This window comes from Streptomyces sp. SP18BB07 (assembly GCF_036322545.1).
GTDB lineage: Bacteria > Actinomycetota > Actinomycetes > Streptomycetales > Streptomycetaceae > Streptomyces > Streptomyces deccanensis.
The window spans coordinates 114973-171144 of sequence record NZ_JAQYWT010000362.1 but is presented as its reverse complement, the minus strand read 5'-3'; the positions used below and the strand labels follow the sequence as shown (position 1 = coordinate 171144).

54 protein-coding genes and 4 pseudogenes are annotated in these 56172 nt (G+C 69.1%); 21 read left to right on the top strand and 37 right to left on the bottom strand.

All coding sequences use genetic code 11. The annotated features are described in order from the left end of the window. Positions 1-169: 169 nt before the first annotated feature. The 7 genes from PUR53_RS40595 to PUR53_RS40565 form a co-directional block, all read right to left on the bottom strand. Positions 170-913 (bottom strand): hypothetical protein, encoded by a 744-nt coding sequence (locus PUR53_RS40595; RefSeq protein WP_329911823.1) that lies wholly within the window; start codon positions 911-913, stop codon positions 170-172. Beyond that, entirely contained in the window at positions 913-1305 is a 393-nt protein-coding gene (locus tag PUR53_RS40590; RefSeq protein ID WP_329911822.1) for a hypothetical protein, read from the bottom strand. Before PUR53_RS40590 ends, PUR53_RS40595 begins: the two co-directional genes overlap by 1 nt. A 13-nt stretch (positions 1306-1318) precedes the next feature. Next, positions 1319-2479, bottom strand: a complete 1161-nt coding sequence (locus PUR53_RS40585; RefSeq protein ID WP_329911819.1) for a nucleotidyltransferase domain-containing protein — start codon at positions 2477-2479, stop codon at positions 1319-1321. A 1-nt stretch (position 2480) separates the two neighbouring features. Further along, positions 2481-3407 (bottom strand): CBASS cGAMP-activated phospholipase, encoded by a 927-nt coding sequence (locus PUR53_RS40580; protein ID WP_329912003.1) that lies wholly within the window; start codon positions 3405-3407, stop codon positions 2481-2483. A 242-nt stretch (positions 3408-3649) separates the two neighbouring features. Beyond that, the gene (locus PUR53_RS40575; RefSeq protein ID WP_329911816.1) at positions 3650-4810 is read right to left on the bottom strand and encodes an HNH endonuclease; all 1161 of its coding nucleotides are present in this window, start codon (positions 4808-4810) and stop codon (positions 3650-3652) included. A 100-nt stretch (positions 4811-4910) separates the two neighbouring features. Further along, positions 4911-6647 (bottom strand): ThiF family adenylyltransferase, encoded by a 1737-nt coding sequence (locus PUR53_RS40570; RefSeq protein WP_329911815.1) that lies wholly within the window; start codon positions 6645-6647, stop codon positions 4911-4913. After that, a complete protein-coding gene (locus PUR53_RS40565) occupies positions 6644-7654 on the bottom strand; it encodes an SMODS domain-containing nucleotidyltransferase (protein ID WP_329911813.1) in 1011 nt (336 codons plus the stop codon). The genes PUR53_RS40570 and PUR53_RS40565 overlap by 4 nt, the downstream gene beginning before the upstream one ends. Before the next feature lie 91 nt (positions 7655-7745). Between PUR53_RS40565 and PUR53_RS40560 the strand changes: the two genes are divergently transcribed. The 3 genes from PUR53_RS40560 to PUR53_RS40550 all read left to right on the top strand — a co-directional run bounded on the left by PUR53_RS40560 (position 7746) and on the right by PUR53_RS40550 (position 9688). Then, positions 7746-8594 (top strand): hypothetical protein, encoded by an 849-nt coding sequence (locus tag PUR53_RS40560; RefSeq protein WP_329911811.1) that lies wholly within the window; start codon positions 7746-7748, stop codon positions 8592-8594. 24 nt (positions 8595-8618) lie between these two features. Continuing rightward, on the top strand, positions 8619-9167 hold the full coding sequence (locus PUR53_RS40555; RefSeq protein ID WP_329911809.1) for a winged helix-turn-helix transcriptional regulator: 549 nt from the start codon (positions 8619-8621) through the stop codon (positions 9165-9167). 389 nt (positions 9168-9556) lie between these two features. Further along, a complete protein-coding gene (locus PUR53_RS40550; protein ID WP_329911808.1) occupies positions 9557-9688 on the top strand; it encodes a hypothetical protein in 132 nt (43 codons plus the stop codon). Positions 9689-9990: 302 nt separating this feature from the next. Here PUR53_RS40550 and PUR53_RS40545 read toward each other — a convergent pair whose 3' ends face one another. Beyond that, the gene (locus PUR53_RS40545) at positions 9991-10389 is read right to left on the bottom strand and encodes a hypothetical protein (protein ID WP_329911806.1); all 399 of its coding nucleotides are present in this window, start codon (positions 10387-10389) and stop codon (positions 9991-9993) included. Beyond that, a complete protein-coding gene (locus tag PUR53_RS40540) occupies positions 10386-11231 on the bottom strand; it encodes an IS5 family transposase (protein ID WP_329911804.1) in 846 nt (281 codons plus the stop codon). Before PUR53_RS40540 ends, PUR53_RS40545 begins: the two co-directional genes overlap by 4 nt. A gap of 485 nt (positions 11232-11716) precedes the next feature. Here PUR53_RS40540 and PUR53_RS40535 point away from each other — a divergent pair, with 485 nt between their 5' ends. The 5 genes from PUR53_RS40535 (at position 11717) to PUR53_RS40515 (ending at position 17388) form a co-directional block, all read left to right on the top strand. Further along, on the top strand, positions 11717-12358 hold the full coding sequence (locus PUR53_RS40535) for a (2Fe-2S)-binding protein (RefSeq protein ID WP_329911803.1): 642 nt from the start codon (positions 11717-11719) through the stop codon (positions 12356-12358). A gap of 6 nt (positions 12359-12364) precedes the next feature. Then, positions 12365-13345 (top strand): FAD binding domain-containing protein, encoded by a 981-nt coding sequence (locus tag PUR53_RS40530; RefSeq protein ID WP_329911801.1) that lies wholly within the window; start codon positions 12365-12367, stop codon positions 13343-13345. Continuing rightward, positions 13342-15537, top strand: coding sequence for a xanthine dehydrogenase family protein molybdopterin-binding subunit (locus tag PUR53_RS40525; RefSeq protein WP_329911800.1), 2196 nt, complete (start codon positions 13342-13344; stop codon positions 15535-15537). The genes PUR53_RS40530 and PUR53_RS40525 overlap by 4 nt, the downstream gene beginning before the upstream one ends. 74 nt (positions 15538-15611) lie before the next feature. After that, positions 15612-16751, top strand: a complete 1140-nt coding sequence (locus tag PUR53_RS40520) for an XdhC/CoxI family protein (RefSeq protein WP_329911799.1) — start codon at positions 15612-15614, stop codon at positions 16749-16751. Then, positions 16711-17388, top strand: a complete 678-nt coding sequence (locus PUR53_RS40515; RefSeq protein WP_329912002.1) for an FAD:protein FMN transferase — start codon at positions 16711-16713, stop codon at positions 17386-17388. The genes PUR53_RS40520 and PUR53_RS40515 overlap by 41 nt, the downstream gene beginning before the upstream one ends. A 114-nt stretch (positions 17389-17502) precedes the next feature. On the opposite strand, the gene PUR53_RS40510 is transcribed toward PUR53_RS40515, so the two are convergent. After that, the gene (locus PUR53_RS40510; RefSeq protein ID WP_329911798.1) at positions 17503-18474 is read right to left on the bottom strand and encodes an aldo/keto reductase; all 972 of its coding nucleotides are present in this window, start codon (positions 18472-18474) and stop codon (positions 17503-17505) included. Between the two features lie 279 nt (positions 18475-18753). On the opposite strand from PUR53_RS40510, the gene PUR53_RS40505 reads away from it, so the two are divergent. Then, complete coding sequence (locus tag PUR53_RS40505; RefSeq protein WP_329911797.1) at positions 18754-19656, top strand: helix-turn-helix transcriptional regulator; 903 nt, start codon at positions 18754-18756, stop codon at positions 19654-19656. 47 nt (positions 19657-19703) lie between these two features. Here PUR53_RS40505 and PUR53_RS40500 read toward each other — a convergent pair whose 3' ends face one another. The 7 genes from PUR53_RS40500 to PUR53_RS40470 all read right to left on the bottom strand — a co-directional run bounded on the left by PUR53_RS40500 (position 19704) and on the right by PUR53_RS40470 (position 25395). Then, positions 19704-20087, bottom strand: coding sequence for a nuclear transport factor 2 family protein (locus tag PUR53_RS40500; protein ID WP_329911796.1), 384 nt, complete (start codon positions 20085-20087; stop codon positions 19704-19706). A gap of 23 nt (positions 20088-20110) precedes the next feature. After that, positions 20111-21700 (bottom strand): Na+/H+ antiporter, encoded by a 1590-nt coding sequence (locus PUR53_RS40495; RefSeq protein WP_329911794.1) that lies wholly within the window; start codon positions 21698-21700, stop codon positions 20111-20113. Continuing rightward, the gene (locus tag PUR53_RS40490; protein WP_329911793.1) at positions 21697-21837 is read right to left on the bottom strand and encodes a hypothetical protein; all 141 of its coding nucleotides are present in this window, start codon (positions 21835-21837) and stop codon (positions 21697-21699) included. The genes PUR53_RS40495 and PUR53_RS40490 overlap by 4 nt, the downstream gene beginning before the upstream one ends. Positions 21838-21856: 19 nt before the next feature. Continuing rightward, entirely contained in the window at positions 21857-22240 is a 384-nt protein-coding gene (locus PUR53_RS40485; protein WP_329911792.1) for a DUF2255 family protein, read from the bottom strand. Between the two features lie 274 nt (positions 22241-22514). Beyond that, positions 22515-23558 (bottom strand): NAD(P)-dependent alcohol dehydrogenase, encoded by a 1044-nt coding sequence (locus PUR53_RS40480; protein WP_329911791.1) that lies wholly within the window; start codon positions 23556-23558, stop codon positions 22515-22517. A 56-nt stretch (positions 23559-23614) separates the two neighbouring features. Then, positions 23615-23998: a DUF2255 family protein gene (locus tag PUR53_RS40475; protein WP_329911789.1), complete on the bottom strand. Its 384-nt coding sequence runs from the start codon at positions 23996-23998 to the stop codon at positions 23615-23617. After that, positions 23995-25395 carry an MFS transporter gene (locus tag PUR53_RS40470; RefSeq protein WP_329911787.1) on the bottom strand — a complete coding sequence of 467 codons (1401 nt, stop codon included), beginning with the start codon at positions 25393-25395 and terminating at the stop codon, positions 23995-23997. Before PUR53_RS40470 ends, PUR53_RS40475 begins: the two co-directional genes overlap by 4 nt. 187 nt (positions 25396-25582) lie before the next feature. Between PUR53_RS40470 and PUR53_RS40465 the strand changes: the two genes are divergently transcribed. Then, complete coding sequence (locus PUR53_RS40465; protein ID WP_329911785.1) at positions 25583-26482, top strand: helix-turn-helix transcriptional regulator; 900 nt, start codon at positions 25583-25585, stop codon at positions 26480-26482. A 28-nt stretch (positions 26483-26510) separates the two neighbouring features. Here PUR53_RS40465 and PUR53_RS40460 read toward each other — a convergent pair whose 3' ends face one another. The 5 genes from PUR53_RS40460 to PUR53_RS40440 all read right to left on the bottom strand — a co-directional run bounded on the left by PUR53_RS40460 (position 26511) and on the right by PUR53_RS40440 (position 30423). After that, positions 26511-27545: a zinc-binding dehydrogenase gene (locus PUR53_RS40460; RefSeq protein WP_329911784.1), complete on the bottom strand. Its 1035-nt coding sequence runs from the start codon at positions 27543-27545 to the stop codon at positions 26511-26513. Between the two features lie 30 nt (positions 27546-27575). After that, positions 27576-28541 carry an aldo/keto reductase gene (locus PUR53_RS40455; RefSeq protein WP_329911783.1) on the bottom strand — a complete coding sequence of 322 codons (966 nt, stop codon included), beginning with the start codon at positions 28539-28541 and terminating at the stop codon, positions 27576-27578. Between the two features lie 31 nt (positions 28542-28572). Beyond that, a complete protein-coding gene (locus tag PUR53_RS40450; RefSeq protein WP_329911782.1) occupies positions 28573-28986 on the bottom strand; it encodes a (R)-mandelonitrile lyase in 414 nt (137 codons plus the stop codon). Then, the gene (locus PUR53_RS40445) at positions 28974-29351 is read right to left on the bottom strand and encodes a carboxymuconolactone decarboxylase family protein (RefSeq protein ID WP_329912001.1); all 378 of its coding nucleotides are present in this window, start codon (positions 29349-29351) and stop codon (positions 28974-28976) included. Before PUR53_RS40445 ends, PUR53_RS40450 begins: the two co-directional genes overlap by 13 nt. Before the next feature lie 85 nt (positions 29352-29436). Further along, entirely contained in the window at positions 29437-30423 is a 987-nt protein-coding gene (locus PUR53_RS40440; protein ID WP_329911781.1) for an aldo/keto reductase, read from the bottom strand. A gap of 271 nt (positions 30424-30694) precedes the next feature. Between PUR53_RS40440 and PUR53_RS40435 the strand changes: the two genes are divergently transcribed. From PUR53_RS40435 to PUR53_RS40425, 3 genes are all read left to right on the top strand, one after another. Then, positions 30695-31624 (top strand): helix-turn-helix transcriptional regulator, encoded by a 930-nt coding sequence (locus tag PUR53_RS40435; RefSeq protein ID WP_329911780.1) that lies wholly within the window; start codon positions 30695-30697, stop codon positions 31622-31624. A 102-nt stretch (positions 31625-31726) separates the two neighbouring features. After that, positions 31727-32113 carry a DUF2255 family protein gene (locus PUR53_RS40430; protein WP_329911779.1) on the top strand — a complete coding sequence of 129 codons (387 nt, stop codon included), beginning with the start codon at positions 31727-31729 and terminating at the stop codon, positions 32111-32113. Further along, positions 32114-33322, top strand: a complete 1209-nt coding sequence (locus PUR53_RS40425; protein ID WP_329911778.1) for a low temperature requirement protein A — start codon at positions 32114-32116, stop codon at positions 33320-33322. A 154-nt stretch (positions 33323-33476) separates the two neighbouring features. Here the strand turns inward: PUR53_RS40425 and PUR53_RS40420 are convergent. The 5 genes and pseudogenes from PUR53_RS40420 to PUR53_RS40400 form a co-directional block, all read right to left on the bottom strand. After that, positions 33477-33572: pseudogene (locus PUR53_RS40420) on the bottom strand (ATP-binding protein); the annotation flags it as partial. A 610-nt stretch (positions 33573-34182) separates the two neighbouring features. Then, positions 34183-35031: an SDR family oxidoreductase gene (locus PUR53_RS40415; RefSeq protein ID WP_329911777.1), complete on the bottom strand. Its 849-nt coding sequence runs from the start codon at positions 35029-35031 to the stop codon at positions 34183-34185. 1155 nt (positions 35032-36186) lie between these two features. Beyond that, on the bottom strand, positions 36187-37197 hold the full coding sequence (locus PUR53_RS40410; protein WP_329911776.1) for an SMP-30/gluconolactonase/LRE family protein: 1011 nt from the start codon (positions 37195-37197) through the stop codon (positions 36187-36189). Positions 37198-37711: 514 nt separating this feature from the next. Continuing rightward, positions 37712-38467 (bottom strand): annotated as a pseudogene (locus tag PUR53_RS40405) (NADPH-dependent F420 reductase); the annotation flags it as partial. A gap of 36 nt (positions 38468-38503) precedes the next feature. Further along, complete coding sequence (locus tag PUR53_RS40400; protein ID WP_329911775.1) at positions 38504-39142, bottom strand: NAD(P)-dependent oxidoreductase; 639 nt, start codon at positions 39140-39142, stop codon at positions 38504-38506. A 95-nt stretch (positions 39143-39237) separates the two neighbouring features. On the opposite strand from PUR53_RS40400, the gene PUR53_RS40395 reads away from it, so the two are divergent. Together PUR53_RS40395 and PUR53_RS40390 are read left to right on the top strand one after the other, a co-directional pair. Continuing rightward, the gene (locus PUR53_RS40395) at positions 39238-39645 is read left to right on the top strand and encodes a winged helix-turn-helix transcriptional regulator (protein WP_329911774.1); all 408 of its coding nucleotides are present in this window, start codon (positions 39238-39240) and stop codon (positions 39643-39645) included. A gap of 158 nt (positions 39646-39803) precedes the next feature. Next, positions 39804-40736 (top strand): helix-turn-helix transcriptional regulator, encoded by a 933-nt coding sequence (locus PUR53_RS40390; protein WP_329911773.1) that lies wholly within the window; start codon positions 39804-39806, stop codon positions 40734-40736. 21 nt (positions 40737-40757) lie between these two features. Here the strand turns inward: PUR53_RS40390 and PUR53_RS40385 are convergent, their stop codons facing one another. The 3 genes from PUR53_RS40385 to PUR53_RS40375 form a co-directional block, all read right to left on the bottom strand. Continuing rightward, positions 40758-40961 (bottom strand): hypothetical protein, encoded by a 204-nt coding sequence (locus tag PUR53_RS40385; protein WP_329911772.1) that lies wholly within the window; start codon positions 40959-40961, stop codon positions 40758-40760. A 149-nt stretch (positions 40962-41110) separates the two neighbouring features. Then, positions 41111-41956, bottom strand: a complete 846-nt coding sequence (locus PUR53_RS40380) for an SDR family oxidoreductase (protein ID WP_329911771.1) — start codon at positions 41954-41956, stop codon at positions 41111-41113. Positions 41957-42148: 192 nt separating this feature from the next. Continuing rightward, positions 42149-43066 carry a helix-turn-helix transcriptional regulator gene (locus PUR53_RS40375; RefSeq protein ID WP_329911769.1) on the bottom strand — a complete coding sequence of 306 codons (918 nt, stop codon included), beginning with the start codon at positions 43064-43066 and terminating at the stop codon, positions 42149-42151. Positions 43067-43216: 150 nt separating this feature from the next. On the opposite strand from PUR53_RS40375, the gene PUR53_RS40370 reads away from it, so the two are divergent. From PUR53_RS40370 to PUR53_RS40360, 3 genes are all read left to right on the top strand, one after another. Beyond that, on the top strand, positions 43217-44068 hold the full coding sequence (locus PUR53_RS40370) for an aldo/keto reductase (protein ID WP_329911767.1): 852 nt from the start codon (positions 43217-43219) through the stop codon (positions 44066-44068). Between the two features lie 88 nt (positions 44069-44156). Continuing rightward, the gene (locus PUR53_RS40365; protein WP_329911766.1) at positions 44157-44975 is read left to right on the top strand and encodes an SDR family oxidoreductase; all 819 of its coding nucleotides are present in this window, start codon (positions 44157-44159) and stop codon (positions 44973-44975) included. A gap of 92 nt (positions 44976-45067) precedes the next feature. Beyond that, complete coding sequence (locus PUR53_RS40360) at positions 45068-45688, top strand: flavodoxin (protein WP_329911764.1); 621 nt, start codon at positions 45068-45070, stop codon at positions 45686-45688. A gap of 673 nt (positions 45689-46361) precedes the next feature. Here PUR53_RS40360 and PUR53_RS40355 read toward each other — a convergent pair. From PUR53_RS40355 to PUR53_RS40325, 7 genes and pseudogenes are all read right to left on the bottom strand, one after another. Then, on the bottom strand, positions 46362-46946 hold the full coding sequence (locus PUR53_RS40355; RefSeq protein WP_329911762.1) for an NAD(P)H-binding protein: 585 nt from the start codon (positions 46944-46946) through the stop codon (positions 46362-46364). Continuing rightward, entirely contained in the window at positions 46844-47092 is a 249-nt protein-coding gene (locus PUR53_RS40350; RefSeq protein WP_329912000.1) for a hypothetical protein, read from the bottom strand. The genes PUR53_RS40355 and PUR53_RS40350 overlap by 103 nt, the downstream gene beginning before the upstream one ends. Positions 47093-47291: 199 nt before the next feature. After that, positions 47292-48363: pseudogene (locus tag PUR53_RS40345) on the bottom strand (NAD(P)-dependent alcohol dehydrogenase). Further along, positions 48329-48624 (bottom strand): annotated as a pseudogene (locus PUR53_RS40340) (hypothetical protein); the annotation flags it as partial. The pseudogenes PUR53_RS40340 and PUR53_RS40345, both read right to left, overlap by 35 nt. Before the next feature lie 182 nt (positions 48625-48806). Then, on the bottom strand, positions 48807-49451 hold the full coding sequence (locus PUR53_RS40335) for a TetR/AcrR family transcriptional regulator (RefSeq protein ID WP_329911760.1): 645 nt from the start codon (positions 49449-49451) through the stop codon (positions 48807-48809). A 514-nt stretch (positions 49452-49965) separates the two neighbouring features. Continuing rightward, positions 49966-52203: an ATP-binding SpoIIE family protein phosphatase gene (locus PUR53_RS40330; RefSeq protein ID WP_329911999.1), complete on the bottom strand. Its 2238-nt coding sequence runs from the start codon at positions 52201-52203 to the stop codon at positions 49966-49968. 301 nt (positions 52204-52504) lie between these two features. Then, positions 52505-53227 (bottom strand): IclR family transcriptional regulator, encoded by a 723-nt coding sequence (locus PUR53_RS40325; RefSeq protein WP_329911998.1) that lies wholly within the window; start codon positions 53225-53227, stop codon positions 52505-52507. 170 nt (positions 53228-53397) lie between these two features. Here PUR53_RS40325 and mhpD point away from each other — a divergent pair, with 170 nt between their 5' ends. Genes mhpD through dmpG form a run of 3 tightly spaced genes read left to right on the top strand, consistent with a single transcriptional unit; the run spans position 53398 to position 56167 of the window. Next, complete coding sequence (gene mhpD, locus PUR53_RS40320; protein WP_443080428.1) at positions 53398-54210, top strand: 2-keto-4-pentenoate hydratase; 813 nt, start codon at positions 53398-53400, stop codon at positions 54208-54210. Beyond that, positions 54207-55151, top strand: coding sequence for an acetaldehyde dehydrogenase (acetylating) (locus tag PUR53_RS40315; protein WP_329911756.1), 945 nt, complete (start codon positions 54207-54209; stop codon positions 55149-55151). Before mhpD ends, PUR53_RS40315 begins: the two co-directional genes overlap by 4 nt. Further along, on the top strand, positions 55148-56167 hold the full coding sequence (dmpG, locus tag PUR53_RS40310) for a 4-hydroxy-2-oxovalerate aldolase (RefSeq protein WP_329911754.1): 1020 nt from the start codon (positions 55148-55150) through the stop codon (positions 56165-56167). The genes PUR53_RS40315 and dmpG overlap by 4 nt, the downstream gene beginning before the upstream one ends. The last annotated feature ends 5 nt before the right edge of the window (positions 56168-56172 follow it).

Here is a 56172-nt window from a genome sequence, read left to right as displayed (position 1 = left end):
TGTGGATGAGGTCTGTGGTGTTGTCGAGCAGGCCGTGTTCTCCGGTCGGTGTGGCCTCGGCCGGGTGCTGGCGGGCGAAGGCTTCGGCCTCCGGGCGGGCCTTGCGCAGCATGTCCCGGACCTGTGTCGCCTTCTTCGCCTGGGGGGCCGTGCGGCGGCGGGCGTAGGCCTAGGACTGTTGAAGGACGGTGCACAAGTCGTCGACCGCGACATGGTCGCCCGTGCGGTTCTTCTTGGCGAAGAACCGCACGGCGATGGCGATGAGGCGGTCGAAGCCGTCGCGGCCCAGTGCGCGCGGCGCTTCGTGGCCAGGTCCAGTGCGAACTGCCGGCCCACGCCGTTGCTGACGGTGTCGTGGTCCATGGCGTGGAACCGTTCCTCGAGCAGGATGTTGATGAGTGTGCCCGCGACGAAGTAGGGCTTGTCGATCACATACACGGAGACGCGGTCGTGCAGGGGGCCGCCGGGTGCCAGCAGTTCGCCTAGGATCTGGCGGCTCTGGCCGACTCCCCCCACCGGTGAACATCTTCTGGAACTTGGCCTCTGGCGCGGAGTTCTGGATCCGTGCCTCCTCGCGCAGCAGCTCCACGATCGCGGCGGCTTCGCCGTCGTCGATGGCCACCGAGCCCAGCGTCATGTAGCGGCCTCCGCGGTGGAGTTGATCGCCGTCGCAGCCGGACTCGTCGATAGCGATCCACCGGCCGCTGCCAGCGTGGTCCTCGGTGGGCGCCTGGCGGTTGCGGCGGCTGAAGTGCGCTCCAGGCAGTCCGGTGCCGGCGTTCGGCGTGTGGTCACGTTCGATCATGCCGACATGCTCCGCGCACGGGTTGCCGTGGACAAGCAGACCGTCACTGCCTTCCGACTTGACCAGCCATCGGCCTCCCGGCGGCGTCGATGGTGCGGTTTCCTTCATTAGTCGGAGGTTGGTGGCCAGGCTGTCGGGAGGGCGTGCGCGTCGCCGCTGCCGGTCCAGCGGCCGGTGATGAGCCAGAGTTCGTAGTGCAGGAGCCAGGCCGAGGTCCACGGCAGGATGGTCTGGGAGAGGAACATGTGGTCGTTCCACTCCCCTGGCAGGTACAGGCACAGGTCGCCGTTGGCGTAGACGTGCGGAGGGTGTGTGGCCTCCGGGTGCAGTGCCAGTGGCGGGTCGATGACGCGCACACGGGGGTTGCTGCGGTGACGGTAGGTGATCCTGATCGTGTAGCGCCTGCTGACCGGGGTGGGTTGCAGGACGAAGACGCACACGAGTTCACCGCCTCGCAGTGTCGCTTCGGCTGTGGGGATGGCCGCTTGGACGGCGGCCATCTGCCGGGCGAGGTTAATCGCGCGCGTCGGTGTGCTGGCCATGGAAGGTCTGGGGGCGCCGGCGGGGGCCGACGCTGGTGGTGGAGAGCAGTCCCGTGGTGCTCATCCGCTGCTGGGTCGCTGTGTTCTTCATGCGGTTCGCGTAGCGGGTGAAGGAGTGCTGGAGGGGGCCGGAGTCGAAGGATTTGGTGAGGTGGGAGTACACGGTGTCCAGGCCCTCGGAGTGCATCCGGGACAGATTGTCCATGGTCTCCGTGAGCTCGCCGAACCACGTCCTGAAGGCCTGGCGCCGCTCAGGATATTCGTTCCACTTGTCGGTGAAGTTCTCTTCCCTGTGGGCGGGGTTGGCGACCCACCACTGGCTGTTGCGCCGTTCGATGAAGTCGGGGATGGCGGCGAGGACGTTGCGCAGGGCGGTGAACAGGTCGTCCTCTCCGCGGTAGGCGAGGGTGGTGAGGAGGATGGACGGCGGACGGTTGTCGGTGTCGTCGGCGAAATACGTCATGCAGTGCCATTTCATGACCTGCACGAGGCGCTGGAGGGTGCTGCGGATGTGCCAGATGGGCACGTCCGCGATGCTGGCGCGCTTCTCAAGAAGGGCGTGTGAGAGTTCGGAGCGGGCGCTGAACCAGTCCGCGTAGCCGATCGGGTTGCCGTGCTGCCATTTGTGCAGGTTCTTGTCCGTCAGGAGGATGCCGTGGGGCCGGTGGTCGTCGTCCGGGATGGCGGGCAGGACGTCGAGGTGGAATCCGGTGTATCCCAGGGTCCAGCAGCGGCGGCGGGGTTCCAGGCTGGCGGGGCCATCAGTGTGGCCCTGCTGCTGCTTCCAGGACCGGTATGCGATGAGCTGGTCGCCCACCCGCTTCTTGAGATCGTCCTGCGTGGTGCTGGTCTTGTGCAGGGGGATGCGACAGACGAGATCGATGTCGTACTCGCCGGTGGGTGTCTGGGGGCGGACGACGGTACCGAGGAGGAAGGACCCTTGCGAGTAGATCTTGTATTCCGGGCTCTCGTGCAGGCCGAGCCAGGTGCCGACGTCCTTGTAGTGGCGGACGGCGGTGTCGTAGAGGTCCGGGGATATATCGAGGGTTTCCACAGCGCCGTCGAGCAGCATGGACAGCATGTCTTCGAGGGAGTCGGTGTCGGCCTCCCTTATCGGGTGGAGCGTGTTCACGTCATTCCTCTCGGGTGGGGTGGCAGGGGGTGTAGGCGGGGGCGCGGTGGTCGCAGAAGATGCGGTCGACGGCCGGGGAGACGTCGCGGCTGACGTGGCCTGCCAGTCCGGAGAGGGTCTGGGTGTCGACGTTGTCGAGCGCGAGGGCTCCGGTGGGGACGGTCGGGTTGAGGCGCAGGACGTTGTCCTTGCCTAGGAAGTGGCGCACCTGTTTGGCGGCGCTTTCGCTCTGGGCTCGCATGAGGATCTCGACGGCGTCGCCGGCCCAGGGCACCAGGCCGCCGCGGTCGAGGCGGCGGTGACGGCTGCGGACGTCGGTGGTGGTGCCGAGGCTGAAGACCTTGATGGCTTCGAGGGGGACGGACAGCGGTCCGACGGCCTCGGTGAGCGCGACCATGGTGGGGTTGTTGGCCCACACGCCGCCGTCGACGAGGCGGGCTCCGTCCAGGGGCAGGCCCGGCAGGTAGGTGGGGGCGGCGGAGGTGGCGAGCGCGACATTGACGGCCTTTTCCCGCCAGTCCCGTTTGAGGGTGGGAAGGTGCGGGGTCCGGAAGAGGTAGACGTCGTCGGCGGCGATGTTGTAGGAGGTGATCACCAGGCGTTTGGTGCTCTCCCCGAAGGTCCGCTCGCCGAAAACGTCGGTGAGCGCCGCCCGCAGCGGCTCGGTGCCGTACTTCGCGCGCAGGAGGTGGCGCAGGCCGCGCATCCTGGAGCGGTCGCGGAAGATCCTCGGGCCGTGCTCGGTGTAGAACGTGAGGATCTGACGGGGTGTGAGGCCCAGACCGAGGCCGAGCGCGATGATGCCGCCGGTCGAGGTGCCGGCGATCAGGTCGAAGTGGTCGGCGATGCGGATGTCGAGGTCTTCCTCGAGGCGGGCGAGGACCGCCGCGGAGAACATCCCTCGGAAGCCGCCGCCGTCCAGGGCCAGGATCTGGAAACGCTCGGTCAGTTGAACCGCCCCCGTTGCACTGCTCGTTGTAGGACCGGCCCGGTCGGGCCGGAATCTTCGCCGTCGAGACTACGTCCCCTGGTGATCAGAACGTCAGTTCATCGATGGCCTCGCCGTCGTGGGCAGTTGAAGGCCGCATAGAGTCCTTTGGCGACGCTGGCGGAGAATGGTTCGTGCTGGGGTACCGACGCTCCCTTCGAGAGCATCCCTTGCCGGCGCCATCAGGAGATCTCCAAGGCCGTCGTGTACTGGTTGTCGGTACGGTCGTAAATGACCAAGGTGGGGTGGACGTTGGCATCGTGTACGCGGCCGAGCGTCACCGCGGCCGAAACGGGCACTGCGGCCAGCACATGCAGTCGTTGCATGCCCTTGTGGCTGGCCTCCAGCTCAGACAGGAGTTGCCGAAGGACGGAGGTGAACTCGTCGAGTGTGGAGGCCGAATTGATCACGTCAACGGATGGCGTGATGTCCTGGGGGCGGATCGTCCAGCGCGGAAGGCTGGCAAGTTGTTCGGGGAGCTCTGCTGCCTGAATCGATCCGGAGATGTTCAAGAGCAGCACTGCCTCCCGTGCATCGGGGTGAGACGTGTGGGGCGCCTCGGTGACGAAGCGTCTCGGCGCGTCGCCGGGGTCGGGCCAGCACCATGATTCGGTGCTGCGGTGCCGCTGGTAGATGGAGACGGTGAAGGTGTCGTCCAGACGGGAGCCGAAGTAGACGAGCAGGGGCAGGCGGGCGAAGGCGAAGACGCTCACGTGGTGCACGGAGTCTTCGCGCAGTGCTTCTGCCAGCTTGTGTTCGAGAACCCGGTCGATCTGCTGCTTGCACTGTTCCCAGTAGGCGGGGCCGGCCGTCTTTTCATGGGGGAAACGGCGCAGGTCCACCTCGAAGCCGTCGCCGTGGAGGCTGAGGGGGAACTCGGGGAATCGTTCTTCGGAGCGGATGACCGCATCCGCGGCGGTCGGTTTGGTGAGTTCGACTTCCTGGCCGCGGACTTGTCCGATGAGACGGATCACCACGGTGCCGGCCTCGGGCTTGAGGGCGGTCACGCGTCGGATCCATTCCTCTCGGTCGCGTTTGATATGTCGCAGCCGTTCGCCGGTCATGACATCGAGCGACCCCTTGCGGTCGATTTCGTTGTGCTCACCGCGGCACAGCAGCATGAGATTGTCGGCGAGGTCGCGTTCCTCCTTCGGCAGGGGGTCCATGCCTCGCGGTGACTTGGCCGTGGCCTCCTGTCCGACGATGTGGGCGAGTTCTCCCAAGGTGAAGTCCTGATAGGTCAGTTTTCCCTCGAGAAGGTAGGTCCCGCACAGTTCGCACCGCCCGCCGGCGCGGACCCACACCTTGAGTCGCTCGACTTCGGGGATGGACTTGCGTGCCACGGGGGCGGCTCCTTTGGGTTGCCTGGTGCAGGCGTGGGTTGGTCGTGTGCTGTCGTTAGGGTTTGTGGCTCGGTGGGGTGTGGCGCTGCGTGCCAGCGGGTTAGGGGGTAGAGGGGACGTAGTGATGATGGGGTCCGCTGTGGGCGTGCGGAAGGGCGATCAGGTGGGTTCCTGACGTCGATGCGGCCATCTGCATGCCGAGGAACGTGGTAAGCGTGGCGGCGACGGCGGCGAGGTCGGCTGAGGATCCGTGGAAGGTGGGGACGGAGCAGCCACGGGTTGGGACGAGTTCGTCGCCGTGTTCTGTTTCTTGCCACAGAGGGTGGTACAACTCCAGTCGGTGGTCACCGAGTACGGAGAGGCCAGCCTGGGAGTCCAGGATGTGGGGTCCTTGGAGGGTGTCCGGGGCGCAGGCGGTGAGGATGCCCAGGGTCCCGGTGCGGGTGTCTGTGGCGATCTGGGCCAGGGTGGCCTTGCGGTCGGGTGTGCGCGCGAGGACGTCCAGGGCCTGCCCGATGGCCAGGCTGATGGTGGCATCGATGACGAGATCGGCCTGGCGCATGACCTGTTCGGCATCGTCGGGAAGGATGCCGTTTGCGGTGTCGACGGTCAGGTGGTCGTCGAGGTTGCGCAGGCGGTCGGCGAGCGCGGCGGCCTTGGTCTCGCCGATGTCGGTCTCGAGGAAGTTCTGGCGGACGAGCAGTCCGCCGGTGACGACGCCGGGGTCGCACAGCGTGATGCGTGCGGCTCCGGCCCGTGCGATGAACTCCGCGGTCCAGGATCCGATGCCCCCACAACCCCAGATGTGGACGTGTTTGTCCTGGTAGTTGTTGACAGGGCGGCTCGCGTCGCGGCGGGTGGTGACGGCTTGGCGTTCGTCGGACACGCGGCACCATTCGATCGGGACGGTCGGTTTGACCGCGCTGGGCGTGAGATTGCTCAGAGAACCGGGATGGCGCCGTGCGAGGTCGCGTAGTTCGTCGGCGGCGGTTGCCGGGATCCGGCCCGCGATCAGATGGGGTGGCCCTCCGGCGGGGTGGGGCACGGCCAGAAGGAAGTACTGCGGTGTGCCGTCGGCGTTTCTGACCACGCTGGTCACCAGGGAAGTCAGCACGGCCGGTGCGAACGGAGCGGTGGCCCTGCCGGGCGATGCATCGATCTGCTGCAGGAGTTGGACGAGTGTGGTGCCGGCTCCCATCGGCAGAGGTGCCGGGGCGGTGATAACCGGTAGGCGTGCCACGGGAAGCTCTCGGGGGACGAAGGTGAGATCCAGGCGCTGAACGTTCCTGGCGACCAGGTATCCGGCCTGCACGTTCTTAGGGGGCACGGGTTCGCGCACGACGATGGTGGGAGCTGTCGCGGACTCGTGCAGGACGCCGCCCACCGCGTGATAGAGGGCAGTCGAGGCGTCGAACCGGTTGCCGGCGGCATCGCTGAGCCAACCCCACAGGCGGTCGAGGCTGGAGCGGATGCCGGCGGCCGGGTTCCACTCCCGGGCGGGGTCCAGGTACAGGCACAGCCGGTGGCCCTGCAGGACGTGGGGGTACCCGAGGAACCGCGTATGGGTGACGTCTGCCTGTGGGGGCAGCAGCGCGTGGGGCGGGATGCGCAGGACGAACTGCTCGCGCGGCTGGAGCGGGAGCCCGCCCTCCACCCGGACGGTTCCCCTCGTGTCGATCTCGATCGTGACCGCCACAGCGCCGTCATCCGTACGCTCGGGCGCTCCCACCACGCGCAGGATGTCCGGCTGCTCGGCGGCGACCGTGCGGAGATCCGCGAGCGCCTGCTTCTGCCACGCAGTGCGGGCGCCAGGCCGCCCGGAGTTGCGCCTGCTCATCCAGCGCGCCCCGACCGCCCCGTCGTCGTCACGGCGGCCACGGACGTGGCCGCGGCGGGGAACTTCGCGCTGCTCTGCTGGGTCTCGGGCTCCTTGAAACCGCTGCCGAACAGGTCCTGCCACAGCTCGATACTGGTCTCCTTGTCCGGCTCGCGGTACGCGTCCTCGATCTCTGCGGCGTGCACGCGGATCCGCTCGCGGAAGTAGTCGTAGGTGGCCTGGGTCCACCGGTGGTCGAAGGTGACCCCCGACCCGGAGGGGTCGGCGATCGACGGCTTGGTGGGGTTGGCCTGCAGGTAGGTGTTCAGATCCTGGACGAGGTGGAGCAGGGTCGTAGGCACGTTGGCGTAGTAGCCGGGGTCCAGCAGCTTCTTCGTCTCGCTGACCTGGTTTCCGAGCAGGGTCGTCAGGATGATCGACCGGGTCCCGGTGAAGGAGTTCTTGTGGTCGCGCAGGTACTTCATCAGCCGGATGACCTTGCGCAGGTTCCCACCGGTGATTCCATCCTGCTGGCGCATCCAGGTCGTGAAGCCCTCGGGGTCCGTCGCCTCCCAGCAGTTGTCGTCCCGGTTGACGATGACGCTGCGGCCGTCGCTGAGCTGCACGTAGGGAACGATGTCCACGTGCATCGAGTTCTTGTAGACCAGACGCACGCAACGGCACTTGCGCGAGTGCGGCATCTCGCCGTAGCGACTGTGCCGGTGCAGCGCGGCGTAGACCTTGTCGATGTAGGTCTTGGGGCTGTCGTGCCAGTCCGGGTTCTCCTCCATCAGGAGGAGGAAGTCGGCATCGAACTCGTTGTCACCGACCGGGTCGATGATGGTCCTCTGCGCCCACGACCCCTGAGGAATCTTGTCGAGGACGAGATGCCCGATCTCGTCGTCCTCCTTCAAGGCCCGGTAGACGTTACCCACTCGCTCGTCGAGTAGCTCGAGCTTGAACCGGCTCAGGTTGACCGTGTCCGTGAGGAGCGTGTTGAAGCAGGCCGTGAGCTGCACTGGCACCATCCCCGTACATCGTCTTCATTGAAGTTCGTGAAACCGTAGCACGAGGGTACGGCAGACGGCCGCGGCCGAACGGATGGCATGCTGGTGTGTCGTGTTACTTGAGCTGCCCGGCCGCCACCCCTTGCTGCGCGGCACCCTGCGCCTGCAGGAAACCGCCCGGCCCGGATTGACCGTCGATGCCCGCCACCTGGAGTTCGCCAGTCCGCTGGATCTCGCCGCCGTGGCCGCGCTCACCCACACTCACGCGGCCAGCGGCACGGAGATCGCCTTACTCCTGCCCGAACGCCGTGGCGTGGCCTCATATCTGCAGCGCATGGACCTGTTGAAGCACTTGCCGGACGGATCTCGCATCGTGGGCTCCCTCTCCGAGGGCGAGCGCAACGATCACTCAGCCAGCCTGCTGGAGGTCACCCGCCTGACAGGAGCGGCGGTCCGTGACGTGAACCAACGGATCGGGTTCGTCGCAACCAGCCACCTGGGAAAGCGCTTCGGGAGACAGGCGTTCACGGGGCTGGGTGAGCTCATCGACAACGCGGTGAGTCACGGAACCAGCGAGCTGGGCGCCTTCATTACCGCACAGGCCTACAGCGGCAGGACCACCGGCCGCAGGCGACTGGAGGTCTCGGTCTGCGACACCGGAGTCGGAGTACTCAGTCACCTGCGCCGCAACCAGCAGCACTCGGACGTAACCGACAGCATCCACGCGCTGGAACGTGCACTGAGTCCCCGTGTCAGCGGAACAGACGAGGACCGCGGCTACGGTCTTCCTGATGTCCTGGACGGGGTCAGAGAGACTGCGATCACGAGCCTGATCCTGCGCAGCGGCGACGGAGCCGTGACGGCCAGCCACTACCGGGAGCACGCCTTTGCCTCCTATCGGCGCATCCCCGAGCGAGTGGCGGGCACCTGGGCCTGGCTGAGAGTCTCGTTCCCTGGCTAGCCGCACTGTGCTTCAATGCGTTCAATGAAGGCGAAAAAGCAAATGCTCACCTTCCCCGTCAGTAAACCGGGTACGTTCCTATCCACCCGCGGCACAGGGGCTCACAAGCGTAGTGAGCTGGAGACCGTGCTCAATTCGGCCCGTCCGGCCCCCGTGCTGGAAATCGACTTCACCGGCACCGAAGCCATGACCCACAGTTTCGTGGACGAGTTCCTCGGCAAGCTCTACGTGTCCCTGGCAGCTGGCGACGTGCAGGCTGCCGCCGTCCGGCTGATCGGGCTGAACGAGGAGACCCGTGAGTCCGTCGCCGTCTGCCTCGAGCGACGCAAGCAGTTCGCCGTGCAGGGCGAGGACCACACTTTGCTGGGCGACACCACTGTCATGCCGGACACCTACGCCCAGGCCCGCCGCCTCGGCACGTTCCGTGCCCAGGAGCTGGCCGAAGCACTCGGTATTTCCGTCACCAATGCCAACAACCGGCTTAAACGCCTTGTCCAAGCGGGAGCCTTGAGCCGCAACCGCGCACCCGGACCGGAGCGGGGCGGCAAGGAGTTCATGTACACCCTGCCGTAGGAGCTCACCCGGCAGTTTGGCACCTTCGCCAAGCATCTGAGCACATCGCCGCCGCTCTGACGCTGATGCATATTCCGTCCGCTGCCCGTGGCGACACTTCCGCCAGCGCGAGGCCAGCCACGCAACCCGCCCGCGCCTCCCCATCACGCCGTGGCAGCCTGAGCCCGCCGTCTCTCGCCCCTTTTTACCAACCTCACGGTCGCCGTCGGGCCGCCCCTTCTCCGACGGCGGGCACTCCCACACCGTCGCCGACTTCGGACTTCCGCGTCGGCGGCTTCGCCCCAGAGGGCGACTCCAGTTCTCGTACGTCTCCCCCTCCTGGGAGATCCCCTACAGCGCAGAGTTCACCGCCCAGGGCCTGGTCCACTCCTCCGTCGGCAACACGCCTGGTGAGCGTCCGGCGCACCGCGCTGCCCGCCTCCTACTGGATCAACCAGCACAAGCCGTACCTGTACTTCGCCAGGGACCGCATGCGTGTCAGCCCTCTTACCTTCCCGTCGGCGAAATCCGGCCGGGTGTAGCTCTTCTTGAGGGACGTTGCTGATCAGGCCCCAACGGTCAGTGGTGCAAGACTTCCTGCGCTGCTCGCTCAGGCACACGCCAGCGTGTGCCATGAAACCTCTCAACGAGACTTGATCACCGGTCAGGTCGGGCGTTCGCTGGTCGGCCAACGATTCCGCTGTGGAACGGTGCGTCACCGGCACCACCAACGATCATCCAGCGACCGTTCAGAGGCTACCTTGCGTCCTGAGTGGGCGGTTCGTAAGGTGATGTCCGTTTCTGGTTGAGGTTGGGGCAAGGTCGCTGGTGGAGGGGCGGTCGGCTATTGCTTCCTGGCGAAGTTGCCGGTGTCGGCCTCGGTGAGGATCCCGAGCTTGACCAGGCGTTTCAGCTTGGCGCGGGTGCCTTCGACGTTCTTCGGTTGCAGTTCGTGGCCGAGGGCTTCGCAGACGTCCTTGGCCCGTAGTGGCCCGGTCGCGTGGTTGAAGGCGGCGAGGATGCGGGGGTAGTCCGGGTGCTCGGGCAGGTCCGGCGGCGATGCGGGGAGCCGGTCGGCGAGGCCGGTGACGGTCGTGCGGGTGATGGCGAGGTGCTCCAGGTGCGTCTCGGCCTCCCGCAGCCGGGTCTGCAGGTCGTCGATCTGTGCGCGGAGGTCGTCCGCGTGGGTCCGGGCGGCGTCTGCCTGGAGGTCCAGGGCGTCGAGCAGGGGCCGGAGGTTCACGCCGCCGCCTGCGCCTCGCGCCAGGTGGGGGCATTCGCGCCGGTGAGGCGCCGGGTCATGACGTGGGTCATCGCCCAGTAGACGCGGGAGACGGAGGAGGAGGGGCGGTGCTCGTAGTCGCGGACCAGGCGCCGGTGCAGTATCAGGATCCCGTAGGTCTGCTCGACCCTCCACCGCTTCGGCTGCGGCACGAACCCCTTGACCTGCGGGTTGCGGGCGACGATCTCGACATCGATCCCCAGGCCGGCGCCGTGCATGACGACCTGGTTCTTGAAACCCTGGTCGACCAGGGCTTTGCGGACGGTGCCGCCGACGTGCTCGGCAACCTGGTCCAGCAAGACGATGCCCGCGGCGTTGTCGTGGGTGTTCGCGGCGAGGACGGTGACCGCGATGACCAGGCCGAGGACGTCCACAGCCAGTCCGCGCTTGCGGCCGGGCACCCGCTTGGCCGGATCGTGGTCGCTCGTGGTGGCGGGGACCCCGGCGGCCACGTGGACACTCTGGGTGTCCAGGACCACCAGGGTCGGGTCCTCTAATCGCCGGGCCCTCTCCCGGACCTGGCAGCGCAGGAGTTCGTGGATGACCTGGTCGGTCCCGTCGTCCCGCCAGGCGGCGAAGTAGTAGTACGTCGCGCTCTTCTGCGGCAGGTCGTGCGGGAGATAGGCCCACTGGCAGCCGGTCCGGCCCTGGTAGAGGATCGCGTTCACGATCTCCCGCATGTCGTAGGCGCCCTGATGACCGCTGACCGAACGGTGCCGGCCCTTCCACGCGGTGATCACCGGCTCGATCAACAACCACTGCTCGTCCGATAAGTCACTCGGATACGGCTTGCGTTCACTCACCCGGTCACATCACCAGATCAACACCCGCGGACCGGCAGATTCCGCCCCGCCGCCACACCATCAGGCGACAGCAGACCCACTCAAAGACTCACGAACCGCCCACTCAGAGCAGCGCTTCGGCGGTGACGGGCAGGTCACGGACGCGCTGGCCGGTGGCAGGGAAGGGCTCGCGGTGCGCGGCGAGGACGTCCGGGGAGCCGATGCCCAGGTCGAGTCGTGGCTGGGGCGTATCGGCGTTTTGCGGGGCTGCCCCCCCTTTCCCAAACGGCCCAGTCTTGCAGTGCCGTGCCCCGTGGGACAGGTGGGAAGAGGGGCCCTCTCACACCCTGGCTCACCGTTCCCTGGCACAACACGGCCTGCCACACGACCAGTTGTCCCACCAGTCTGGGCGGAAACCGAAATGCCATGAGGGTAACGGTGAACCTCCTTCGTGGGCTCACACCGATCAGCAAGTCCCCCACCTTCCTCGTGTCGAGAGAGTGAGCATGTCTACCGAAACTTCCGAGTCAGCCACGTCTCCCCCCGCCCAGCCCCCGTCCGCACCCTCCCGGCGCACAGTCATCGCGTCGACCACCGTCGTGGGCGGTGTCATCGCGGCGGGCGGTCTGGTGGCAGGTCCGTCCCTGCTCGGCGTCGAAGAAGCCGCTGCCGCCGAGGCATCGCCAAGCAGCCGCGTCTCGTTGACCGTCAACGGCCGGCGGCACACCATCACGGTGGACAACCGGACGTCGCTGCTTGACCTGCTGCGCGAGCATCTGGGGCTGACCGGTTCGAAGAAGGGCTGCAACGCCGGTGCCTGCGGGGCGTGCACGGTGCTGGTCGACGGGCGCCGGGTCAACTCCTGTCTGACGCTGGCGGTGCGCCTGGAGGGCGCCGAAGTCACGACCGCCGAGGGGCTGGCCAGGGGCGATCACCTGCATCCGCTGCAGCAGGCGTTCATCGACCAGGACGCGTTCCAGTGCGGTTACTGCACGCCGGGCCAGATCGTGTCGGGCGTCGGCTGCATGCAGGAGGGCCACACCGGCTCCGCGGAGGAGATCCGGGAGTGGATGAGCGGCAACATCTGTCGCTGCGGGTGTTACGTGAAGATCGTGCGCGCGGTCGAGCAGGCCTCGGGCCGGAAGTGAGTGGCGATGTATCCCTTCTCCTTCACCAAGGCGCCCAGCACGCGTGAGGCCCTCGAAGCAGGTCGGCGCGGCGGGCGGTACATCGCGGGCGGGACCACCCTGGTCGACCTGATGCGCGAGACCGTCGAACGCCCCGAGACTCTCGTCGACATCAGCGCCCTGCCCCTGCGCGAGGTCACCGTCACCGAGCGCGGCGGTCTGCGCATCGGCGCACTGGTGACCATGACCGAGGCCGCCGCCCACCGCAAGGTGCGCACCACCTATCCGGTCATCTCCCAGGCGCTGGAGCTCAGCGCGTCGGCGCAGCTGCGGAACATGGCCACCATCGGCGGGAACATCATGCAGCGCACCCGCTGCACGTACTTCCGTGATGTGACGGCCGCCTGCAACAAGCGCGAGCCCGGCTCCGGTTGTGCCGCGCGGGAGGGGTACAACCGCACGCACGCGATCCTGGGCACTTCCGACGCCTGCGTGGCCACCCACCCCTCCGACGTGGCCGTCGCCTTCGCCGCCCTGGACGCCCGGGTCCATCTGCTCGGCCCGGACGGCGCACGCAGCGTCCCCTTCGCCGACTTCCTGCTACGGCCGGGCCGCACCCCCAACCGCGAACAGGCCCTCAACAAAGGTGAGTTGATCACCGCCGTGGAGATCCCGGCCCATCCGCGCCCACTGAGGTCCGGCTACCTGAAGGTTCGGGACCGCCAGTCCTACGAGTTCGCCCTCACCTCCGCTGCCGTCGCCCTGCACGTCCGCGGCGGCCTGATCCGCGAGGCCAAGGTGGCCGCCGGCGGCGTGGGGACAGTGCCGTGGAAGCTGTCCGCCGTCGAGCGAACCCTCATCGGCGAACGCCCCTCGGAGCGACTCTGGGCCCGGGCGGCCGCGTCGGCCGCAGACGGGGCCCGGCCGTTGGAACACAACCGCTTCAAGGTCGAGTTGCTCAAGCGGACGGTCGAACGCCAGCTGCGCATCGTAGGAGACAGCAAATGAGCCCCCAGCCGCAGGCAGCCGTCGGCGCACCGCTCTCCCGCGTGGAGGGACGGCTCAAGGTGACGGGCCAGGCGAAGTACGCCGCTGATCACGAGCCCGACGGGGTGGTGCACGCCGTCGTGGTCGACAGCAGTGTCGCCCTTGGCCGGATCACCGGCATCGACATTCGTGCCGCTCTCACACAGCCCGGCGTCCTGAAGGTGATCCACCACCGCAACGCCCCCAAGCTGCCGTACGGCCCCAATCCCGGCTCGCTCAACCTTCCGGGTGAGCGGCTGCGCGTCTTCCAGGACGACCAGGTCCGCTTCCACGGTCAGCCGGTCGCCGTCGTCGTCGCCACCACTCTGGAGGCCGCCCAGCACGCGGCGAGCCTGGTGGAGATCGACTACGACAGCGAGCGGCCCGCCACAGACCTGACCGAGGCCCCGGCGGCGGGCGAGCCCAGGACCTACGCGCGCGGCGACGCGGAGGCGGCCCTGCAGTCCTCTCCCGTACGGCTGGAGATGACGTACCGGCCCGCCCGCAACCACCACAACGCGATGGAACTCCACGCCACCGTCGCCCAGTGGGACGGCGACCGGCTCACCCTGTGGGACAAGACCCAGTGGGTGCAGAGCCCGCGGGCCGAAGTCGCCGCCAACTTCGGCATTCCGGCGGAGAACATCCGCGTCATCTCCCCGTTCGTCGGCGGCGCGTTCGGCAACGCCGCGCGGGCCTGGCCGCACATCACCATCGCGGCCCTCGCCGCCCGCGAGGTGGGCCGCCCGGTCAAGCTCGTACTGACGCGCAGGCAGCTCTACTTCGGCGTGGGCTACCGGCCGGCCTACGAGTACAAGGTGCGCCTGGGCAGCGACCGCCGCGGGCGGCTGACCGCCATGACCCACGACCTGCGCGCCGAGACGTCCGGTTACGAGACGTACTCCGAGCGCGGCGTCCTCTCCCCCGGGCAGATGCTCTACACCACGCCCAACGTCAGCCAGGCGCACCGGACCGTGCCGCTGGACGTGAACACCCCGACCCCGATGCGCGGCCCCGGCTACGCCACCGCGGCCTTCCCCATCGAGAGCGCGATGGACGAACTCGCCCACGAGCTCGGCATCGACCCCATCGAACTGCGCCGGCGCAATGAACCCGACAACGACCAGTCCAGCGGGCGGCCGTTCTCCACCCGGCGGCTGCGCGAGTGCTACACCGTCGGCGCCCGCGAGTTCGGCTGGAACCGCCGCAACCCCAGGCCCCGCTCCACCCGCGACGGCGACTGGCTGATCGGCACCGGCATGGCGACCGCTCTCTACGACACCCTGCGCGCCCCGGGCCAGGCCCGGGTCCGACTGGACGTCGACGGCACCGCCGTGGTCGAGTCCTCGACCAGCGACATGGGCCCCGGCACCTACACCTCGCAGACCCAGGTCGCCGCCGACGCTCTGGGCCTTGCGGTCCGCAACGTGACCCTCCGGCTCGGCGACACGAACATGCCCACGGGTCCGCTCCACGGCGGCTCGCTGACCATGGCCAGCCTCGGTTCCATCGTCCTGGACGGTTGCGACAAAGTACGACAGCAGGCGATCGAACTCGCCGTCGGAGACGGGGACTCTCCGCTGTACGGCGCCGCAGCGGGGGACATCGTCGTACGGGGCAGCCGACTGCACATGAGGGACAACCCCGCGCGTGGGGAGACCTACCGGCAACTCCTCACCCGCAACAACCTGACCCACCTCGAAGCGAACGGGTCCTGGACCCCAGGGCAGTCCCGGTCCTCCATGTACGCCTACGGCGCGGTGTTCGCCGAGGTGGGTGTGGACGCCCGCCTGGGTCTGGTCCGAGTGCGGCGGATGCTCGGCGTCTTCGACGCGGGCCGGATCATCAGCCCCAAGCTGGCCGACAGCCAGGCCATCGGAGCCATGACCGGCGGTATCGGTATGGCCCTCCTCGAGCACACCGTCACTGACCACCGCGACGGCCGGATCGTCAACGCCAACCTGGCCGACTACCTGGTCCCCGTCAACGCCGATGTGCCCGACCTCAAGGCGATCTATGTCGACGGCCGGGACGACGAGGCCGACCCCCTCGGCGTCAAGGGCCTCGGCGAGGTGGTCCTGGTAGGCGTCGCACCCGCCATCGCCAACGCCGTCTTCCATGCCACCGGCCGACGAGTGCGCGACCTGCCCATCACCGCCGAGGCGCTGCTCTGAGCCCAGCCCTGGGCAGCGGTGCGTACGCGCCGCTGCCCAGGGCTGGAGCCGCTTTCCCTATTGGAGACCCGCCTGTGCTGAACATCGCGGACACGCTGCACACCTGGTGCCGCAAGGCCCGCCCTTTCGCCCTCGCCACTGTCGTGCAGGTCAGCGGCAGCGCACCTCTGCCCGTCGGCACCGCGCTGGCCGTGGACGACGACGGCAACGCTGTCGGCAGCATCTCCGGGGGCTGCGTCGAAGGCGCCGTCTACGAGCTTTGCCAGCAGGTACTCGCATCGGACGAACCTCCGACCCGGGCGCGCTTCGGCTACTCCGACGACGACGCCTTCGCCGTCGGCCTGACCTGCGGCGGTGAACTCGACGTCCTGGTGCAGCGGATCGTTCCTTCAGGCTCGCCCCATCTCACCACGGCCCTCGACGAGTTGGCCGCCGGCCGGCCCACGGCCGTGGCCCAGATCATCGACGGGCCCGGGGAACTTCTCGGCCGCACTCTGTGCCTCACTGGCGATGGCAACACGTTCGACGCAACCGTGGGAGGTGAGGACTGGGAACGGACGGTCGCGGCGCAGGCTCACGCACTCCTGCGAGCGGGCCGTACTGGCCGGATCGAGGTCGGCGGGGACGCGGTGACCTGCCCGGAGAGACTGTCTGTCCTCGTCCACATCCACGCTTCCCGGCCCCGGATGCTGATTTTCGGCGCCGTCGACTTCGCCGGTGCGCTCAGCGAGGTCGGCCGCTTTCTCAACTACCGGGTTACAGTCTGCGACGCCCGCACCGTCTTCGCCACCGCCTCCCGCTTCCCGCACGCCGACGAAGTCGTGGCCGAGTGGCCGCACCGATACCTCGCCACCACCGAAGTGGACGCCCGCACCGCCGTCTGCGTCCTCACCCACGACGCCAAGTTCGACATCCCCCTGCTACGCCTGGCACTGAGCCTGCCAGTGGGCTACGTGGGCGCGATGGGCTCACGCCGCGCCCACACGCACCGCCTGGAGCTACTGCGTGAGACCGGCGTCCCGGAGGAGCACCTTGCCCGCCTGCGCTCCCCCATCGGTCTCGACCTCGGCGCCCACACTCCCGAAGAGACGGCGATCTCCATCGCAGCGGAGATCGTCGCCCACACTCATCAGGGCTCAGGTACACCGCTGACCAAGGCCACAGGGCCCATCCATCACCGGACGTCACCGTCATTGGCAACTTCTCGAGCGTGACCGGCCGATCGCCAACGCGGGCGAGCAGCCGGTCCACATTCGCGGTGGCCAGGCCAAGCTCACCAGTCCCGCCCCCGAAGCGGTTCTGGCCGCGGAACGCGCCCGAGGCAGGGCGACCTGGACGGCGGACGTCGTCCGTGACGGCACGGCGCTGGTCACGCGGCGACCGGTCGTGATCGACGTCGGGGCGGCGGGCAAGGGGCACCTGGTCGACATCGTCTCGGCGATCCTCCAACGGGTGGGGATCGCCCAGTTCGTCGTCGACGGAAACGGTGACCTGCTGCATGCCGGCGAGGACACGCTGCGAGTCGGCCTTGAGCACCCGTTCGATCCGCGGCTCGTGATCGGTGTGGTGAATGTGCGGGGCCGCGCGCTGTGCGCGTCCGGGGTCACCCGGCGTGCCTGGGGCGAGGGACTGCACCACATGCTCGACGCGAGGACGGGCCTCCCGGTTGGTGAGGTGGTGGCCACGTGGGTGGTCGCCCAAGAGGCCGCCGTGGCCGACGGACTGGCGACCGCGCTCTTCTTCACCGAGGCGCACCGGCTCGCGCGGACCTTTCGGTTCGCGTACGTGCGGATGCACGCGAACGGCCACGCCGAGATCTCCCGCAACTTCGACGGGCAGCTCTTCACCTGAGGGGCCCTGAACAAGAGGTTCACGACCCACAGGGCGTCGCCCCCTCCAGGCCGCCCCGTGGATGTGGACGGCCTGGAGGCGAGCGGGACGGCACGCGGCCGGGCTCCGATCGAATCAGCGGTTGGACAGCCCCATGGCCGCCTCGTCGAGACGCTCGCCCGAGGCCGGGGTGAGGTTGTTGAGCTTCTCGATCTGCGCAGCGGTCAGTTCCACGCCGTCGGCAGCGGTGTTGTCCTCGAGGTGGGCCACGCGCTTGGTGCCGGGGATGGGGGCGATGTCGTCGCCCTGGGCCAGCAGCCAGGCGAGGGCGACCTGGGACGGGGTGGCGCCGGCCTCGTCGGCGACCGCCTTGACCTCGTCGGCGACCCGGAGGTTCTGCTCGAAGTTGCCGGGGAGGAACCGCGGGTTGTTCTTGCGGAAGTCGTCCTCGTCGAACCAGTCGGTCGAGCGGATCGCGCCGGTCAGGAAGCCGTGGCCGAGCGGCGACCAGGGCACGAAGCCGATACCCAGCTCCCGCGTGGTCGGCAGGATCTCCGCCTCCGGATCACGGGACCACAGGGAGTACTCGGTCTGCAGCGCGGTGATCGGGTGTACGGCGTGAGCGCGGCGGATCGTGGCCGGCGCGGCCTCGGACAGTCCGATGTGGCGGATCTTGCCTTCCCGGACCAGTTCGGCGAGGGCCCCGACAGTGTCTTCGATGGGTGTGTCCGGGTCGACGCGGTGCTGGTAGTACAGGTCGATGTAGTCGGTGTCGAGGCGCTTCAGCGAGCCCTCGACCGCGAGCCGGATGCTGGCCGGGCTGCTGTCGAGGCCCTCGCGGCCCGTGTGCGAGATGAACCCGAACTTCGACGCCAGCACCACCTGGTCGCGGCGGCCCTTGAGGGCCTTGGCGACGAACTCCTCGTTGGTGAAGGGGCCGTAGACCTCGGCGGTGTCGATGTGGTTGATGCCAAGGTCGAGCGCCCGGTGGACGGTGCGGATCCCCTCGGCCTCGTCAGTGTCCTTGCCGGTGTAGAAGGCGTTCATCGGCATCGCGCCGAGACCGATACGGGAGACCTCCAGGTCGCCCAGCTTGATGTGCTTCATGCGTGCCGCTCCGTGGATTTCTGGGGCATCTGCGGGTATCCGGCATGCCGCATGGCTGCCGCGCGCCGGGGTCGGGGCGCGGGTGGATCTCCCGCGCCCCGGGGTCGGGGCGCGGGTGGATCTCCCGCGCGAGAAGCCTGATCTTCAGGCTGCGTCCAGCCTGCTGGCCGGGCTCGCCCGATGGCAGGGCGAGCTGTGCCGGGGAGCGGTGTTCCGGGGTATGACAGGGCCCCTCAACCGTCTACCGGGCAGGTCACGGCGCCCTGCACACTCGACGACATGACACCTCAGCAGCAGTACGGCACCGAGCTGGGCCGCTTCCTGCGCGCCCGCCGGGCCCGGGTGACCCCCGGGCAGGCCGGCCTGCCGACCGGCGCGGGCCTGCGCCGCACCCCCGGCCTGCGCCGAGAGGAACTGGCCATCCTGGCCAGCATCAGCATCGACTACTACGCCCGGCTGGAGCGCGGCAAAGAGACCCGGCCGAGCCCTTCCGTCGTGGACGCCCTCGCCCGTGCCCTCTTGCTGCAACCGGACGAGGTCGACCACCTGCGCAGCCTGGCCGCCATCGCCGCTCGGACGGCACCAGAACCTCCGACCTCACCGAGTCGGACCGTACGGCCTGGCGTCAAGCTTCTGCTGGAGAATCTGCGGCCGGCCCCCGCGTATGTGGTCAGCCGTACGAACGACGTGCTCGCCGCGAACCCTGGCGGGCTCAGGCTTCTCGCCGGGATCGAGGAATGGCCGGCCAAGGAGCGCAACGTCGCCCGCTTTGTCTTCCTCCACCCCGCAGCCCGCGACCTGTTCGTCGACTGGGGCAACCAGGCCCGGGGCTGCGTCGCGCACCTCCGGGCGCTGGCCGGCACCGACCCCGACGCCCCGGACCTGACCCGTCTGGTCGGTGAACTCCTGCTGAAGAGCCCGGAGTTCGCCCGCCTGTGGAAGCGCTACGACGTCAAGAACCGTTCGTACGGCAAGAAGACCTTCCTCCACCCCGAGGTCGGCGACCTCACCCTCGGCTACCAGTCCCTGCAGTTGGACGGCACCCCCGGCCACCACCTGCTCGCCTACTACGCCGAACCCGGCACCCCCGACCATGACGCGGTCGCCCTCCTCGACCTCTTGGCCCACCAGCCGGATTACAGGCCGGCGACACCGGGCACGGCATCGTCCGCCTCGTCCTGACACCACCGGGGAACGTCACCAGAGTGGGCGGGCCGGCCGCCTAGGGCTCACCAGGTTGTTGCCACGGAGCGCAGCGCGGTCCACGTTTCGCCGCCCCGGGCCCAGTCCATGGTGAATTGCAGCGGCCAGTCGGCGTGGGTGCCGTAGACCGTCGCCTCGGTGACGATGCGGCCGACGAGGCGGGCCGTGTCGCCCTCCACGTCGACGGTGACGTTCTTCTCGATCACGCTGTGGTAGACGAACTGGCCGGCCCGCATCTGGGACAGCCACTCCGCCTTGGGCTGTTGGTAGCCAGTGATGTGGGTGAGGGTGAAGCCGTCGTCGAGCAGATCGTCCAAGGAGTCGGTGTCACCGTCGGCCATCGCCCGCAGGTGGGCGCGGTAGGCGGCGAGGACCTCTTCGCGGGCGTTCGCGTCCTCGGATGCGGGCATGGTTTCTCCTGTCCTGGTGGGGGTCATTCGGCGGCTTGGCGTCGGGACAGCCGTACTTCTTCGATGTCGAGGTGCCGCTGGACCTGGCGCAGCACGGTGTCGTCGATCTCGTGGTCGTCGCGCAGGCGGAGCACGGTGGCGCGTTTGTGGGCGAGGAGGGCCAGGCGAAGGGCGGTGTAGTGCTGGTGGTGGCGCAGGACGTCGTCCTCGTCGTCGGTCTCGCCGCCACCGGCGCGGACGACGAGCAGATGGGACTCGTACTCCTGGCGCATGCGTTCGGCGACGGCCGGGTCCGTGCCCAGGTCGTCGGCGAGCACGGGGAGGGCCTTGAGAGCCTCCTCGGTGGCGGTCGTCTCGGCGAGGAAGCGCTCCTCCTCCACCGACGTGTCGTGGGGCAGCCGGGCCCAGCGCACCACGGCCGGCAGCAGCAGTCCCTGCACGACCAGAGTGGTGACGATGACACCGGAGGTGACGAAGACAATCGTGTCGCGGTCGGGGAAGGGCGCGCCGGAGTCGAGTGCCGTCGGCACCGACAGGGCCACGGCCAGTGAAACCGCGCCTCGGAAGCCCGCAATCGACGTGACCACGCGGGCGCGGTAGTTCATGCGGCGCAGGCGCTGCTGCGGACGGCGGTCGAGGAGACGGATCAGGTACGGGACGGTGAAGTTGAAGGCGAAGCGCGCGGCGACGACCACGGCGGAGACGGCCGCGACGGCGATGAGGGCGTGGGTGAGGTCATTGCCGTGCAGTTCGCGTACGGCCGCCTGGGCCTGCAGGCCGACGAGGACGAACAGGGAGCCGTTGAGCAGGAAGGTGGCCAGCGACCAGAACTCCTCCGCCTGGCGTCGCATCGAGGCGGCGGCCATGCGCGGTCCGGCCTGGCTCATGATCAGCCCGGCGGAGACGGCCGCGAGGACACCGGAGGCGTGGATCAGCTCGGCGAGGAGATAGGCGGTGAAGGGGGTGAGGATCATGGCGACATTGCCCAGCAGCGGGTCGTCGAAGACCCGCCGCGCCCTGATCACCAGCCACGCGGTCAACGCTCCGGCCGCGGCCCCACCGAGGTAGGAGACGGCGAACAACCAGGTGACGTGCGGGAAGGTGAAGTCCTCCTCGCCGACCGTGATGCCGACGGCCAGTCCGAAGACCACCAGCGCAGTGCCGTCGTTGATGAGGCTCTCGGCGCGCAGCAGGGTGACGTTGCGGCGGGGCAGGGCCTTGGCGAGGACTCCGACGGCGGTCGCGTCGGTAGGAGCCACCGCGGCGCCCAGCACCCATGCCGGTCCCCAGGCCAGGCCCAGTTCGTGTGCCACGGTCGCCACGGCTCCGGCGGTGCCGATGACCAGCACGGTGCTCATCAGGAGGATGCCGCGCAGATCCCGCCGGATCTCCCGCAGGGAGGTGGTCAGGCTCTCCCAGTACAGCAGCACCGGCAGGAAGATGAGCAGCACCGCCTCCGGCGGCAGCTCCACCTCGCGCAGCGCGGGCACGAAGCCGAGCAGTGCGCCGAAGAGCAGCAGTACGACGGGTGGGGCGATCCGGTAGCGCTCACCGAGGGCGTTGCCCAGGAGCACCGCCACGCCGAGGACCACGACGAGTTCGAGACCGATCACGGGATGTCTCCCGACCGGGTCAGGAGTCGGATGACCGACTGCGCGACATCATGGGGGCCCGGATCCCGGCGCTCAGCCATGGTCGGGGCGAGGGGTTCGCCGGGCGACGTGGCGGCGTGGGCGTTGACAGTGAGCATTGGCCTTCTCCTGCGGCGTTCAGCGAGGCAGGAGCCGCATGGTCGTTGAGCCCGCGGTGGAGCTCGTGATGCGCTGGATGGTGTTGGCGGAGTATCGGCCGTACTTGGTGCGGTAGGCGGCGTCGACCGCGTCGTTGATCTCGCCGTCGACGTCCTCGAACGTCACGTCCTTCTCGACCCCGCCAGCTTCGACACGGCCCTCGTGGCGGGCTCGGGTGCCGCGGAACCATGCGGAGGCGGGGCCGTTCACGGAGCGGACGTAGATGTCGTCGCCCCCACGCACGACCCAGATGGTGCGCGGGCTGCTCAGCTCGCCGTCCCGGCGCCGGGATGCGACGTCCAGTTCCTCGGCCGATCCGACCCGGTCGAGTTCGTCGTCGGTCCAGGGAGCACTGGTGGTCATCCGCTCATCTCCTCGGTTCTCGTGGTGCAGTTTCCGCGGGGCGGGCGGACTCCTGGGGGTGGGAGAGGATCTTCAACGAGCATCGAGCCCGGCCACGGTTCTCGCATCACGGCAGACCGTGCCATGCCGGGCGTCGGCCTTCCAGGGTGTGACACGGCCCCCAAGCTGCCTGCCGCGCCGCCCCGGCTCTTCTCTGCTCGGCGGCACCCCGTACGAGGGCTCTCGGGGGCGCGGCTCCTCGTACGGGGTGGTCTCAGGTGGACGTGGCCGTGGGTCAGGCCAGCGTCGAGGTGTCGATCACGAAGCGGTAGCGCACGTCGGAGGCGAGGACACGCTCGTAGGCCTCGTTGATTTTGTCGGCGGGGATGACCTCGATCTCGGAGCCGATGCCGTGCTCGGCGCAGAAGTCGAGCATCTCCTGGGTTGCGGGGATGCCGCCGATCAGCGAACCGGCGTAGGAGCGGCCCTGCATGATGAGCGAGAACACGTTGAGCGACAGCGGCTCGGCAGGGGCACCGACGTTGACCATGGTGCCGTTCACGGCCAGCAGACCGAGGTAGGTGTCAAGGTCGAGCTTGGCGCTCACCGTGTTGACGATGAGGTCGAACATGCCGGCGAGCTGCTCGAAGGTCGCCGGGTCGCTGGTGGCGTGGTAGTGGTCGGCGCCCAGACGCAGACCGTCGTCCATCTTCTTCAGCGACTGCGACAGGACGGTGACCTCGGCGCCCATCGCGTGCGCCAGCTTGACGGCCATGTGGCCCAGGCCGCCCAGGCCGACGACGGCGACCTTCTTTCCCGGGCCCGCGCCGAAGCGGCGCAGCGGCGAGTAGGTGGTGATGCCCGCGCACAACAGGGGGGCCGCCTCGTCGAGGCCGATGCCCTCGGGGATGTTGACGACGAAGTCGTCGTTCACGACAACGTGGGTGGAGTAGCCGCCCTGGGTGAGAGTGCCGTCCCGGTCGGTCGAGCCGTAGGTGAGGGTGTTGCCCTTCAGGCAGTACTGCTCCTCGCCCTTCCGGCACGGCTCGCACTCACGGCAGGAGTTGACCATGCAGCCGACGCCGACCCGGTCGCCGACGGCGTACTTGGTGACCTCCGAGCCGACCTCCGTGACGATGCCGGCGATCTCGTGGCCGGGCACGATGGGGTAGGTCTGCTCGCCCCACTCGCTGCGCGCGTGGTGGATGTCGGAGTGGCAGATGCCGCAGTACTTGATTTCGATGAGGACGTCGTGCGGGCCGACGTCACGGCGCTCGATGGTCGTGGGGGTGAGGGGTTCGGTCGCGGCCGTGGCGGCGTACGCGTTGACGGTGAGCATGGGTTTCTCCGGGGCTGTGGTTCTGGTTCTACTGTTGTCGGCCGTTAGGGATTTGGTCAGCGGGGTTCGAGCCGCATCGTGGTGGAGCTCGCCTCGGGGCTGGTGATGGCCTTGATGATGTACGCGGCGTAGTGCCCATACTTGGCCCGGTAGGCGGTGTCCACGGCGTCGTTGACCTCGTCGTCGGCGTCGATGATCGTGACGTCCTTTCGGACTCCGCCGGCCTGGATGCGGCCTTCCTGACGGGCCCGGGTGCCGCGGTACCAGTCGGAGCCGGGGCCATTGACGGAGCGGACGTAGATGTCGTCGCCGACGCGGACCACCCAGATCGTCCGCCAGCTGCCCAGCTCGCCACCGCGCCGCAGGGACGCGATCTCCAGTTCCTCCGCGTGTTCGATGCTGTCGAGCTCCTGGCTCGCCCAGGCCGCTGTCGAGGTCATGAGGTCTTCTCCTTGAGGAATACGGAGGCCGCCGCGGTCAGGACCACGAGCAGCGCGGCGATCAGGAGGCTGGTGCGCAGCCCGTGCAGGAACTGGGCGTGGTTGGAGACCAGGGCGCCGAAGACGGCCACGGACAGGGCTCCGCCCAGCTGGCGGGAGGCGTTCAGTACGCCGCTCGCGGTGCCGGCGCGCTGGGCGGAGACGCGGTCGAGGAGCAGTGAGGTCACCGCCGGTACGGCGAGGCCGCCGCCGGTTCCGACCGGGATCATCAGCAGGACCAGCAGCCAGGCGGGCGCCGATGCCGGCGCCACGCAGAGCGCCACCAGGCCGGCGGCCATCAGGAGCTGCCCGGTGATGATCGGCATCCGCGGCCCGAACTTCGCGCCGAGCCGGGCTGCCGTCGGGCTGCTGACCGCAGTCAGCAGAGTCATCGGCAGGAACGCCAGCCCGGTGGCCATCGGCGACAGGTCCTGTTCCTGCTGGAGGTACAGGCCGAGCAGGAAGATCATCCCGTAGAAGCCGACGTTGAGCGCGAACCCGATGGTCGCCGACAGCGCCATCGTCCGTGCGCGCAGGAGCTCCAGCGGCACCATCGGATTGCGGCCGCGCGCCTGGGCCGCCACGAAGACCGTTGCCGCGACCACAGCCACCGCCAGCGCGAGCAGCACGCGCGGCGCGCCCAGGCCCACGGCGCCGGCCTCGATAGCCGCGTACGTCAGGCCGCCCATCGCCGCCACCGCGGCGATCTGCCCGGTCCAGTCGAACGGAGCGTCCGCCTGGCGGGGCGAGCGGGCGGTCCGGGCAAGCAGGACCAGCGCCAGCGCGCCCACCGGCAGATTGACGAAAAAGATCATCCGCCAGCTGAGCTCACTCAGTACACCGCCCAGCACCGGTCCGGCCGCCGCACCCACCGAGCCGCCCATCGCCCATACCGAGATGGCCCGGGCCCGCTTGGTCTGGTCGGGGAACGCCTCGCGGATCAGCGCCAGCGAGGCCGGCACGATCACCGCAGCGCCCGCGCCTTGCACCAGCCGCGCCCCGACCAGCACACCCAGGTTCGGCGCGAAACCGCAGGCCGCCGAGGCGACGGTGAACACCACGAGCCCCGCCCCGAACGCCTGCCGCGCACCGATCCGGTCGGTCACCGACCCCGCGGACAACAGCAGCGCGGCGAACATCAGCGTGTAGCCGTCCACCACCCACTGCAGGCCCGTCATGCCGCCGCCGAAGCCGCGCCCGATCTCCGGCAGCGCGACGTTGACGATCAGGGCGTCGAGCGTCATCACGAAGAAGCCGAGCAGCGCGGCCGCCAGCGCCCAACGGGCACCGCTCACGATGCCGCGCTGCCCGGCGGCGGGCTCGGCGGACGACTTGTCCGATGCGACTGAACTGGACACGGGTGGGTCTCCTGATCGCGAAACGAGTGCTCGGTACGGAAGGTGGTCTTCAACCGGCATCCAGCCTGCGCCCCGGATGCGTCACGTGGCAGGCCGAGCTGTGCCGGGGAGCGCTGTTCGGGGGTGTGACAGGGCCCCCCAGGCTCAGCACATGGATCCGTACCGCCCTGCCTGACACACTGGCCGCATGGCACGGGAGCAGCGCAACGGCAGCGACGGCACGGAACTGGGGCGCTTCCTGCGCGCCCACCGCACCCGGGTGACACCCGAGGAGGCCGGTCTCAAGGCCGGCCCCGGCCTGCGGCGCACGCCCGGGCTGCGCCGCGAGGAACTGGCCACCCTCGCGGGGGTGAGCATCGACTACTACACGCGGCTGGAGCGCGGCAAGGAGGCCCACCCCAGCCCGTCCGTCGTCGACGCGCTCGCCCGTGTCCTCCTGCTCGACGAGCGCGCGCACGAGCACTTGCGGGACCTCGCCGCGTGCGCCGCCCGCCCCGCCGCCACGGAGCCCCCGACGGCGCCCACTTCGTCAGTAGGGCCCGGGATCAACTTGCTGCTCGAGAGCCTGCGGCCCAACCCCGCGGTCGTGGTCAGTCGCACGATGGACCTGCTCGCGTGGAACCCGGGCGGGCTACGGCTGTTCGTGGGCATGGAGCAGTGGCCGGTCGAGAAGCGCAACGTCGCGCGCTGGGTGTTCCTCAACCCCGGTGCCCGCACGGTGTTCGACCACTGGGACGAGCAGATCCGCGCGTGCGTCGGACGCCTGCGCGCCCTGGCCGGCACCGACCCGGATGCCCCGGACCTTGTCGGGCTCGTCGACGAACTACTGGCCGAGAGCCCGGAGTTCGTACAGCTCTGGGAGCGCTACGACGTACGCGCGCACACCCACGGCCGCAAAACCTTCCACATCCCAGACATCGGCACCCTCACCCTCGACTACCAGTCCATGCAGCTGGAAGGCGCCCCCGGCCACCGGCTGGTCGCCCACTACGCGGACCCCGGCACACCCGACCACGACAAGATGGTCCTCCTCGACATGACCGCCACCGGGCCGAACGTGGAACCCGCCGAAGAGAAACGAAACTGACGACGGCGCGGGCATCTCCGACCGTGGGTCAGGGCTGGATCAGGACTTTCAGTGCGGTCCGGTCGGCCATGGCCCGGTAGCCGTCCGGTACGCCGTCGAAGCCGACGGTGTGATCGAAGACCCGGCCGGGATCGACCGTGCCGTCGAGGATGTCGGGCAGCAGTTCCTCGATGTAGGCACGGGCCGGGGCCGCACCGCCGGTGACCGTGATGTTGGCCATCATCGACGGGAAGCCGAGCGGGATCTCGGTGTACTGGGCGACACCCAGCCGGCTGATCACACCGCCGTCCCGGACGATGCCCAGCGCCGTGTCCATCGCCTGTGTGGCGCCGACGGCCTCCACCACCGCGTGTGTACCGTCCCCGCCGGTCAGTTCCCGTACGCGCTCGATGCCTTCCTCGCCGCGCTCGGGTACGACGTCGGTGGCGCCGAAGTCGCGGCCCAGGTCGGTACGGTCCGTGTGCCGGCCCATGAGGATGATCTGCTCGGCGCCGAGGCGCTTGGCGGCCAGTACCGCGCACAGTCCGACCGCGCCGTCGCCGATCACGGTGACGGACTTGCCGGGGGCGACCCGGGAGGTCACGACGCCGTGGTGGCCGGTGCAGTACACGTCGGACAGGGTCAGCAGGGACGGCAGCAGAGCCGAGTCCTCGGCGACCGGCAGCTTCACCAGCGTGCCCTGCGCCTGCGGCACGCGGACGGCCTCGCCCTGACCGCCGTCGACACCGTTGGGGCCCCACTGGCCGCCGTGACGGCAGGAGGTGTGCAGCCCTTCGGTGCAGAAGTCGCAGGTGTTGTCCGCCCAGACGAAGGGTGCGACCACCAGGTCCCCGGCCTTGAGCCCGGTCACGTCCGAGCCGACGTCCTCGACCACGCCGAGGAACTCGTGGCCCATGCGCACGCCGTCCTCGGAGGCGGGCATCGACGCGTACGGCCACAGGTCGCTTCCGCAGACGCAGGAACGCACGACGCGGACGACGGCGTCGGTGGAGTTCTGGATCTTGGGGTCCGGTACGTTCTCGACGCGGACGTCGCCGGCGCCGTACATCACTGTTGCTCGCATGAGGCTTCTCCCAACGTGCGATGGTGCTGATCAGAAATAGCGGCCGCCCGTGGGCACGGGCAGCGCATCGAGTTCGGCGAGGTCCGCGGCGCTCAGCTCGACATCCGCCGCCCCGGCGTTGTCCGCCAGGTACTTCGGCGTCTTGGTCCCGGGGATGGGGACGACGTACTCGCCCTTTGCCAGCACCCATGCCAGGGCCACCTGCGCCGGAGTCGCGCCCATGCGCTCGGCGATCTCCCGCACCCGCTGGGCGATGGCCAGGTTGGTGTTCAGCGCCTCCTGCTGGAAGCGGGCGAGGCCGCGCCGGAAGTCGTCCTCGGGCAGGTCGTCGTGGGAGGAGAACCGGCCGGTGAGGAAGCCCTTGCCGAGGGGCGAGTACGGCACGAACGCGATGCCCTGCTCCTGGCAGTAGGGCAGCACTTCCTCCATCCAGTCCCGGGTCCACAGCGACAGCTCGGACTGCACCGCCGTGATCGGGTGGACGGACTGGGCCCGCTTGATCTGCTCGACACTCACCTCGGACAGGCCGATGGCGCGGGCCTTGCCCGCCGCGACGGTCTCGGCCAGGGCGCCCACGCTCTCCTCGATCGGCACCTGCGGGTCGGTGCGGTGCAGGTAGTAGAGGTCGACGTGGTCGGTGCCGAGCCGCGCGAGGCTCTCGTCGATCGAGCGACGGATGTGCTCCGGGCGGTTGTTGAGGCCCATCACGGGGTTGCCTTGGGCGTCTCGGGTGAGAGCGCCGACCTTGGTGGCCAGCACTGCCTGGTCGCGACGGCTCTTCAGGGCCCGTCCGAGGAGTTCCTCGTTGGTGAACGGGCCGTACACGTCGGCGGTGTCGAGCAAGGTCATCCCGAGGTCCAGTGCCTGATGGATCACCGAGATCAGGGTGGCCTCGTCGCGCGGGGTGGCCTGGTCGTAGCTGAAGCTCATGCCCATGCAGCCCAGGCCGATGACACCGACCTCGGGTCCGTCGGGGCCGAGAGTGGTGATGCGCATGTGTCCTTCCCTTTTCGGGTTCGCCGTTCGTTCAGCGGGTGCTGCTGCTCGGCGCGTTGTATTCGGCGTCGTCGACCTTTTCCAGCCAGGTCGTCTCCGGGCTGCCGTCGCCCGTGCCCTCCCACATCGCGAGGTGGGTCATGAAGTGGTCGGAGGTGGCACCGTGCCAGTGCTCCTCGCCCGGCGGTGTGTGGATCGTGTCGCCGGGGTGGGCCTCGATGACCGTGCCGTCGCGCGTGCCGATCAGGGCGATGCCGGAGACGATGTGCAGGGTCTGGCCCATGACGTGCGAGTGCCAGTCGGTGCGCGCGCAGGGCGAGAAACGCACCATGTTGGCGCGCATCCGCGAGGGCTCCTGGCCGGCGTGGATCACGTCGAACCAGACGTCGCCGGTGAACCAGTCGGCGGGCGCCTTGACGGTGGGCTGCTTCTTCAGGATTTCCAACACTTCGCTCCTTGCTGTCTTGCTCTGGCTCGCTCGTTGCCGGTGGCCTGGTCCTCGACGATGTCCTTGAGCTGCGTGATGGCGCTCATGGCGTTGGGCCACCCGGCGTAGAACGCCAGGTGGGTGATGGCCTCGACCAGCTCGTCCTTGCTGAGCCCGTTCTCCAGGGCCCGGCCCAGGTGGAAGCCGAGCTGGTCGGTGCGGTACAGGGCGGCCAGCGTGGTGACGGTGACCAGGCTGCGGTCGCGCGGGGACAGGCCCGGGCGCTCCCAGATGTCGCCGAACAGCACGTCGTCGGTCAGCTCGACGAGCTTCGGCGCGAAGTCGCCGAGCAACTTCTGGGCAGCGGACTGCTCTTCCGCCAGGGGCGGTGCTCCTTGCGTGGATCGGGGCGCTACCCGCCCGTGACGGGCGGGCGACACGTGCGGTGACCGACCGGATCAGTCGGGTTCAGTTGTGGTCGATCATGTCCATGTGGTCCTTGCCGAGGCGGTCGCCGACGGCCGGGGTGAGGTTGTCCAGCTTCTGGAGCACATCGGCGGACAGCGTGATGCCGTCGGCCGCGGCGTTCTCCTCCAGGTGGGAGACGCGACGGGTGCCGGGGATGGGGGCGATGTCGTCGCCCTGCGCCACCAGCCACGCCAGGCACAGCTGGCCGGGCGTGATGCCGACCTCGTCGGCGATCGCCTTGACCTGGTCGGCGACGCGCAGGTTCTGCCGGAAGTACTCGGCGTCGTTGAAGCGCGGCATGGTCGCGCGCAGGTCGACCTCGGCGTCGAACCAGTCCGTCGTACGGAAACCGCCGGCCAGGAAGCCGTGGCCCAGCGGAGCCCATGGCACGAAACCGATGCCCAGCTCCCGCGTCACCGGCAGGATCTCGGTTTCCGGGTCGCGGAACCACAGGGAGTACTCGGTCTGCACCGCGGTCAGCGGGTGTACGGCGTGGGCGCGGCGTATCGTGCCGGGGCCGGCCTCCGACAGGCCGAGGTGGCGGACCTTGCCCTCCTGGACCAGCTCGGCCATGGCGCCGACGGTCTCCTCGATGGGTGTGGCCGGGTCGACGCGGTGCTGGTAGTACAGGTCGATGTAGTCGGTGTCGAGCCGCTTGAGGGAGCCCTCGACCGCGGCCTTCACGGTGACCGGGCTGCTGTCGAGACCCTCCCGGCCGGTGTACGACACGAAGCCGAACTTCGACGTCAGCACCACCTGCTCGCGGCGGCGGCCCTTCAGCGCCTTGCCGACCAGTTCCTCGTTGAGGAACGGGCCGTACGCCTCGGCCGAGTCGATGTGCGTGACACCCAGGTCGAGCGCGCGGTGGATGGCGCGTACGCCTTCCGCGTTGTCGGCGTTGGCGCCCGTGTAGAGCGCGTTGATGGGCATCGCGCCCATGCCGATCTGGCTGACGTCCAGCTGTCCGCCCAGCTTGATGTGCTTCATGGTCGTGCTCCCTGTGGGTCGGGGGCCGTCTGCGCGATAGGGGCCGGAGGTCTCACGGGCGGCTGTCGAAATGTGTCGCGGCCGGACCTCCGGGCTCAGGCCGGCGGGGCCGCGTGCAGGGGCTCTCGGACGGAGATCTCCAACGACATCGACTCTTCCCCCATCACTCGCCGCGTGGCAGGGCGGGCTGTGCCGGGGAGCGGCGTTCCGGGGTGTGACAGGGCCCCCCACGCCTATGCCGGAGAGGTCGCGGCGCCCGCAGACTGGAGGCATGAAGAGTGAGCAGCAGAGCGGCACCGAGCTGGGGCGCTTCCTGCGCGCCCGCCGGGCCCGGGTGACCCCTGAGGAGGTCGGTCTGACGGCCGGTGCCGGTCTGCGCCGTACGCCGGGGCTGCGCCGCGAGGAACTGGCGACCCTGGCCGGCATCAGCATCGACTACTACGTCCGCCTGGAGCGCGGCAAGGAAACCCGGCCCAGTCCGTCCGTGGTCGACTCGCTGGCACGCGCCCTGCGCCTGGAGGAGGACGAGCACGAGCACCTGCGGAGCCTGGTCGCCCTCGCGGCGCGCACCCCTCCGGAGCCTCCGGCCGCGCCCAGCCGCACCGTCCGGCCGGGCGTGAAGCTGCTGCTGGAGAGCATGCGTCCGCACCCCGCGCACGTGGTCAGCCGCACAGGCGACCTGCTCGCTGCCAACCCGGGCGGACTGCGTCTGCTCGCCGGCATCGAGGACTGGCCGGCCAAGCAGCGAAACATCGCCCGCTACGTCTTCCTCCACCCCGCCGCGCGCGACCTGTTCCACGACTGGCACCACCAGGTCCGCGGCTGCGTCGCCCGTCTGCGTGCCCTGGCCGGCACCGACCCCGATGCCCCCGACCTCACCCAGCTCGCCGGTGAACTGCTTCTCAAGAGCCCGGAGTTCGCCCGCCTGTGGGAGCGCTACGACGTCACGGGGCACTCCTTCGGCCGCAAGACCTTCCACCACCCCGAGGTCGGCGACCTCACTCTCGGCTACCAGTCGATGGAGCTGGAAGGCACCTCCGGACACCGCCTGGTGACGTACTACGCCGAACCCGGCACTCCCGAGCACGATGCGATGGTCCTGCTCGACATGCTCGGACAGGAGCAGGCCGCGAAGAGGATGCAGGCGCATGGCGGCCCGCCGGCAGCCGCCGAGGCCGAGCCCTCCTCTCCCTCCTCCTGATCGCACCCCGTCTGTCGGTCGGCCGAGCGCGGTCGTGTTGCGACCTGCTCCACCGGCGGTCAGCCTGAGTCCCAAGCCCCACACCGCCGAGGAGTCACGCCGATGACGACGTGGACGAGCGATGAACTCGACAGCATCGAGCACGCGGAGGAACTGGAGATCGCGTCCCGGCGGCGCAGCGGCGCGCTGAGCAGTTGGCGGACGATCTGGGTCGTCCGCGTCGAGAACGACATCTACGTCCGCTCCGTCAACGGCCCCGGCTCCAGGTGGTATCGAGGTACGCGGGCCCGTCGGGAGGGCCGTGTCCAGGCAGGCGGCGTCGGGAAGGACGTCACCCTCGTCGACGCCGACGAAGAGATCGCCGACGCCGTCGATGCCGCATACCGCGACAAGTACGGCCACCACGCCGCGTACATCATCAAGGCCATCACCAGCCCCGAGGCGAGCTCCACGACCATGCGGCTCGACCCACGCTCTGAGGACGCGTAGTTGGAGAACGAGCACCACGGGCCGCTGCGGGGCGGTCCGCTCACCGGCACGCGGACCGCGCCGGCGAACAGCCGGGTGACCACCTTCGAGCTGTTCTTCGACCTGGTGTACGTCTTCACGCTCACCCAGATCACCCAGTACATGGCGCACGAGCACACCGGCTCAGGCGTGCTGCATGGAGTGCTGCTGCTGGCGCTGGTCTGGTTCTCCTGGTCCGCGTACGCCTGGCTGGGCAACCAGGCCCGCGCCGACCGCGGCGTCGTACGCGCGGGCATGGCATGCGCGATGGCCGGGGTGTTCGTGGTCGCGCTGACCGTCCCGGAGGCATGGCACGACCTGCCCGGCGGCCTGAAGGGTCCGCTGGTCCTGGCGTGCGCCTACCTGTTCGTACGTGTCGTGCACCTGGTCCTCTACAGCGTGCTGGCGCGTGGCGATCGCGGGCTACTGCGGCAGCTCGCCCTCTCCTGGCCGCCGGTCCTGGCAGGCTGCGGGCTCCTGATCGTCGGTGCGGCGGTCGGCGGCCGGTGGCAGACGGCACTGTTCGCGGCGGCGATCGCGGTGGACTGGGGTGGTGTGTATGCCACCTCCCGCCGGGGCAGCTGGCGCATCCACAGCGCCTGCTACTTCGCCGAGCGGCACGAGCTGTTCATCATCATCGCGATCGGCGAATCCCTGCTGGCCATGGGCGCCGGAGCCACGGACCACCCGGTCAGCCCGGGGCTGCTCGCCGCCGCCGTACTCGGCGTGGCCGCCGCGACCGGTCTGTGGTGGCTGTACTTCGACCTGGCGACCCTGATCGGCGAACGCCAACTGGACAAGGCGCAGGGCCGGGCCCGCCTCAGCCTGGCGGTCAACGCCTACGGCTATGCCCACTTCCCGATCATGGCCGGAGTCGTCCTGACCGCTCTCGGTATCGAGGGCGTCGTCGCCCACGCCGACGACGGCAAGGCGCTGGGCGGCTTCTACGCCTGGGCCCTGTGCGGCGGAACCGCCCTTTACGTCGCCGGGCTGCTGCTGTTCGGCCGGATCATGCTGAACGTATGGGGCGGCTTCCGCCTGACGGCCCTGTGCCTGCTGCTCGCAGGCATTCCCGCGGCGGCCGCACTCCCTCCGGTCGCCGCCCTGGCGGGCGTCGTCGTCATCTTGGCGGCGGTGGCCGCAGCGGAGACCCGCTGGTACGCGGAGCTGCGTCGCCACGTGGGCCGATGAGCTTGTTGATGCGGTCCTGTGGCTGAGCCCGCTGGGCGACCGGGCCGTCGGCGACCGGGTCGGCCCTGCGGTCCCGGCGGCCCCGGGCACGACACCCGCGCGACGACAACTTCATCCCTCACCCACATCACCGGGCGCCACCGCCGAAGGCCGAGTGGCCGTCACGGATGCGACGGTCGACGGCCGCGGTGGCCGAGGTCCTGGGCATGATCTCGTCGCAGCCGGACGGATGAAGGTTCGAACTCACCGCCGACGGGCCGCAGTCGGACCCGGAGTACCACTGGCTCCGGTACGAGGGGCAGCTCCTCGGCGCGAACCTTTACGACCACGGCCCCAACCAGCGCGGCACAGTCGTCGGCCGGGACCGCCACGACGCCTTCGCCTCAGGTCTCCCGGCGCGGCATTCTCCATCGACGGCTCATCCGCCGGGGCAGAGCGGCTGAACCCCTCCACCGGGCGGACTGAATCATCGCGAAGCCGGCAGAATCGCGCTCACCGAGTCACCGCGTCGGCGGCGGTCAGTTCTTCGGTATGTCGGCGGCCGACTGTAGGTTTCGCGTTTCGTGCGTCCCTTGTCGGCGCCGCCTCGCGTCGTGTCGCAGTTGCGGCTTGAGTGGTTCGTGCTGGCCGCGACACGGCAGATCCGCAGAGTGGTGTCCAAACGGGCTGGATGTAGCAGGTCACAGCGGTGAAGCCGGGCGGCCCGAATAACGGCGGGCGAGGGTGGTGTGCCGCTACCGCGCAGCCAGCCGTGCATCGCCCGGGGACCTGGGGTGTAAGCCGGTGAGGGCCAGCCGTCTGCCCGGGTCCGGGCTGCGGGCCCAGGCTTGGGCGGATTCACGGCCGCGGCTCTCGGTTCGTTACGGCGTAGTCAGCTCACCGGCGCGCAGCGCCGCGGTCACGCCGCCGTCCATCAGGAGGTCGGCTCCAGTGATGAAGCCGGCCTCGCGGCCGAGCAGGAAGGCGGCGGCAGCGGCGACCTCCTCGGAGGTGCCGAAGCGCTTGGCCGCCGAAGTCTCGCGCACCTTGTCGAACCACTCGCGGCGCGGGCCGGAGAGCTCGTCAAGGGCCAGCGGGGTGATGATCACGCCGGGGCTGACAGCGTTGACGCGGGCTCCGCGCTTGCCCCACGCGGCGGCGGCGGTCTGCACGCGCAGCGAGTTGGCCCGCTTGGACATGGCGTAGGCGTGGACGGAGGAGCCGAGCTGGTCGGGCTGGAGGAAGGGCAGCGCGAGCAGTTTCGAGGTCTCGGTCGTCGCGAGCGCGTGCTCGATCTCGCGCGTGTAGGGGCTCTCCCGGTGACCGGCCATGCTGGCGACCACGATGCCAGCCCCGCCGGGTGCGATCACGCGGGCGAAGGCGTCGAGGACATACGCCGTGCCGAGCAGATCGACGTGCAGCAGACGCTCGATGGTCGCCTGGGTGGGGGAGACGCCGGCAGCCTGGATCACCTGGGTGACCGCGCCCATCCCGGCGGCCGTGGCGGCCAGCGCCTCGACCTGGGCCAGATCGGAGATGTCGGTGGCCTGGACGGCCACCTCGTAGCCTTCGCCGCGCAGCTGTTCGGCGGCGGCCTGCGAGGTCTTTTCGTCGTGGGCGGCCAGCAGCAGGGTGCGGCCGGTGCCGACTCGGCGGGCGATCGCCAGGCCGATGCTGCCGGGGCCGATGACGACGACGATTTCCTTGGCGGCCTTGTTTTCGTTGCTCATGTTTCAAGCTCCTTCGTTCCATGTTCTCGGGGTGGTCGGCCGGGCCCTGGTCACGAGCTCGTGCCGACCCGTAGTGCTGTCCACACGCCGTTCGCGCAGGCGTAGCCGAAGGCCGGATGAGCTGCCAAGGGGCATGCGTGCCGTAGACGGTGGCGTCCGTGCAAGGTGCGGTTGTGAGGAGGGCCGTGTCGCCCGCAGGCGGACGGCGTCACCGTGCCCGACGAGCCAGACACTGCGACGGCTACCGAGCGTGCTGTCATCGCAGAGGAAGGCCATCCGGAGTAGAAGGCCAGACGCGTGATGGCCGCCTGTGGCTCGTCCACGGCGGGGGCGCTGGCCGGCGCCCGCTTCAGGTGCGAAGTGAGATGTCAGCCCAGTCCTTGGCGAACAGCACATCGTCGGTCAGCTCGACTGGCTGCAGCGCGAAATCACCGAACAGCCGCCGTGCGAGGGTCGGCTCGTCCGCTATGGGGTGGAACTCCTCTCATCGGTACGGGGAAGGAAACTTCACTCAGCCTGGCGCCTCCGCCCGCCGCGAGGCAGACCGCACTGATCAGGGGAACAGCAGGGCCCCCCACTCAACCGTCGCTCACCTGACTGTCGCGGAGCGCACAGGCACCTCGTCAAACCTTTCCACGCCCCGAGGCGTCCGTCGGCGGGGGACGAACCCACAGCCGTCTCCACATCACCCACAACGACGACAAGCGATCGGAGATCGCGTGGGCCGACTCATGCGGCGTGCGGTCCTATACCAGCTGCCGGATTCGGCCGGCGGCCTGCTCAGCGCCGTGCAGCAGTTCGGCGCTGCTGACAATGAAGACCTGCCAGCGCACTTGTCTGCCCCCCACAGGCCCAAATGCGCATGCGTGAGACGTGGCCGACGGACCGGTCAGTGCTCGGAGCGTCCCTCGACAATGGCGGCCAGGGCAACGCCTGCGCGTCGCCCCCGCCCATCCTGCTGCTCGTCGCCGGCGTACCGCTCGGCTTCGCCCCGTGCTGCGCGAGGTCCTTCTGCCGCCCGACGCGGTCGTGCTGATCTCCCGCCGGTGCTGCTGTACTGGGAGAGCCTGACGGCCTTCCCGATTTCCGCAGGAAATCCGTCGGGTCGGCTGGGCTCCGGATCGAGCCTTGCTGCTTCGGATCCCGGCTGACCCGCTAGGACGCCGCGTCGGCGAAAAGGGCAGAGAAGTTGATCTTCCCCTGTTGCAGTTTCGCGTCACGGGACTCGGCGAACCCGCCGTCGGTGACGTACAGCCGCTGTCTGCGCACCACGGTGGCGGTCGGCGAGGCGAGCCCGTCCGCGCCGGTCAGCACGGTCTTCTTGGCGCCGCTCGGGTAGACCACGGCGATCTCGTTGGAGCTGTTCAGCGCGGCGAACACCACGTTGGACCGCCGGCTCAGGAAGTTGAAGTCGTCTATGCCCACGACGCCGCTGGTCACGACGTGGACCCGGCCCGCCGATCCGGTGGCGGTGACCGGCACGCGCAGCAGGGTGCCCTGGCTGAAGTTGGAGACCCACACGGCGCCGTCGTGGAAACGGAGCCCGTTCGCGCCCAACGGCAGCGGGGATTCCGCCGGCGCGAGGGAGGCGTCGGTCAGCCAGCGAGTCGCCGTTCCGCCCGAAACCGGAACGGTCCAGACGGCACCCTTGAAGCTTTCGGCGACATACAGGGTGAGTCCGGCCGGGTCGATGGCCAGGCCGTTGGGGAGATCACCGGCGGGCAGGGCGGCGATGCGCCGGGGGCTTGCCCCAGAAGGCAGTTTCCACACGCCGGACCGGGCGGCGTCGGCGGATGACACGTTGTAGTAGACGGTGCCGTCGCGCCCGCGCGTGTTGCCGGTGATCATGTCGCCCGGCTGCCCGGCGACGAGCACCTCACGGTGGCCGGACACGTCGACCCGCACGAGCGCCGGCCGCCTGCCCGCCGAACCGCCCAGCATCGAGACGGTCAGCGAGCCGTCCGGGTTGAGGGTGACGTTCTCCGGCGCATCGCCGACGGCGAAGTCGAACGAGGCGATGGTCTTCACTTGAGTGACGACCGGCTTCGGCTGTGCCTGCTCTGTCGCCGCGGACGCGCACGGCGCCGAGACGAGGACGGCAGACGTCACGGCAACCGCCGCCGCGAGTCTGAACCGCTTCTTCAGGTGGATTCGTCTGTGGTTCATCGCATTCTCTTTGTGTTACGGCCGTGCCCTCACTCAGCCTGGGCACCCCTTAGCAGGGCGCGGACAGGCTGGGGAGAAGCAGCGGCTCCAGTAGCGGCTGCCCACGCAGGGTGAGCAGCTCGTCGGGCTTGGCCAAGTCGGCCGAGCTCAGTTCGATGTCCCCGCCCCCCGTCCCCCGCGTCGGCGTTGCCCAGACGCATCAGCCGAATTCGTCGCGGCAGGGAGCACCGTCCGGTACCTGGTCTGGCGGGGGTGACGGTCACAAGGTCGAGCGAGCACAGGCGATGTGTCCGGTGGTCTCAGGCGTCGCACGTGGCTACGTGGCCCAATGCCAAGCTAAGAGCTTGGCTTGGTATGTGACAGGCCGGGTTGTGCCGGGGAGCTGTGCTCCAGGCTGTGACACAGCCCCCCCCCACCCGCCGAACAGGCGGTGGGGACCCCGACGATTGAAAATCAGCCAGCCGATCGCTCATGTCGCCCAGCAATTCCATGGTCCCCGTCTCCTCGTCCAGTCCTAGGCGAGGGTCGCGCGGGCGTCGCCCGCGGAACGCCGGACGGCGGTGTCGGTCAGTTCCCTCACCTTGTCGGCGGGGACCGGGACGCCCGGGACCTCGAAGAACCAGCGCCCCATCTCCTCGTCGGTCAGCCCCGCAGGCCGTGTCGGCAAGTACGGCCGGACGTAGACGAGGGTGCCCGGCTCACTGCGCCAGCTGTCGGCGAGCGTGCCGATGTCCACGGCGTCGTAGCCCAGGACGTCCAGCAGCTCGGTCACCTGGGACTTGGCAGCCTTGTCGTCACCGGCGATGGGCAGGGCGCTACGGTCGTCGGCGTCGGCGGGCCGGGCGGAGGTGAACAGGCGCACGAAGTCGATGCTGTTGAAGGCCTTGACCACCTGGGAGTCGGCCAGGTGTCGCTGGACCAGGGCGCTGGAGGTCTGCTCGCCGGCGTCGAGCTCGGCGATCCGGTCGTCGCGCTCGGGGTAGTAGTTCATGGTGTCGATGACGGTCTTGCCGGCCAGGGCGGCGGCGGGGAGCTGCGCGTAGGTGTTCAGCGGGACGGTCGCCACCACCAGGTCGCCGGCTTGCGCGGCCTCCGCGGGTGTGGCCGCGCGAGCCTGCTCGCCTAGTTCGGCGACGAGGTCGGCGAGGGTCTCGGGGCCGCGGGAGTTGCTCAGTACGACATTCAGGCCGGCGGCGACCGCCAGGCGGGCCAACGCGCTGCCGATGTTGCCGGCGCCGATGAGGCCGAGGGTCTTGGTCACGGGTCGATATCCTTGTGGGTCGTGTGAGGTGGCGTGACGAGGCGGTCAGCGGCCGGCGGTGAGTACCGCGGTGCGCTGGGACCACGAGCCTGCGACGGCGGCGTCCAGCAGGAAGGCGGCGACGTCGGCTCGGGAGATCCTGGGCAGGCCGGGCAGGCGGTCGAGCGTGGTCAGGTCGACGGCGTGGACGTCGCCCGTGGCGGGCTTGTTGGTCAGCAGCACCGGGTAGGCCAGCGTCCAGTCCAGGCCGGAGGCGGTGAGGATCCGCTCCCCCGCGGCCTTGTCGGCGAACGTGGCCTTGCCGCCCGAGTTGTAGAGGAACCGGGCGAACGCGGAGGCTTTGGCCAGGGAGTCGCCGACCCCGAACGCCGACATGATCAGTACGCGTTTGGTACCGCTGTCCTCGGCGGCCCGGACCAGCGCACGCGTGGTGTCGGCGATCAGGTTCCCGGGATCCTTGACCCTGCCGAGACCGAGGGTGCTGACCACAGCGTCGGCGCCGCGCATCGCTTCGGCGAGCGCACGGGCGTCGCGGACGTCCCCTTCGACCACGGTCAGCCGGTCGGCCGGGGTGATCTTGGAGGCGTCGCGGACGAAGGCGACCACCTCGTGTCCGGCTGCGGTTGCCCGTTCCATGAACAGGGTGCCGGTGGCGCCGGTGGCGCCAAGGAGGAGGAATTTCATCGGCCAACGTCTCCCTTCAGGAGCCCTAGCGGCTCATACTTACGAAAGTACAGTACTTACTTTGAATAAGCACAGCACCCGTTTAGCATGAGCTCATGAGCCGAGGGACCGATCGCGTGGCCGGGATGAGCGTGTTCGATCCGCAGTGCACCTCGCGGGAGGTACTGGAGCACGCGACGGGCCGGTGGGGGGCCCTGACCCTCGCCGCCCTGGTCGAAGGTCCTCTGCGGTTCGCCGAGGTGCGTCGCAACGTGTCCGGGGTCTCCGACCGGATGCTGTGGCAGACCCTCCAGCGCCTGGAGGACGACGGCCTCGTCGCACGCACACCGCACCCCACGGTCGCCAGGCGGGTCGACTACGAGCTCACCGGCCTCGGCCGCCCGATAGCCGAACGCATCTGCGACCTGATCGACGCAATCTATGAGCAACTGCCCGGCATCGTCGCCCACCAACGCGCGAACGGCACCAGCTCGGCGTCACTCGCGGACGACACGGTCGACTGAGGGAGTTTTTGAAGCTCGCCGATGCGATCAGCGGGGGCAGTCCCCGCCGCCGCGCGCAAAGGGCGAGGTGCACTGTGGGCTAACAGGTCTGATGGACCACAGCGCGGGTACGTGTCCAGCCAGCGTCATCGAACACGCAGCTCACAGAGGTGCCACAAATGGAGCACAAGCGACAGACTGGCGGCCGGAGCGCCGACAGCGAGCTGGGCTGTTTCCTACGGGCCCGCCGAACCCAGGTCATGCCTGCGGACGTCGGCCTGCCCGTTGGTCCGGGGCCGCGCCGGACGCCAGGCCTTCGCCGTGAGGAGCTCGCGACGCTCGCCGGGGTGAGCATCGACTACTACACCCGACTCGAACGCGGGAAGGAGACCCGGCCCAGCCCGTCCGTCGTCGAGGCCCTCGCCTCCGCCCTGCGTCTGGGCGAGACGGAGCGCGCATACCTGCGCGACCTGGCCGCCCGCACGGCCCGCGGCGGCAACGGGACCGGGCGACCAGATCGCGCCGGGCATCCTCCGGCCGTGGACCGGGGCATCGAACTGCTCCTCCGGACACTGCGGCCCAACCCCGCCCACGTCGTCAGCCGCACCTACGAACTGCTCGCCGCCACCCCCAGCGGCCTGCGCCTGCTGCCCGGTATGACCGACACACCGCCCGAGGAGCGCAACGTCGTACGGTGGCTCGCCCTGCATCCGGGGGCCCGCGTCCTGTATCCCGACGACTGGGAGAACCAGATCCGCGGCTGCGTCGCCCGGCTGCGCGCACTCGCCGGCACCGACCCCGATACCCCGGGACTCGGCAGCCTCATTGCTGAACTGCGTGATAAAAGCCCCGACTTCGCCAAGTTGTGGGAGCACTACGACGTCCAGGGCCACACCACCGGCACAAAAACCTTCCACCACCCGGAGTTCGGCGTCTTCACGCTCGGATTTCAAGCCGTCGATCTGGACGGCACCGGCGGTCACCGCCTGATTTTCTACTACGCCGAGCCAGGCACTCCGGCGTATGACGTGATGGTGCTCCTCGACATGGAACAGCCCCAGACCGGGACCGGGTTGGCCGCCGGCACCCCCACGGCCAACCGGTACGGCTGACGGCCACGGACGCGCACGTGTTCAGGAACTGGTCAGCTCCCCGGTGCGCAGCGTCGCGATCGTGCCGCCTTCCATCACGAGGTCGGCCCCCTCGACGAAACCCGTTTCGGGAACCCCTGAGAGAAGCTCGTGGTGCGAGTCGCCGCAGATGTAGCTGGTGCGAAGTCCCGGCACAAGAAGCCGGAGAATGTCCGCCCCTGCGTCCCCCCCGTCGAAGGCCGTCACAGAGCTGACCAGCCTGCCGGCGCCTGGCGATGCCCCGCGCTGAGTCAACACGGGTCGGGAACGGGAAGCGGCTGACATTGGGCTGCCATGCCCGCGCCAGCTGGGTTGGATCCCACCCGGTTCTGAAGGGGCTGCCCCACAGTGAGTGCTCAGGTGTTCGAGTCCTCGTAGGCCAGGTTGGCGCCAAGCTCGCGGGATGCCTCGGCCTGTGCCAGCAGTTCCTGGGCTTTGGCCTTCACGCCCTCGATGGCGTCGGCACCGGCGACGAAGCGCAGCGGCGGCTCCTGCTGGTCGGCGATGGTCAGGAGGGCGCGGGCGAGCTTGGCGGGGTCGCCTGACTGCTGGCCGTTCATGCTCTTCCAGCCCGCGATCGTTGCGGTGGTGCGCTCGGCGTAGTCGTCGATGGTCGGCTCCGGCCAAGTGGTGGAGCCTTCCACAAGCAGCTCTGTGCGGAAGAAGCCGGGTTCCACGACCGTGGTGTGGATGTTGTACGGCTCCACGTCGAAGCGCAGCGACTCCATCCAGCCCTCCACGCCGAACTTGGAGGCGGCGTAGGCGACGCAGAACTCCTGCCCGATGATGCCGGCGGAGGAGGACAGGGTGATGACGTGGCCAGCGCGCTGCTTGCGCATGATCGGCAGGATGGCTCGGGTGACGTTCATCGGGCCCAAGAGGTTGGTCTCGATCTGCTGGCGCATCTGCGCGGGCGGGATCTCCTCGAAGTAGCCGGCGAAGAAGTTCCCGGCGTTGTTGATCAGGACGTCGATGCGGTCGAAGCGGTCGACAGCGGTCTGCGCTGCGGCCTCGGCGTCCTCGAGGCTGGTGACGTCCAGCTGGGTGACCAGCAGGTTGTCCTGCGGCCCGCCCAGGGTCTTCTCGACCTCCTCGGGGCGGCGGCCGGTGGCGACGACCTGGTGGCCGGCGGCGAGGGCCTCGCGGGCGATGTCCGTGCCCAGACCGCGTCCGGCACCGGTGACGAGAATGACCTTGCTCATGAGAAATGTCCTTTCAGGCGCCGTGATCCGGCACCCCGGTGTGTCAACCACTGTTGAAGATGCGGGAGTTCGCGTGTCTGCGGGAGAGCTGCAACGTCAAGGGCACCAGCCGCGGCCGCAAGACCTTCCCCGACTCCGACGTCGGCGAAGTCGCCCTCGACTTCCAGTCCAGGGAGCCGGAAGGCGTGTCGGTCAGGATCGTGTACGCCGTTGCTGTTCCGCCAGCTTGTCCGGATGCGCGGCGGGCTCGGGTGCGGTCAGGTCGAGCAGGAGCATGGCGTCGTGGTCGGGGGTGCCGGGTTCGGCGGTGTAGACGCCGAGGCGTTGGCCAGGGGTGTCTTCGAGGTGCATGCTCTGGCCGCTGAGGGTGAGGACACCGACGTCGGGGTGGTGGAAGGTCTTCTGGATCTTCTTGCGACCGACGACGTCGTAGCGCTCCCACAGCTTGACGAAATCGGGGCTCTTGAGCAGGAGTTCACCCACCAGGTCGGTGAGGTCGGGGGCGTCCGGGTCGATGCCGGACTGGGCGCGCAGCCGGGCTACGCAACCGCGGACCTGGTAGTCCCAGTCTGGAAAGAGGATGGGCGCGGTGGGGTGGAGGAAGAGGTAGCGGGCGATGTTGCGCTGGGTGGCGGGCCAGTCGGCGAGTCCCGCGAACAGGGCGAGGCCGCCGGGGTTCCAGGCGAGCAGGTCCATGCTGCGGCTGATGACGTAGGCGGGGCTCGGACGCAGTGTCTCCAGGACCAGCTTCAGGTGCGGGCGCACGGTGCGGCTCGGCGGCGGAGGAGGCTCGGGGGCGTACCGCGCGGCCCGGGTGGCGAGCTCGCGCAGGTGCTGGTGCTCGGCGTCGTCGAGGTGCAGGGCGCGGGCGATCGCGTCGAGCACGGCAGGGCTGGGACGGGTCTCCTTGCCGCGCTCGAGGCGGACGTAGTAGTCGATGCTGATACCGGCGAGTGTGGCCAGTTCCTCGCGGCGCAGACCAGGGGTGCGGCGCAGTCCGGTGCCCACGGTGAGGCCGACCTGGTCGGGGCTCGTCTGAGTACGCCGCGCGCGCAGGAACTGGCCCAGCTCTCCGCCGTCGCCCCTGTCTGTGCTCTGCTCGGATGCCATGCCGTCAGTGTCACACCGCGTTGACCTGGGTGGCAGGCGCGTGGGGGGCCCTGTCATTACCCCGAACGCCGCTCCCCGGCACAGCTCGACCTGCCACCTGGGTCGCAATGGCGGGATGCTCGAAGAACCCGCGAAATGTAAGGACCCCCCATGCAGACCGTCACCCTCAACAACGGCGTCGAGATGCCGATCCTCGGCTTCGGCGTCTACCAGATTCCGCCGGAGCAGACCGAGCAGGCCGTCACCGAGGCCCTCGCAGCCGGTTACCGGCTGCTCGACACCGCCGCTGCGTACGGCAACGAGGAGGCCGTCGGCCGGGCGATCAAGAACAGCGGCATCCCGCGCGAGGAGCTGTTCGTCACGACCAAGCTGTGGGTCCAGGACGCGCCCGCCGAGGAGAACACCAAGCGCGCCTTCGAGACCTCGCTGAACAAGCTCGGCCTGGACCACCTCGACCTGTACCTGATGCACCAGCCCTACGGCGACGTGTACGGCCAGTGGCGCGCCATGGAGGCCCTCAACCGCGAGGGCCGCGTCAGGGCGATCGGTGTCGCCAACTTCTACCCCGACCGGCTTCTCGACCTCGTCCTCAACAGCAAGGTCACGCCCGCGGTCAACCAGATCGAGACCCACCCGTTCTTCCAGCGCACGGCCGACCAGGAGCTCATGCGCGAGCACGGGGTGCAGATCCAGTCGTGGGGCGGGTTCGCCGAGGGCAAGAACGACATCTTCACCCACCCCGTCCTGAGCGAGATCGGCACGAGCCATGACAAGTCGGTGGCACAGGTCGTCCTCCGCTGGCTGACCCAGCGCGGCGTCGTCGCGATCCCCAAGTCGGTCCGCGCCGACCGTATGGCGGAGAACTTCGACATCTTCGACTTTGAGCTCACCGGCGACCAGATGGCGGCCATCGCCACGCTGGAGACCGGGGCGACGCTGTTCTTCGACCACCACGACCCGGCGATGGTCAACTGGCTCAGCGCACGGCGGCTGGAGGCTTGAGCCGACAGGCGGCACCGCACCAGAACAAGCTCTCGCGCGAGCACTCCTCCCGTACGGCCCTAAACACCCGCCCAGGAGGGGCACCTTCATGGCGTCCTCAGACGGCCCCCACCTCACGGACCAGGACCTCACCATGTCCCAGAAGCAGCACATCACCGACGTACTCATGGTCGGCGCGACCGGCAGCATCGGGCGGCTCGCGGTGGAGGCCGCACAGCGGCACGGCCTGCGCCTGCGGGCACTGGTACGCGACGTGCGCCGCGGAGAGCGGCTGCTCCCCGGCGTCGAACTGGTGCGGGGCGACCTCGAGGATCCCGCCTCCCTGCGGAACGCGGTCGAAGGAGCCGATGCCATCGTCCTCACCCACGGCTCCGGCGGCGACCCCGAGACCCGCCGCCGTGTCGACTACGGCGGCGTGCGCAACCTCCTGCGGGCTCTCGGCGGCGCCCAGCCGCGTGTGGCACTGATGACCTCCATCTACGCCACCCGCAGCGACATCCCGGGCAACTCTCCCTGGAAGCGGCGCTCCGAGCGCCTTCTGCGTGTCAGCGGCCTGCCGTACACCATCGTCCGACCCGGCTGGTTCGACCAGGCCGGCCCCACCCAGCGGCGCCTCGTACTGGAACAGGGCGGCACGGTCGACGGCGGAATCGCCCGCGACCAGATCGCCGAGACGCTCGTCCGAAGCCTGCTGACGGACACCGCGTTGGGCAAAACGTTCGAGCTCATCGCCGAAGAGGGGAAGGAGCCAGCCAACTGGACGGAACTCTTCAGCGCCCTGAAGACTGACGAATCCGGCTCTGTGGACGGCGTGTTGGACCCGTCCGACCTTCCCGTCGACGCTGAGCCGCAGGCAGTACGCGCGGATCTCGATGCCTTCCGTTCCTCTCACGGAACCAGCGGATGACGGCGGGCGGATTCGTTACACGGAAGGGCGAACCCGCCGCACCAGGGCGACGGACGCTCCTGCGCGGCGTACTTCTAGGAGGAGTCACCGTCATGACCGGTGTCCAGATCACAGGCTGTTCCACGTCGCACTCCAGTGGGGCGACGCCGGAAGCCAGTGAGCGACCTGCGGCGACGCCCTCGTCCGGGAAGCGGCTCCTGCTGGCCTACTTCTCCCGGCCGGGAGAGAACTACTTCAACGGCGGACGCACCAACCTCAAGATCGGAAACACGGAGGTACTCGCCCGCATGATCAGCGAGCACATCGAGTGCGACGTGCACCGCATCGAAGCGGCCGAGGCCTACTCCGACGACTACGACGCGACGGTCGCGCGCAACGTCCGGGAACAGGACGCCGATGCCCGGCCGGCTATCGCCAACCCCCTGTCCTCGATCGACCGTTATGACGTGGTGCTTCTGGCCAGCCCCATCTGGAACGTTCGAGCGCCCATGATCATGTCGACCTTCGCCGAGAGCTACGACTTCCGCGGCAAGACGGTCCATCCGGTCACGACGTACGCGATGAGCGGACTGGGAACGGCCGTGCGCGACTACGCGGCAGTTTGTTCGGGCGCGACCATCGGGGAAGGGCTGGCGGTGCGCGGCGAGGAAGTCGGGAAGGCCGATGCCGAGGTCAGGTCGTGGCTGCGGCGCGTCGGTGCGCCGAGGTCCTGACGTCCATGCAGGGAACCGCCGTCAGGCCCGGATCCCGCATCCTGGCCGCCGTGGGCGACGCCGGCGCCTTCCCGCCACCACCCACCTGACCTCCTACGGGGTTCTGGCTCCCACGACCCACCGCCCGGGCACCTCCATTCGTGGCGAAGGACCACCCCTCGGTGGCAACAAGCTCCTCAAGCGGGCCCTGTTACTGGCCTCGTTCGCCTCGCTGATGGGCAGAACGCCCTTCTGCCGGGCGCCTTGAACACCACGAGCAGTGTGGACGCGCAGGTGATGCCAGCAGGCATACACCACCCCGGCCGCCCGAGGCGGCGTATGGCAGCCCAGTCTCCTCCTCCACCAGCACATCAGTGGCGCACAGCGTGCCCACCCATGCTCGGGCAGGCACAACGGTGGCGAACACCAGGGCAGTCAGCACAGACGGAGAAGGCCGTCTGGCTGTGCGAACGCCCTGGGCCCGTCGGTAGGAGAGCCGACAGTGTCGAACCACCAGGCCGAGGCTCTCGTGTCTCCGTTCGTGCCGGCGGCCGTCCGTAGCCACCACACACAGGCACCTGCTTGGTGATGCGCCAGACAGACAGCATCCAGCCTCACCCACGGCCTCTCGGTCCGTCGGGCTGGAGATGGGTGGCACGCTGACTCCTTGTTGCGTGGCGGCCCTGGGCTGTCGTCAGGCTGCGGCGCGTTCCCGGACGGCGTCGAGGTCGTCGCGGACCCGCTGCGGCTCGGCGTCGAGCGGCATGTTGGCCTCGTCCCGTACGGCGTCGAGGGAGCCGGGCGGGTCCTGGTCCAGCGCCGCGAACAAGGACCCCAAGTCGCTTGGTGCGGCTCCCTGTTCGGCCACCAGCTCGAAGGTGCGGCCAGCCGCCTCGAGTGCGGTGAGGGCCCCACCAGGACCCGTGCGATGTCGGCGCGCGCGACACGTCCGTCGGCGGTCGCCTTGGAGGAACACCAGCTGGTGTTCGTCGGGTCCGTTCATGTCGAACCAGCCCGGCCGCACGATGGTGAATGTGAGGCCGCTGGCCCGCACCAGTCGCTCCGAGCGACGCTTCCACTCCAGCAGATGGCCGTAGCTGCTGCTGCGGGTGGTGGCCCCGATGGAGGTCATCAGCGCCACGCGGGGCCGTGCGCCGTCCAACGAGGCGAGGGCGGTCAGGACGTTGCGTACGCCTGCGTAGTCCACCGTCTCCGGCGAGGAAGCGCCGGTGCCGAAGGAGCCGAGGGTGAGCACCATCGCGTCGGCGCCGGCCACCACCTCGGACAGGGTCTCGGGCCGGGTGACATCGCCGACGGCAAGCTCGGCTCGGCGGAAAGCAACTGGGCGCCCTTCGCGCGGTCACGCACCAGGGCCCGGACGGTGTGTCCGCGGGCGATCGCCTCGGCCACCACGAGTCGTCCCATGCTGCCGGTGGCGCCGACCACCAGCACGGTCAGGGGCTGTTCTGCCATGTTCGTATCCTCCTCGCCAGGGCACGGGCGGGATGAGCGCCCGTGCCGTCGGTCTCACTCGGGCGTCGCGATCGCGACGCCCTGTGCGTCAAGTCCGCCCCCGCACGGGGCGATTCTCAGTGCCCTCGTACGGCGTCCACGTGGGGGCCTGTCATGCCTGCGTCGGCTTCGCGAGGCTCCCGCCGTCGATCACGAACCGGTAGCGGACGTCGGAGGTGAGGATCCGCTCGTAGGCGGTGTTGATTCTCCTGCGCGTCGATCAGCTCGATGTCGGCCGCGACGCTGTGCTCGGCCGCGAAGTCGAGCATCTCCTGCGTCTCGGCGATGCCGCCGAACAGCGATCCCACGAAGGACCGGCCGTTCTGGAGGAGGGTGAAGACCTCCATCGGCATCGGCTCGGTCGTCACACCGACGTTCACCATGGTGCCGTGCAGGCGCAGCATCCCGAGGTAGTCGGAGAGAGACACGGGCGCGCTGACGGCGTTCAGGATGATGTCGAAGGTGCTGGCCAGTTCAGTGAACGCCGAAGCCGTCACCGGTCACGGCGTAGTGGTCGGCGCCGAGGGCCGCGGCGGCCTCGCGCTTGCTGCTGGACTGCGACAGGACGGTCACGTCGGCGCCCATGGCCTTGGCCATCTTCACGCCGAGGTGGCCGAGTCCGCCGAGGCCGACCACCGCGACCTTGGTGCCGGGCCAGGCACCGAACCGCTTGAGCGGGAGTAGACGGTGATGCCGGCGCACAGCAGCGGAGCGGCGGCGGCCGGGTCGAGGGTCTCGGGGATGCGGACGACGAAGTCCTCCGGGGCGACGATCGCCTCGGAGTAGCCGCCCTGGGTGTGGGCGCCGGGCTCGGCGGGGTCGGGGGCCCCGAAGACAAGGGTGTTTCCCTTTAGGCAGTACTGCTCCTGGCCTGCCTCGCAGTTCTCGCACGTGCGGCAGGAGTTGACCATGCAGCCGATGCCGACCAGGTCGCCGACCTGATGGCGGGAGACCTCGGGGCCGATCTCAGTGACCCGGCCGACGATCTCGTGGCCGGGCACGAGCGGGCTGATGGCCAGCGGGCCGAACGTCCCGTCGACGTAGTTCATGTCGGAGTGGCAGATCCCGCAGTACAGGATGTCGAGCTCGACGTCGTGCGGGCCGACGTCGCGGCGCTCGATGGTGACGGGAACGAGCGGCTTGCCTGCTTCATGGGCGCGGAACGCGTTGACTGTGGTGGGCATACTGATTCCCGCCCTTCCGTCCCGTCTTCGAGCGATCCCGCCGAGCAGCACCTTCACCACGCCCATCATCACCTTGTACCGCGAGTCCGGAATGGACGGCGACTAGCCACGCGCCAGGTCCGCCAGCGCTGCCGCGACCAGCTTGTACGCGTCGAGCCACATCCCGTTCGGGATTCTGTCCATACTGTTCTCGGGCTGCACGAAGCCCGGGCACAGCGCCATCAGCCGTGCGCCACTGCCCGCCAGGTCCTTCCCGGAGCCCCATCAGCAAGGGCTCGACGCGCACAGGACGGTGAGGCAGCAGCTCCGAACCGCGCTCAGGCGACCTCGGCAGGCCACTTGCGGCCTGACGCTCCGTACTCGCTCGTTCTGACCTGAGTCGGGCACGCGCGCCCAGGCATGAGGTCGGGACTCGAAGCCGCATCGACATGCGTGCCGGCAACTCAGTCGTCAGCGGTCACCGCTACGAACGTGGCGGCGACATCGTCGACCACGACACACGCCCGGTGCGCCGGCACACCGGCCGCGACGAGCGTGACGACGGTGACCCGGGTGCCGTTGTCCTCCAGCGCTCCGGTGTTGACCTGCTCCAGCAGCGCAACTGTCATCGCCTCCAGTCCGGCGCTCAGTACGGCTGGCGGCACATGGCCGTGGAAGACACCGTCCCGCTGTCCCCGCTCCAGAACGGCCGTAACCGCGTCGCGGGCCGGTGCCAGGATCTCGGCGACCCGTTCTGTGCCCAGGTCGTGCCGGGCCAGCGCGAGAAGCATCCGGTAGCGGTCTCCTACGGGCCACATCGACAACGAGAAGTACGCGAGGGCCCGCTCGGCTGGCTCCGTAGGCTTCACGCCGGTAGCAATCGCGTCCCGGAGGGTCTCGGCAGCCTCCTCGGCAAGCGCCTCAAGCAGCGCCGTCCGTCCGGGAAAGTGCCCAAAGAGCGTGCGCCGCACGACACCGGAGGCCCGCGCCAGCTCCTCCAACGTGATGTCTGGGTTCTTCCCGAGCTCCCGGCGGGCCGTAGCCAGGATGCGCGCCCGGTTGGACCGCGCGTTACGTCGCTGCGGCACGCGGGCAACGGGCTTGGTCACGGACAACCTCGACGGATCATGCGGAGAACGACAGAACCAGGCAATCGACAGAACGGAACGAATGGCTCATCCATTCTGACACGCGGGACCTTCGCGTTATCCGGAGCTTCGAAGCGGGACCAGAAACCAGGCCCGGCGAGCAGCCGGACCAGTGCCGACGCCGGGAGGAGAACAACCCGTCTTCGTCGGCGGGTAGGACGTCGCCGGGCTTGAACATGACGCCCCGCCGGACACCGGCACGTCGGCCTCATGGTGCCCAGCGTTGCCGGCCTTCTGCCGTGACGGCGTAGACACCTCAGGCGCTCAACGTGTCAAGCTGCGGCGGCGATGCGACACGCTGGTCGAGGCGATGCCCGCATCTATGCGGATCGGACCGCATCGGAGGGGATCGAGTTCGCCGCGAACGGCCAGGTGATTGTCGGCTCGGAATTCCAGACGCTGGAGGCGGCGTAAATCGAAGGGATCGCGACGATGTCCTGTGTCGGCGCCCCGGTCATCGTTGACGAGATCGCGGTCACAGGTGGGGCAAGGGGGTCCCGATAGCCGGAAGTTGTTGCTCCGCCCAAATGACCTTGCCTTCGCGGGTGTGCCGCGTGCCCCAGTTCCCGGCGAGCTGGGCGACCAAGAGCAGGCCACGGCCGTTCTCGTCGAAGGTGCGGGCACGGCGCAGGTGCGGGGCGGTACTGCTGTTGTCGGAGACCTCGCACGTCAGAGTGGTGTGGCGGATCATCCGCAGCCGAATGGGGGGTTTGCCGTAGCGGATGGCGTTGGTCACCAGCTCGCTGACCATGAGCTCCGTGGTGAACGCCAGGTCCTCCAGCCCCCAGGCGGACAACTGCTCGGATGCATACCTGCGGGTTTCGGAGACGATCGCCGGGTCAGGGAGGAGGTCCCACGTGGCGACCTGGTCGGCGTCAAGAGCCCGCGTACGCGCCATGAGGAGAGCGACGTCATCGGAGGGGCGGCTGGGAAGCAGCGTGGACAGCAGTCTGTCGCAGGTGTCCTCCAACGAGGTCGGCGTCCCGGCGAGGACCTCGCGCAGCAGTGCGAGTCCGGTGTCCACGTCCCGGGCCCGGTCTTCGATGAGTCCGTCGGTGTACAGCACCAGAAGGCTGCCTTCCGGCACCTCGAATTGCGCAGTTTCGAAAGGTAGCCCGCCCAGGCCGAGTGGCGGGCCGATCGGCAGCTGCGGGAAATCGACGTTGCAGGAGGCCGGGTCATCACCGCTCGAAGTCGATGGAGTCACCACCGCCGGCAGGACGTGTCCGGCGCTGGCCAGGGAGCACAGGCGGGACACCGGGTCGTACACCGCGTAGAGGCACGTGGCGCTGATCTCGTCGGTACCTCGTGCCTCCTCCCGTTGGAGGCGGATGACCACATCGTCCAGGTGGGTCAGCAGTTCGTCGGGGATCAGGTCGATGTCGGCGAAAGCACGGACGGCCGTCCGCAGTCGGCCCATGGTGGCGGAGGCATGGAGGCCGTGGCCGACCACGTCCCCCACGACGAGGGCGACGCGAGCTCCAGAGAGCGGGATCACGTCGTACCAGTCGCCACCCACGCCCGCGCGGGATCCGCAGGGGAGGTAACGGCATGCTGTCTCGACAGCGGGCTGTTCCGGCGCCTGCTGCTGCAGCAAGCTGCGCTGGAGGGTGAGTGCGGTGAAGCGCTCGTGGGTGTAGCGGCGGGCGTTGTCTATGGAGACGGCTGCTCTGGACGCGATCTCGTTGGCCAAGAGCAGATCGTCGTCGTCGAAGGGGTCTGTGGTCCGGTGACGCATGAATTGAGCAAGTCCCAAGGTATTTCCACGGGCCTGCAGCGGCACCAGAAGGATCGAGTGGACACCGAAGGTGCGCAGGGCACGTCTGTAGTCCGGGGACACACCCAACCAGCCAGGGATGTCGGACGTCGTGATCTGGTGCCGCTGAGGCTGCCCGGTGGCCATTGCGCGAGCCGGATCCGACTCCTCGGGGTAGGTGTGCTTCTGCCCTGTGCCACCCTCTGATTCCGGACAGCCGTCCAATAGGGGCTGCTGAGCGACCCGCCGAAGTACCGGCGATGCGGGCGTCGGCTCCACGCCCGCTTCCTGGAACGCGGAGTCGAGCAGTTCAACGGTGACGAGATCGGCGAAGTGGTCGGTACTGACGTTTGCCAGCTCCTGCGCAGTCTGGGTGATGTCGAGCGTAGTTCCGATCCGCGCGCCGGCCTCGTTGATCAGGATCAGCCGCCGCTGCAGCCAGCGGTCGCGTTCCTCCTGGTACGCCATGACGGCCTGTTCCGAGGTGCGGTCGATGTACTCGAAACTCTGCGCACCCAGTGCGATCACCGTCGCGCTGATCAGTTCCGTGTCGCTGGTGAGATGGGCCGCCTCGTCACAGATCAGCTGAAGCAGACCTGCGTGGCCGAGCCGATAGCTGCGCAGGAGCTTGTTGATGGGCACACCGTGCCGAGCGAACCGGCGAGCAACGTCGATACCAGCAGGCAGGGCCTCGACCTTGGTCACATCGAGGCTGTGCTCGTTGAGATCCAGCACGGCGATGACATGTCCGGACACGGCCACCGATACCGCAGTGGCGAGGTCCTCGTATTTCCACAGCTCGGGAAGCTCGCTGCGGATAAGGTGTACCACCACGTCGACCAGCTGGTCCGCTCGAGGCTTGAGCCCTCGGGCAACTTCGGAGAGGAAAGCCTCGACGTTGCTCGTCACAACAGAAAATGCTACGCGCAATGCATATAGGTGGGCATATCCGACCATGGCGGGTTTGCGCATCGACGCGCAAGTATTGGAGGCGGCCACCGCGGTCCAGGCACAGCCGGCAAGGCACCCGGTGCCGACGCAGGACCCGCAGACGCCCAGACAAACGCTGACGCAACGGCGGTGCGGCGACGTCGGCCTGCTCACCTGACGACCCGAACACCGCCCCGGCCTGCAAAGGGCCCTTGGGCGATTCGCCAATTCAAGGCGAGGCCGCCGCGACGACCCGGTGCCGGGAAGACGGCACCCCCTGGTCGACGCCGGGCGTATGCCTCGTCAGGCGACAGCACCTGTGTTGCGATCAGCCGCCCCCGCGCAGCACACGGGACAGGCCCAGGGCCGCCGTCCGTACGGCGGGAGCGAGTTGGGCGGGGCTGAAGCGGGTACGGGGGACCGCCACCGAGAGGGCGGCGACCGTGGCGTCGCCCGCGAAGACAGGGGCGGCGATGCAGCTGACGCCGAGGGCAGCCTCTTGTTCCTCATAGGCGAGGCCGGAGACCTGGGTCTTCTCCAGGGCCATGCGTAGGCGGGCCGGGTCGGTGATGGAGTACGGCGTGAGGCTGGGCAGCGGGCGGGACAGCACCTCCTCGGCCAGCTCGGCGCCGGAGAAGGCGAGCAGGGCCTTGCCGACGCCGGTGCAGGTCAGGGGCAGGCTGCCGCCGATGCGGGAGGGCAGTTGCAGGGCCTCGTGGCCGTGGATACGTTCGAGGTAGACGACATCCAGTCCCTCGCGGACGCCGAGGTGGACGGTCTCGCGCGTGGCCTCGAACAGGTCATGCAGGAAGGGCAGGGCAGTCTCCCGCAGATCGAGCCGGTGCGGGACGAGTGAGCCGAGTTCGAAGAGCTTCGCGCCGAGCCGGTACTGGGTGCCAGCGCGCTCCAGCCAGCCCAGCCGGACCAGGTCCGCCGCCAGCCGGTGCACTGTCGGCTTGGGAAGGCCCGTGCGCTCCGATAGTTCCGACAGCCGGTACGGCCCGCCGCTCGGACTGAAGGATTCAAGGATGAAGGTGGCCTTTTCCAGCATGCTGCCGCCGATGATGTTCCGTGTCACGGAACAGATGTTGTCCCATCGACGGGGTGCTGTCTATATCGATGTCTGTACCGGGAGCCTCGCCCGGACCACCACTCCCCCTCTGGAGGTATCCCGTGTCGACCGTGCTCGATAGCGTCCGCCCGGACGCCGTTCCACCGGCCGTGGTCAAGGCCGCCGACCTGCTGGCGGAGGCCACCCGCACCGGGGTCGCCTGCCCACCAGTGCGGACCCTGCTCGACGAAGGCGGCGACCTGGAGACCGCGTACGCCGTGCAGCAGCTGAACGTCCGGCGCGGCCTGGATGCCGGACGACGTATCGTCGGCCGCAAGATCGGCCTGACCTCGCCTGCCGTGCAGCGCCAACTCGGCGTGGACCAGCCCGACTTCGGCGTACTGTTCGCGGACATGGCCGTGCCGGACGGCGGCAAGGTGCCGGTCGGGCGGCTGCTGCAGCCCAAGGTGGAGGCCGAGGTCGCGCTCGTGCTCGGCAGCGATCTTCCGCACCGCGAGTGCACGGTCGTGGACGTGCTGCGCGCGGTCGACTTCGCGCTGCCCGCGCTGGAGATCGTCGACAGCCGTATCGCGGACTGGAACATCTCCCTCGTCGACACGGTCGCCGACAACGCCTCCTGCGGTCTGTACGTCCTGGGCGCCACTCCCGTGCCGCTCACCGGGGTCGACCTCCGCGCCGTGACCATGACCATGGCCCGCAACGGGTCAGCCGTCTCGGAGGGCACCGGCGTCGCCTGTCTCGGCAGCCCCCTCAACGCGGCGGTCTGGCTGGCCCGTGCCCTCGCGGAGCGCGGCGACCCGCTACGGGCGGGCGACCTGGTGCTCACCGGGGCCCTGGGCCCGATGGCCCCCGCCACCCCGGGTGACTACTTCGAGGCCCACATCTCCGAGCTGGGCTCCGTACGCGTCGGGTTCGCCGGAGAAGCCGCAGCAACAGGCACGGCAGAAGGAGATAACCAGTGAGCAGCAGGACCAAGGTCGCCGTCATCGGCTCCGGCAACATCGGCACTGACCTCATGATCAAGATCTTGCGGCTCTCCGAGAGCCTGGAGATCGCAGCGATGGCCGGGATCGACCCGGACTCCGACGGCCTGGCCCGGGCCCGCCGCCTGAAGGTGGCCACCACGCACGACGGTGTCGAGGGCCTGGTGGCCCTGAACGAATTCGTCGACGTCGAGATCGTCTTCGACGCGACGTCGGCCGGTGCCCACCGCCATCACGAGGACGTGCTCCGTCCGCTGGGCCGCACTCTCGTCGACCTCACCCCCGCGGCCATCGGCCCCTACGTGGTACCCCCGGTCAACGGCGACGTCCACCTCGACGCCCCGAACGTCAACATGGTCACCTGCGGCGGCCAGGCCACCATCCCGATCGTCGCCGCGGTGAACGCGGTCACCCCGGTCCACTACGGGGAGATCATCGCGTCCATTGCCTCCCGCTCCGCGGGCCCCGGCACGCGGGCGAACATCGACGAGTTCACCGAGACCACCTCCTCGGCCATCGAGCGGGTCGGCGGCGCCGCGCGCGGCAAGGCGATCATCGTGCTCAACCCGGCCGAGCCGCCCCTGATCATGCGGGACACGGTGCACTGCCTGATGTCCGACTGCGCCACCGAGGACGTCACGGCGTCGATCGAGGAGATGGTCGGCCGGGTCCAGGCGTACGTGCCCGGCTACCGGCTCAAGCAGAAGGTGCAATTCGACCGGGTGACGGCGGACGACCCGCTGCGCGCCCTCGCTCCCGGCACCGACGAGGCCCTGAAGGTGTCGGTCTTCCTGGAGGTCGAGGGGGCCGCCCACTACCTGCCGGCCTACGCCGGGAACCTCGACATCATGACCTCGGCCGCGCTGCGCACCGCGGAACGCATGGCCGCCCACCGTTCCACCGAGAGGGCCGCGCGATGACCCGTCTGTACGTCCAGGACGTGACCCTGCGGGACGGCATGCACGCCGCCCGGCACCGCTACACCGTCGACCAGGCGCGCGCGATCGCTGCCGCGCTGGACACCGCCGGCGTGGCCGCCATTGAGATCGCCCACGGCGACGGACTGTCCGGCTCCAGCATCAACTATGGCGTGGGCGCCCACACCGACTGGGAGTGGATCGAGGCCGTCACCGACGTCACGCACCACGCGGTACCCACCACTCTGCTGCTGCCCGGCATCGGCACCCTGTACGACCTGAGGCAGGCGCACACCCTGGGCATCCGCAGCGTCCGTATCGCCACCCACTGCACCGAGGCCGACATCTCCGCCCAGCACATCGCCGCCGCCCGTGACCTGGGCATGGACGTCGCCGGGTTCCTGATGATGTCCCACATGGCCGAACCGGCCGACCTGGCCCGCCAGGCCAAGCTGATGGAGTCGTACGGCGCCCACTGCGTATACGTCACCGACTCCGGCGGCCGGCTCACCATGGACGGCGTACGCGACCGCTTCCGCGCCTACCGCGACGTCCTCGACCCGGCCACCGAGCTGGGAATCCACGCCCACCACAACCTCGCCCTGGGCGTGGCCAACACCATCGTCGCCGTCGAGAGCGGCGCTGTACGCGTCGACGCCTCCCTCGCCGGACAGGGCGCCGGCGCCGGCAACTGTCCCCTGGAGGCGTTCATCGCGGTCGCTGACCTGATGGGCTGGAAGCACGCCTGCGACCTGTTCCCCCTGATGGACGCCGCCGACGACCTCGTACGGCCGCTGCAGGACCGTGAGGTGCGGGTGGACCGGGAGACCCTCAGCCTCGGCTACGCGGGCGTGTACTCCAGCTTCCTGCGCCACGCCGAAACCGCCGCCGCCCGCTACGGCCTCGACACCCGAACCATCCTGGTCGAGGTCGGTCGGCGAGGCATGGTCGGCGGGCAGGAGGACATGATCACCGACATCGCCCTCGACCTGGTGGCGCGGACGGAGAGCACCTCCTGATCGCG

Coding starts and splice junctions, on each gene's coding strand:
- PUR53_RS40490 (WP_329911793.1), bottom strand. CDS start 21,837: ATGCTCACTGTCAACGCCCACGCCGCCACGTCGCCCGGCGAACCCCTC.
- PUR53_RS40485 (WP_329911792.1), bottom strand. CDS start 22,240: ATGACCACCAGTGCTCCCTGGACCGACGACGAACTCGACCGGGTCGGA.
- PUR53_RS40435 (WP_329911780.1), top strand. CDS start 30,695: ATGAAGAGTGAGCAGCAGAGCGGCACCGAGCTGGGGCGCTTCCTGCGC.
- PUR53_RS40460 (WP_329911784.1), bottom strand. CDS start 27,545: ATGCGAGCAACAGTGATGTACGGCGCCGGCGACGTCCGCGTCGAGAAC.
- PUR53_RS40590 (WP_329911822.1), bottom strand. CDS start 1,305: ATGGCCGCCGTCCAAGCGGCCATCCCCACAGCCGAAGCGACACTGCGA.
- PUR53_RS40365 (WP_329911766.1), top strand. CDS start 44,157: ATGGCGTCCTCAGACGGCCCCCACCTCACGGACCAGGACCTCACCATG.
- PUR53_RS40360 (WP_329911764.1), top strand. CDS start 45,068: ATGACCGGTGTCCAGATCACAGGCTGTTCCACGTCGCACTCCAGTGGG.
- PUR53_RS40510 (WP_329911798.1), bottom strand. CDS start 18,474: ATGAAGCACATCAAGCTGGGCGACCTGGAGGTCTCCCGTATCGGTCTC.
- PUR53_RS40535 (WP_329911803.1), top strand. CDS start 11,717: ATGTCTACCGAAACTTCCGAGTCAGCCACGTCTCCCCCCGCCCAGCCC.
- PUR53_RS40380 (WP_329911771.1), bottom strand. CDS start 41,956: ATGAGCAAGGTCATTCTCGTCACCGGTGCCGGACGCGGTCTGGGCACG.
- PUR53_RS40410 (WP_329911776.1), bottom strand. CDS start 37,197: ATGAACCACAGACGAATCCACCTGAAGAAGCGGTTCAGACTCGCGGCG.
- PUR53_RS40440 (WP_329911781.1), bottom strand. CDS start 30,423: ATGAAGCACATCAAGCTGGGCGGACAGCTGGACGTCAGCCAGATCGGC.
- PUR53_RS40530 (WP_329911801.1), top strand. CDS start 12,365: ATGTATCCCTTCTCCTTCACCAAGGCGCCCAGCACGCGTGAGGCCCTC.
- PUR53_RS40430 (WP_329911779.1), top strand. CDS start 31,727: ATGACGACGTGGACGAGCGATGAACTCGACAGCATCGAGCACGCGGAG.
- PUR53_RS40480 (WP_329911791.1), bottom strand. CDS start 23,558: ATGCTCACCGTCAACGCGTACGCCGCCACGGCCGCGACCGAACCCCTC.
- PUR53_RS40415 (WP_329911777.1), bottom strand. CDS start 35,031: ATGAGCAACGAAAACAAGGCCGCCAAGGAAATCGTCGTCGTCATCGGC.
- PUR53_RS40375 (WP_329911769.1), bottom strand. CDS start 43,066: ATGGCATCCGAGCAGAGCACAGACAGGGGCGACGGCGGAGAGCTGGGC.
- PUR53_RS40455 (WP_329911783.1), bottom strand. CDS start 28,541: ATGCGCATCACCACTCTCGGCCCCGACGGACCCGAGGTCGGTGTCATC.
- PUR53_RS40330 (WP_329911999.1), bottom strand. CDS start 52,203: ATGGTCGGATATGCCCACCTATATGCATTGCGCGTAGCATTTTCTGTT.
- dmpG (WP_329911754.1), top strand. CDS start 55,148: ATGACCCGTCTGTACGTCCAGGACGTGACCCTGCGGGACGGCATGCAC.
- PUR53_RS40390 (WP_329911773.1), top strand. CDS start 39,804: ATGGAGCACAAGCGACAGACTGGCGGCCGGAGCGCCGACAGCGAGCTG.
- PUR53_RS40555 (WP_329911809.1), top strand. CDS start 8,619: ATGAAGGCGAAAAAGCAAATGCTCACCTTCCCCGTCAGTAAACCGGGT.
- PUR53_RS40465 (WP_329911785.1), top strand. CDS start 25,583: ATGGCACGGGAGCAGCGCAACGGCAGCGACGGCACGGAACTGGGGCGC.
- PUR53_RS40505 (WP_329911797.1), top strand. CDS start 18,754: ATGACACCTCAGCAGCAGTACGGCACCGAGCTGGGCCGCTTCCTGCGC.
- PUR53_RS40525 (WP_329911800.1), top strand. CDS start 13,342: ATGAGCCCCCAGCCGCAGGCAGCCGTCGGCGCACCGCTCTCCCGCGTG.
- PUR53_RS40475 (WP_329911789.1), bottom strand. CDS start 23,998: ATGACCTCGACAGCGGCCTGGGCGAGCCAGGAGCTCGACAGCATCGAA.
- PUR53_RS40395 (WP_329911774.1), top strand. CDS start 39,238: ATGAGCCGAGGGACCGATCGCGTGGCCGGGATGAGCGTGTTCGATCCG.
- PUR53_RS40595 (WP_329911823.1), bottom strand. CDS start 913: ATGAAGGAAACCGCACCATCGACGCCGCCGGGAGGCCGATGGCTGGTC.
- PUR53_RS40370 (WP_329911767.1), top strand. CDS start 43,217: ATGCAGACCGTCACCCTCAACAACGGCGTCGAGATGCCGATCCTCGGC.
- PUR53_RS40400 (WP_329911775.1), bottom strand. CDS start 39,142: ATGAAATTCCTCCTCCTTGGCGCCACCGGCGCCACCGGCACCCTGTTC.
- PUR53_RS40500 (WP_329911796.1), bottom strand. CDS start 20,087: ATGCCCGCATCCGAGGACGCGAACGCCCGCGAAGAGGTCCTCGCCGCC.
- PUR53_RS40350 (WP_329912000.1), bottom strand. CDS start 47,092: ATGGGACGACTCGTGGTGGCCGAGGCGATCGCCCGCGGACACACCGTC.
- PUR53_RS40565 (WP_329911813.1), bottom strand. CDS start 7,654: ATGGTGCCAGTGCAGCTCACGGCCTGCTTCAACACGCTCCTCACGGAC.
- PUR53_RS40325 (WP_329911998.1), bottom strand. CDS start 53,227: ATGCTGGAAAAGGCCACCTTCATCCTTGAATCCTTCAGTCCGAGCGGC.
- PUR53_RS40570 (WP_329911815.1), bottom strand. CDS start 6,647: ATGAGCAGGCGCAACTCCGGGCGGCCTGGCGCCCGCACTGCGTGGCAG.